Origin of the sequence: Pseudomonas sp. P129 (assembly GCF_020312195.1) — a bacterium.
In the GTDB taxonomy this organism is placed as follows: domain Bacteria; phylum Pseudomonadota; class Gammaproteobacteria; order Pseudomonadales; family Pseudomonadaceae; genus Aquipseudomonas; species Aquipseudomonas fragariae.
In genome coordinates this window covers 460,900-518,570 of record NZ_JAGPYS010000002.1, presented here as the reverse complement: position 1 = coordinate 518,570, position 57,671 = coordinate 460,900, and the positions used below count along the sequence as shown (strand labels likewise).

General features: G+C 59.8%; 45 protein-coding genes (1 of these 45 running past the window's edge). 32 read left to right on the top strand and 13 right to left on the bottom strand.

From position 1 onward, the window contains the following. Positions 1-118 precede the first annotated feature (118 nt). The 6 genes from KBY02_RS07460 (at position 119) to KBY02_RS07435 (ending at position 12,233) form a co-directional block, all read left to right on the top strand. Positions 119-1,423, top strand: coding sequence for an MdtA/MuxA family multidrug efflux RND transporter periplasmic adaptor subunit (locus KBY02_RS07460; protein WP_011267712.1), 1,305 nt, complete (start codon positions 119-121; stop codon positions 1,421-1,423). Further along, on the top strand, positions 1,420-4,530 hold the full coding sequence (locus KBY02_RS07455) for an MdtB/MuxB family multidrug efflux RND transporter permease subunit (RefSeq protein WP_225650099.1): 3,111 nt from the start codon (positions 1,420-1,422) through the stop codon (positions 4,528-4,530). Before KBY02_RS07460 ends, KBY02_RS07455 begins: the two co-directional genes overlap by 4 nt. Continuing rightward, entirely contained in the window at positions 4,527-7,634 is a 3,108-nt protein-coding gene (locus KBY02_RS07450) for an efflux RND transporter permease subunit (protein ID WP_032653542.1), read from the top strand. Before KBY02_RS07455 ends, KBY02_RS07450 begins: the two co-directional genes overlap by 4 nt. Further along, on the top strand, positions 7,631-9,094 hold the full coding sequence (locus tag KBY02_RS07445; RefSeq protein WP_225650098.1) for an efflux transporter outer membrane subunit: 1,464 nt from the start codon (positions 7,631-7,633) through the stop codon (positions 9,092-9,094). The genes KBY02_RS07450 and KBY02_RS07445 overlap by 4 nt, the downstream gene beginning before the upstream one ends. A gap of 169 nt (positions 9,095-9,263) precedes the next feature. Next, a complete protein-coding gene (locus KBY02_RS07440) occupies positions 9,264-11,375 on the top strand; it encodes a putative bifunctional diguanylate cyclase/phosphodiesterase (protein ID WP_060400154.1) in 2,112 nt (703 codons plus the stop codon). Positions 11,376-11,486: 111 nt separating this feature from the next. Continuing rightward, positions 11,487-12,233, top strand: coding sequence for an SDR family oxidoreductase (locus KBY02_RS07435; RefSeq protein WP_011267717.1), 747 nt, complete (start codon positions 11,487-11,489; stop codon positions 12,231-12,233). 44 nt (positions 12,234-12,277) lie between these two features. Here the strand turns inward: KBY02_RS07435 and KBY02_RS07430 are convergent, their stop codons facing one another. Beyond that, on the bottom strand, positions 12,278-12,610 hold the full coding sequence (locus KBY02_RS07430; RefSeq protein WP_011267718.1) for a hypothetical protein: 333 nt from the start codon (positions 12,608-12,610) through the stop codon (positions 12,278-12,280). A 337-nt stretch (positions 12,611-12,947) separates the two neighbouring features. Between KBY02_RS07430 and KBY02_RS07425 the strand changes: the two genes are divergently transcribed. The 3 genes from KBY02_RS07425 to glgB are packed head-to-tail and all read left to right on the top strand — an operon-like array spanning position 12,948 to position 20,534. Then, the gene (locus KBY02_RS07425; RefSeq protein ID WP_225650095.1) at positions 12,948-14,966 is read left to right on the top strand and encodes an alpha-1,4-glucan--maltose-1-phosphate maltosyltransferase; all 2,019 of its coding nucleotides are present in this window, start codon (positions 12,948-12,950) and stop codon (positions 14,964-14,966) included. A 19-nt stretch (positions 14,967-14,985) separates the two neighbouring features. Continuing rightward, a complete protein-coding gene (gene treS, locus KBY02_RS07420; protein ID WP_011267720.1) occupies positions 14,986-18,312 on the top strand; it encodes a maltose alpha-D-glucosyltransferase in 3,327 nt (1,108 codons plus the stop codon). Beyond that, positions 18,309-20,534, top strand: a complete 2,226-nt coding sequence (gene glgB / locus KBY02_RS07415; protein WP_104684149.1) for a 1,4-alpha-glucan branching protein GlgB — start codon at positions 18,309-18,311, stop codon at positions 20,532-20,534. The genes treS and glgB overlap by 4 nt, the downstream gene beginning before the upstream one ends. Positions 20,535-20,564: 30 nt before the next feature. On the opposite strand, the gene KBY02_RS07410 is transcribed toward glgB, so the two are convergent. Together KBY02_RS07410 and KBY02_RS07405 are read right to left on the bottom strand one after the other, a co-directional pair. Next, positions 20,565-23,321, bottom strand: coding sequence for an autotransporter outer membrane beta-barrel domain-containing protein (locus KBY02_RS07410; protein ID WP_225650090.1), 2,757 nt, complete (start codon positions 23,319-23,321; stop codon positions 20,565-20,567). Positions 23,322-23,582: 261 nt separating this feature from the next. Next, positions 23,583-24,767, bottom strand: a complete 1,185-nt coding sequence (locus KBY02_RS07405; RefSeq protein ID WP_024638778.1) for an MFS transporter — start codon at positions 24,765-24,767, stop codon at positions 23,583-23,585. Positions 24,768-24,931: 164 nt separating this feature from the next. On the opposite strand from KBY02_RS07405, the gene KBY02_RS07400 reads away from it, so the two are divergent. Further along, a complete protein-coding gene (locus KBY02_RS07400; protein WP_024640959.1) occupies positions 24,932-26,065 on the top strand; it encodes a lactonase family protein in 1,134 nt (377 codons plus the stop codon). A gap of 63 nt (positions 26,066-26,128) precedes the next feature. Here KBY02_RS07400 and KBY02_RS07395 read toward each other — a convergent pair whose 3' ends face one another. From KBY02_RS07395 to KBY02_RS07385, 3 genes are all read right to left on the bottom strand, one after another. Further along, complete coding sequence (locus KBY02_RS07395; protein ID WP_024638776.1) at positions 26,129-27,718, bottom strand: ABC-F family ATPase; 1,590 nt, start codon at positions 27,716-27,718, stop codon at positions 26,129-26,131. 376 nt (positions 27,719-28,094) lie between these two features. Then, positions 28,095-28,928 carry an LPS biosynthesis protein gene (locus KBY02_RS07390; RefSeq protein ID WP_024638775.1) on the bottom strand — a complete coding sequence of 278 codons (834 nt, stop codon included), beginning with the start codon at positions 28,926-28,928 and terminating at the stop codon, positions 28,095-28,097. 614 nt (positions 28,929-29,542) lie between these two features. Then, positions 29,543-29,782, bottom strand: a complete 240-nt coding sequence (locus tag KBY02_RS07385) for a hypothetical protein (protein ID WP_024638774.1) — start codon at positions 29,780-29,782, stop codon at positions 29,543-29,545. A gap of 153 nt (positions 29,783-29,935) precedes the next feature. On the opposite strand from KBY02_RS07385, the gene KBY02_RS07380 reads away from it, so the two are divergent. From KBY02_RS07380 to KBY02_RS07310, 15 genes are all read left to right on the top strand, one after another. Further along, on the top strand, positions 29,936-30,637 hold the full coding sequence (locus KBY02_RS07380; RefSeq protein WP_003402740.1) for a DUF3053 domain-containing protein: 702 nt from the start codon (positions 29,936-29,938) through the stop codon (positions 30,635-30,637). Between the two features lie 109 nt (positions 30,638-30,746). Further along, positions 30,747-31,292 (top strand): GNAT family N-acetyltransferase, encoded by a 546-nt coding sequence (locus KBY02_RS07375; RefSeq protein ID WP_024640960.1) that lies wholly within the window; start codon positions 30,747-30,749, stop codon positions 31,290-31,292. Between the two features lie 30 nt (positions 31,293-31,322). Continuing rightward, entirely contained in the window at positions 31,323-31,946 is a 624-nt protein-coding gene (locus KBY02_RS07370) for a glutathione S-transferase family protein (RefSeq protein WP_024640961.1), read from the top strand. 70 nt (positions 31,947-32,016) lie between these two features. Continuing rightward, positions 32,017-32,442: a DUF3830 family protein gene (locus tag KBY02_RS07365; RefSeq protein WP_024640962.1), complete on the top strand. Its 426-nt coding sequence runs from the start codon at positions 32,017-32,019 to the stop codon at positions 32,440-32,442. A 115-nt stretch (positions 32,443-32,557) separates the two neighbouring features. After that, positions 32,558-33,001, top strand: coding sequence for a hemerythrin domain-containing protein (locus KBY02_RS07360; RefSeq protein WP_024640963.1), 444 nt, complete (start codon positions 32,558-32,560; stop codon positions 32,999-33,001). A 48-nt stretch (positions 33,002-33,049) separates the two neighbouring features. Further along, positions 33,050-33,409: a hypothetical protein gene (locus KBY02_RS07355; protein ID WP_024659648.1), complete on the top strand. Its 360-nt coding sequence runs from the start codon at positions 33,050-33,052 to the stop codon at positions 33,407-33,409. 361 nt (positions 33,410-33,770) lie between these two features. Then, positions 33,771-34,619, top strand: a complete 849-nt coding sequence (locus tag KBY02_RS07350) for a transporter substrate-binding domain-containing protein (protein ID WP_024640965.1) — start codon at positions 33,771-33,773, stop codon at positions 34,617-34,619. Between the two features lie 63 nt (positions 34,620-34,682). Then, entirely contained in the window at positions 34,683-35,345 is a 663-nt protein-coding gene (locus KBY02_RS07345; RefSeq protein ID WP_003345502.1) for an amino acid ABC transporter permease, read from the top strand. Positions 35,346-35,354: 9 nt separating this feature from the next. Further along, the gene (locus tag KBY02_RS07340) at positions 35,355-36,017 is read left to right on the top strand and encodes an amino acid ABC transporter permease (RefSeq protein ID WP_024640966.1); all 663 of its coding nucleotides are present in this window, start codon (positions 35,355-35,357) and stop codon (positions 36,015-36,017) included. Then, positions 36,014-36,799 carry an amino acid ABC transporter ATP-binding protein gene (locus KBY02_RS07335; protein WP_011267730.1) on the top strand — a complete coding sequence of 262 codons (786 nt, stop codon included), beginning with the start codon at positions 36,014-36,016 and terminating at the stop codon, positions 36,797-36,799. The genes KBY02_RS07340 and KBY02_RS07335 overlap by 4 nt, the downstream gene beginning before the upstream one ends. A gap of 40 nt (positions 36,800-36,839) precedes the next feature. Further along, positions 36,840-37,226: a RidA family protein gene (locus KBY02_RS07330; RefSeq protein ID WP_003317642.1), complete on the top strand. Its 387-nt coding sequence runs from the start codon at positions 36,840-36,842 to the stop codon at positions 37,224-37,226. A gap of 81 nt (positions 37,227-37,307) precedes the next feature. Beyond that, positions 37,308-38,072: an IclR family transcriptional regulator gene (locus KBY02_RS07325; RefSeq protein ID WP_003317643.1), complete on the top strand. Its 765-nt coding sequence runs from the start codon at positions 37,308-37,310 to the stop codon at positions 38,070-38,072. Between the two features lie 16 nt (positions 38,073-38,088). Further along, positions 38,089-39,294 carry an amino acid deaminase gene (locus KBY02_RS07320; protein WP_054092609.1) on the top strand — a complete coding sequence of 402 codons (1,206 nt, stop codon included), beginning with the start codon at positions 38,089-38,091 and terminating at the stop codon, positions 39,292-39,294. Positions 39,295-39,321: 27 nt separating this feature from the next. Further along, positions 39,322-40,245, top strand: a complete 924-nt coding sequence (locus tag KBY02_RS07315) for a sugar kinase (RefSeq protein ID WP_024641603.1) — start codon at positions 39,322-39,324, stop codon at positions 40,243-40,245. A gap of 129 nt (positions 40,246-40,374) precedes the next feature. Beyond that, the gene (locus tag KBY02_RS07310) at positions 40,375-42,867 is read left to right on the top strand and encodes a UvrD-helicase domain-containing protein (RefSeq protein WP_225650088.1); all 2,493 of its coding nucleotides are present in this window, start codon (positions 40,375-40,377) and stop codon (positions 42,865-42,867) included. Positions 42,868-42,877: 10 nt separating this feature from the next. On the opposite strand, the gene KBY02_RS07305 is transcribed toward KBY02_RS07310, so the two are convergent. Continuing rightward, positions 42,878-43,144, bottom strand: coding sequence for a DUF1652 domain-containing protein (locus KBY02_RS07305; RefSeq protein WP_024641605.1), 267 nt, complete (start codon positions 43,142-43,144; stop codon positions 42,878-42,880). Positions 43,145-43,533: 389 nt separating this feature from the next. Here KBY02_RS07305 and KBY02_RS07300 point away from each other — a divergent pair, with 389 nt between their 5' ends. After that, positions 43,534-44,613, top strand: a complete 1,080-nt coding sequence (locus KBY02_RS07300; RefSeq protein ID WP_003402721.1) for a polyamine ABC transporter substrate-binding protein — start codon at positions 43,534-43,536, stop codon at positions 44,611-44,613. Positions 44,614-44,619: 6 nt separating this feature from the next. Here the strand turns inward: KBY02_RS07300 and KBY02_RS07295 are convergent, their stop codons facing one another. From KBY02_RS07295 to KBY02_RS07285, 3 genes are read right to left on the bottom strand one after another with little or no spacing between them, the layout of a single operon-like run. Further along, positions 44,620-45,333, bottom strand: coding sequence for an ABC transporter ATP-binding protein (locus KBY02_RS07295; RefSeq protein ID WP_024638765.1), 714 nt, complete (start codon positions 45,331-45,333; stop codon positions 44,620-44,622). A gap of 3 nt (positions 45,334-45,336) precedes the next feature. Further along, on the bottom strand, positions 45,337-46,185 hold the full coding sequence (locus tag KBY02_RS07290) for an ABC transporter permease (protein WP_024638764.1): 849 nt from the start codon (positions 46,183-46,185) through the stop codon (positions 45,337-45,339). Beyond that, positions 46,182-47,192, bottom strand: a complete 1,011-nt coding sequence (locus KBY02_RS07285) for an aliphatic sulfonate ABC transporter substrate-binding protein (protein WP_060409061.1) — start codon at positions 47,190-47,192, stop codon at positions 46,182-46,184. Before KBY02_RS07285 ends, KBY02_RS07290 begins: the two co-directional genes overlap by 4 nt. Before the next feature lie 619 nt (positions 47,193-47,811). Between KBY02_RS07285 and KBY02_RS07280 the strand changes: the two genes are divergently transcribed. After that, positions 47,812-48,498 carry a hypothetical protein gene (locus KBY02_RS07280; RefSeq protein ID WP_024641812.1) on the top strand — a complete coding sequence of 229 codons (687 nt, stop codon included), beginning with the start codon at positions 47,812-47,814 and terminating at the stop codon, positions 48,496-48,498. A 19-nt stretch (positions 48,499-48,517) separates the two neighbouring features. Here KBY02_RS07280 and KBY02_RS07275 read toward each other — a convergent pair whose 3' ends face one another. Beyond that, entirely contained in the window at positions 48,518-49,513 is a 996-nt protein-coding gene (locus KBY02_RS07275; protein WP_054092207.1) for an aldo/keto reductase, read from the bottom strand. Between the two features lie 204 nt (positions 49,514-49,717). Between KBY02_RS07275 and lexA the strand changes: the two genes are divergently transcribed. The 5 genes from lexA to KBY02_RS07250 are packed head-to-tail and all read left to right on the top strand — an operon-like array spanning position 49,718 to position 56,392. Next, on the top strand, positions 49,718-50,335 hold the full coding sequence (gene lexA, locus KBY02_RS07270; protein WP_011267741.1) for a transcriptional repressor LexA: 618 nt from the start codon (positions 49,718-49,720) through the stop codon (positions 50,333-50,335). Continuing rightward, on the top strand, positions 50,335-50,955 hold the full coding sequence (gene imuA, locus KBY02_RS07265) for a translesion DNA synthesis-associated protein ImuA (RefSeq protein ID WP_024641815.1): 621 nt from the start codon (positions 50,335-50,337) through the stop codon (positions 50,953-50,955). Before lexA ends, imuA begins: the two co-directional genes overlap by 1 nt. A 7-nt stretch (positions 50,956-50,962) precedes the next feature. Beyond that, a complete protein-coding gene (locus KBY02_RS07260; protein WP_032656075.1) occupies positions 50,963-52,393 on the top strand; it encodes a Y-family DNA polymerase in 1,431 nt (476 codons plus the stop codon). Continuing rightward, positions 52,390-55,485 carry an error-prone DNA polymerase gene (locus tag KBY02_RS07255; protein ID WP_024660100.1) on the top strand — a complete coding sequence of 1,032 codons (3,096 nt, stop codon included), beginning with the start codon at positions 52,390-52,392 and terminating at the stop codon, positions 55,483-55,485. Before KBY02_RS07260 ends, KBY02_RS07255 begins: the two co-directional genes overlap by 4 nt. Positions 55,486-55,540: 55 nt before the next feature. Beyond that, positions 55,541-56,392: an urea carboxylase-associated family protein gene (locus tag KBY02_RS07250; RefSeq protein WP_024651419.1), complete on the top strand. Its 852-nt coding sequence runs from the start codon at positions 55,541-55,543 to the stop codon at positions 56,390-56,392. A gap of 4 nt (positions 56,393-56,396) precedes the next feature. On the opposite strand, the gene KBY02_RS07245 is transcribed toward KBY02_RS07250, so the two are convergent. Together KBY02_RS07245 and KBY02_RS07240 are read right to left on the bottom strand one after the other, a co-directional pair. Beyond that, positions 56,397-57,326, bottom strand: a complete 930-nt coding sequence (locus KBY02_RS07245; RefSeq protein ID WP_024660102.1) for a magnesium transporter CorA family protein — start codon at positions 57,324-57,326, stop codon at positions 56,397-56,399. Between the two features lie 4 nt (positions 57,327-57,330). Then, positions 57,331-57,671, bottom strand: partial view of a RimK family protein gene (locus tag KBY02_RS07240; RefSeq protein WP_058398606.1) — the 3' portion only. 1,246 nt of this gene lie beyond the right edge of the window; the window shows 341 of its 1,587 coding nt (coding positions 1,247-1,587); the start codon falls outside the window, past its right edge; it ends in the stop codon at positions 57,331-57,333.

The window sequence follows — 57,671 nt, the reverse complement described above, 5'->3', positions numbered from 1 at the left end:
GGCCGTTTTTTTTGTTTGTGCTTCATACGTTTATCCAAAGTAAGCGCTTGGTAAAGGCGCTTTGCTTGTAACGTAACTGTGCTTATTGTTCAGCCTTCTGAACAAACCCCCACCTGTAATGGTTGATTTATTCATGCAATCGTCTGGCTCCCGTAAATCCCGTCGCTGGTTGATCAGTTTGCTGGTCCTGTTGGTCATCGTCGCCTTGTGCTGGTGGTTCTGGCCTGCGTCCACTTCCGGCAAGGGGGCCGAGAGCAACAAGAAGCCCGCTACAAGCGGCATGGCAAGGCCCGGCTTCGGCGGATCGGCTGTGGCGGTCCCGGTGCGTGTGGCCCCGGCTACCGAAGGTGATTTTCCGATCTACTACAAGGCACTTGGCACCGTGACGGCGATGAACACCATCAATGTGCGCAGCCGCGTGGCGGGGGAGCTGGTCAAGCTTTATTTCCAGGAAGGGCAGATGGTCAAGGCGGGTGATCTGCTGGCTGAAATCGATCCGCGCAGCTATCAAGTGGCGTTGCAGCAGGCCGAAGGTACGCTGGCCACCAACCAGGCGCTGCTCAAGAACGCTCAGCTCGACGTGCAGCGTTACCGAGGCTTGTTTGCCGAGGACAGCATCGCCAAGCAGACCCTCGACACTGCCGAGTCGCTGGTCAACCAATACAAGGGCACGATCAAGACCAATCAGGCTGCCGTGGCTGACGCAAAACTCAACCTGGACTTCAGTCGCATTCGTGCCCCGATTGCCGGGCGTGTCGGCCTCAAACAGCTGGACGTGGGTAATCTGGTTGCCGCCAATGACACCACGGCACTGGCGGTGATTACCCAGACCCAGCCTATTTCCGTCGCATTCACGCTGCCTGAAAAGGACCTGTCGAAAGTTATTTCCCGCTACCGCACCGGCGACAAGCTGCCGGTCGAAGCCTGGGACCGTGGCGATACGAAGATGCAGGCCACCGGCGTACTGGCCAGCCTCGACAACCAGATCGACGTGGCCACCGGCACACTGAAGTTCAAGGCGCGTTTCGATAACAGCGACGAGGTCCTGTTTCCCAATCAGTTCGTCAATATACGGCTGCGCGCCGACACGCTGAAAAAAGTCACGCTGGTGCCGACGGCTGCCGTGCAGTTTGGCACCGACGGGACCTTTGTCTACGTGCTGGACGGTGACAAGAAGGTCAAGCTCAAACTGCTGAAGACCGGCCCGAGCGACGAGACATCCACGGTGATTACCGAAGGTCTGGCAGCCGGCGAGCGGGTGGTGCTCGAAGGCACCGACCGTCTGCGCGACGGTGCCGAAGTCGAAGTCGTCAACGACAGCAAGGAAGTCCCGGCTGGCCCGGCTCAGAAGCTGCAAGGCAAGCCTGACAGCAAGACCGACAAGTCGGCGGCGCTCGGCAAGGTGGAAAAACCAAACGTATGAACATGTCGCGCCTGTTCATCCTGCGTCCGGTTGCCACCACACTGAGCATGTTGGCAATCGTCCTGGCGGGTCTGATCGCCTATACCTTGCTACCGGTTTCGGCGTTGCCCCAGGTCGACTACCCGACCATCCGGGTGATGACCCTGTACCCGGGTGCCAGCCCGCAGGTGATGACCAGTTCCGTGACTGCGCCGCTGGAACGTCAATTCGGACAGATGCCCGGCCTGACACAGATGGCCTCGACCAGCTCTGGCGGTGCGTCGGTCATTACCTTGCGCTTCAGCCTTGAAATCAATATGGATGTCGCCGAGCAGCAGGTGCAGGCAGCGATCAACGCGGCCACCAACCTGCTGCCAACTGACCTGCCAGCGCCTCCGGTCTACAACAAGGTCAACCCGGCCGATACTCCGGTTCTGACCCTGGCGATCACTTCGAAAACCATGTTGTTGCCCAAGCTCAATGATCTGGTCGATACGCGTATGGCGCAGAAGATCTCGCAGATCAGCGGTGTCGGCATGGTCAGCATTGCCGGCGGGCAGCGTCAGGCGGTACGGATCAAGGTCAATCCGGAGGCGCTCGCCGCCAACAGCCTCAACCTGTCCGATGTGCGTACTCTGATCAGCGCCTCCAACGTCAACCAGCCGAAGGGCAACTTCGACGGGCCGACCCGGGTGTCGATGCTCGATGCCAACGATCAGCTGAAGTCTCCGGAGGAGTACGCCAACCTGATTCTGGCTTACAAGGATGGCGCACCCTTGCGCCTGAAGGATGTCGCCGAAATCGTCAATGGTGCCGAAAACGAGCGGCTCGCGGCCTGGGCCAATCGGAGCCAGGCGGTGCTGCTGAATATTCAGCGCCAGCCGGGCGCCAACGTGATCGAGGTGGTCGACCGGATCAAGGCGTTGCTGCCGTCGATCACCGAAAACCTTCCGGCGGGGCTCGACGTCGTGGTCCTGACGGACCGCACGCAGACGATCCGCGCGTCGGTGACCGATGTTCAGCACGAATTGCTGATCGCGATCATCCTGGTGGTGCTGGTCACGTTCCTGTTCCTGCGTCGTTTCAGCGCGACGATCATTCCTTCGATCGCCGTTCCGCTGTCGCTGGTAGGCACGTTCGGCGTGATGTACCTGGCCGGTTTCTCGGTCAACAACCTGACGCTGATGGCCATGACCATTGCCACAGGTTTCGTCGTCGATGACGCCATCGTCATGCTGGAAAACATCTCCCGGCATATCGAAGAAGGCGAGACGCCCTTGCAGGCCGCGCTCAAGGGCGCGAAGCAGATCGGTTTCACCCTGATCTCCCTGACCCTGTCACTGATTGCGGTATTGATCCCGCTGTTGTTCATGGCCGACGTGGTAGGGCGGCTGTTCCGCGAGTTCGCGATTACCCTGGCGGTCGCGATATTGATATCGCTGGTGGTCTCGCTGACCCTGACGCCGATGATGTGCGCACGCTTGCTCAAGCGCGAGCCCAGGGAAGAAGAGCAGAGCCGCTTTTACCGCGCCAGTGGTGCCTGGATCGACTGGCTGATCGACATCTACGCGGGCAGGCTGCGCTGGGTGCTCAAGCATCAGCCACTGACCCTGCTGGTCGCTTTGGCCACCCTGGCATTGACGGTGCTGCTGTACATCGTCGTGCCCAAAGGCTTTTTCCCGGTGCAGGATACCGGGGTGATCCAGGGTATTTCGGAAGCGCCACAGTCGGTCTCTTTCGCGGCGATGAGCCAGCGTCAGCAGGCACTGGCCGACATCATTCTCAAGGACCCGGCAGTGGTCAGTCTGTCGTCCTACATCGGTGTCGACGGTGACAATGCCACGCTCAACAGCGGGCGTCTGCTGATCAACCTCAAGCCTCACGGAGCGCGCGACCTGACTGCGTCCGAGGTGATCCAGCGCCTGCAGCCAGAGGTCGACAAACTGTCGGATATCCGTCTGTTCATGCAGCCGGTGCAGGATCTGACCATCGAAGACCGGGTCAGTCGCACCCAGTATCAATTCAGCATGTCGTCGCCCGACGCCGAACTGCTGACGTTGTGGAGCGAAAAACTGGTAGACGCGCTCGGCAAGCGGCCCGAACTGAGGGATGTGGCCAGCGACCTGCAGGACAAAGGTTTGCAGGTGTACCTGAACATCGATCGTGATGCGGCCAGCCGGGTCGGGGTCACGGTTGCGAACATTACCGATGCGCTGTACGACGCATTCGGTCAGCGCCAGATATCCACCATCTATACGCAGGCCAGTCAGTACCGCGTGGTGCTGCAGGCTGCGTCGGGCAGTGAGCTCGGCCCGGCGGCGCTCGAGCAGATCCACGTCAAGACCACCGATGGCGCACAGGTGAAGCTGTCGAGCCTGGCACGTGTCGAGCAGCGCCAGGCGCAGCTGGCCATCGCTCACCTCGGGCAGTTTCCTGCAGTGATGATGTCGTTCAACCTGGCACCCGATATCGCCTTGGGCAAGGCGGTGAAGGTGATCGAGGAGGTCGAGCAGGAGATCGGCATGCCGATTGGCGTGCAGACGCAGTTTCAGGGCGCGGCCGAAGCGTTTCAGGCTTCGTTGTCCAGCACTTTGCTGCTGATTCTGGCGGCAGTGGTCACCATGTACATCGTGCTGGGCGTGCTCTACGAGAGCTACATTCACCCGATCACCATCCTCTCGACCCTGCCGTCGGCCGCAGTGGGGGCCTTGTTGGCCCTGCTGATCAGCGGCAACGATCTGGGGATGATTGCGATCATCGGCATCATTCTGTTGATCGGCATCGTCAAGAAGAACGCGATCATGATGATCGACTTCGCGCTCGACGCGGAGCGCAACCGCGGTGTTGCGCCTGAAAAGGCGATCTACGACGCGGCGCTGTTGCGCTTCCGGCCGATTCTCATGACCACCCTGGCAGCGCTGTTCGGCGCCATCCCGCTGATGCTCGCCAGTGGCTCCGGCGCCGAATTGCGGCAACCACTGGGGCTGGTGATGGTCGGCGGGCTGTTGCTCAGCCAGGTCCTGACACTGTTCACCACTCCGGTCATCTACCTGTATTTCGACCGCCTTGGCCGTCGCTGGAGTCGCAAGCCTGCCGACCCGGACCGACAGGAACGGGCTGACGCATGAACCTCTCAGCGCCGTTCATCCGCCGCCCCGTCGCGACCGTTCTGCTGAGCCTGGCGATCATGCTGCTGGGCGCGGTGAGCTTTCGCCTGTTGCCGGTGGCACCGTTGCCGAACATGGACTTCCCGGTGATTGTGGTTTCGGCCAGCCTCGCCGGCGCCAGCCCTGAGGTGATGGCGTCCACGGTGGCCACGCCGCTGGAGCGTTCGCTGGGCAGTATTGCCGGTGTCAACACCATGACCAGCAATTCAAGCCAGGGCACCACACGGATCATTCTGCAGTTCGATCTGGATCGCGACATCAACGGCGCTGCCCGGGAAGTGCAGGCGGCGATCAATGCCTCACGCAACCTGCTGCCCAGCGGGATGCGCAGCATGCCGACCTACAAGAAGGTCAACCCGTCGCAGGCGCCGATCATGGTGTTGTCGATGACGTCGACAGTGCTGGAAAAGGGCCAGCTTTACGACCTGGCGTCCACCATCCTGTCGCAGAGCCTGTCACAGGTTTCCGGGGTCGGCGAAGTGCAGATCGGCGGCAGCTCGCTGCCTGCTGTGCGTATCGAGCTGGAGCCGCAGATGCTCTCCCAGTACGGCGTATCGCTCGACGACGTGCGGACTGCGATCACCGGCGCCAACGTAAGGCGACCGAAGGGGTTTGTGGAGGACGACCAGCATAACTGGCAGGTGCAGGCCAACGATCAGCTGGAAACCGCCAAGGATTATGCGCCGCTGATCATTCGCTACAAGGACGGAGCGACCTTGCGCCTCAAGGACGTGGCGAAAGTCAGCGACGCCGTGGAGGACCGTTACAACAGCGGCTTCTACAACAATGACCGTGCCGTGCTGCTGGTCGTCAACCGCCAGGCGGGCGCCAACATCATTGAAACCGTGGCGCAGATCAAGGCGCAGTTGCCAGCGTTGCGAGCGGTGCTGCCGGCCAGTGTCAGCCTCAATATCGCGATGGACCGCTCTCCGGTGATCAAGGCGACGCTGCACGAAGCCGAAATGACCCTGCTGATTGCCGTGGTGCTGGTGGTGATGGTGGTGTTCCTGTTCCTCGGCAGTTTTCGCGCCTCGCTGATCCCCACCCTGGCGGTTCCGGTATCGCTGGTCGGCACCTTTGCGATCATGCACCTGTTCGGCTTCTCGCTGAACAACCTGTCACTGATGGCGTTGATCCTCGCCACCGGTCTGGTGGTGGACGACGCCATCGTCGTGCTGGAAAACATATCCCGGCATATTCACAACGGCCTTGACCCCATGAAAGCGGCTTTTCTGGGCGCCAAGGAGGTCGGGTTCACCTTGCTGTCGATGAACGTCTCGCTGGTCGCGGTGTTCATTTCCATCCTGTTCATGGGCGGTCTGGTCGAAAGTCTGTTTCGCGAGTTTTCCATTACCTTGTCAGTGTCGATCATCGTCTCGCTGATCGTGTCCCTGACCCTGACGCCAATGTTGTGCGCGCGCTGGTTGAAGCCACGCGAAGCCCATGGGGAAAACGCCTTTCAGCGCTGGAGCGAGCGGGTCAACGATCGAATGGTGGCAGGCTACGACCGCTCGCTGGGCTGGGTGATGCGGCATCGAAGGCTGACGCTGCTCAGCCTGCTGATCACCGTGGTGGTCAATATCGCGCTGTATGTGGTGGTACCCAAGACCTTTCTGCCGCAACAGGATACCGGGCAACTGATGGGTTTCGTGCGCGGTGACGATGGCCTTTCGTTTTCGGTCATGCAGCCGAAAATGGAGACCTTCCGCCTGTCGATTCTCGCTGACCCTGCGGTGGAAAGCGTTGCCGGTTTTATCGGTGGCAGCGGTGGCACCAATAACGCTTTCATGATCGTGCGCCTCAAGCCGATTGCCGAGCGCAAGCTGTCTGCCGAGAAAGTGGTCGAGCGCCTGCGCAAGAACATGCCGCATGTGCCGGGCGGCAGGCTGTTCCTGGCACCGGATCAGGACCTGCAACTGGGCGGCGGTCGCGAGCAGACCAGTTCGCAGTATCAATACATCGTGCAGAGCGCTGACCTGGGCAGCCTGCGTCTGTGGTACCCGAAGATCGTCGCAGCGCTCAAGTCGATACCCGAGCTGACCGCCATCGACGCACGGGAAGGGCGCGGAGCACAGCAGGTGACCCTGGTGGTCAACCGTGACACGGCCAAGCGGCTGGGTATCGATATGAACATGGTCACGGCGGTGCTCAACAACGCTTACAGCCAGCGCCAGGTATCGACCATCTATGACAGCCTCAACCAGTACAAGGTGGTGATGGAGGTCAATCCAAAATACGCCCAGGACCCGGTGACGCTGGAGCAGGTCCAGGTGATTACCGCAGACGGGCAGCGCGTACCGCTGTCGAGTATCGCCCATTACGAGCGCAGTCTGGCCAACGACCGGGTATCGCACGACGGCCAGTTCGCCGCTGAAAACATTTCCTTCGATCTGGCCGAAGGGGCCAGTCTCGACAAGGCCACCGTGGCGATAGAGCGGGCGATTGCCGCCATCGGGCTGCCGTCCGACATCATTTCCAAAATGGCCGGGACCGCCAATGCCTTCGCCTCGACGCAGAAGAGTCAGCCGTGGATGATCCTCGGTGCGTTGCTGGCGGTGTACCTGGTGCTGGGGATCCTCTACGAAAGCTACATTCATCCGCTGACGATCCTTTCGACGCTTCCGTCCGCAGGGGTTGGCGCATTGCTGACGATCTATGTGCTGGGCAGCGAATTCAGTCTGATCTCCCTGTTGGGGCTGTTCCTGCTGATCGGCGTGGTCAAGAAAAACGCGATCATGATGATCGACCTTGCCTTGCATCTGGAACGCGAACAGGGAATGACGCCGCAAGAGTCGATCCGCAGTGCCTGCCTGCAGCGTCTGCGGCCCATTCTGATGACCACGATGGCCGCCATCCTGGGGGCTTTGCCGCTGCTGCTGAGCACCGCCGAAGGCGCTGAAATGCGCAAGCCGCTGGGCTTGACCATCATCGGCGGCCTGATCTTCAGCCAGGTCCTGACCCTCTATACCACTCCGGTGGTTTACCTTTATCTCGACCGTCTGCGCCATCGTTACAACAAATGGCGTGGCGTGCGCACCGATGCTGCTCTGGAAACTCCGCTATGACCGAACGCCTGGCATTCACCTCCCGCCCGACAGGGCTGATTCGTCCATTCGCGCTGGGGCTTTGTGTGGTGCTGCTCAGCGCCTGCGCTGTGGGTCCGGATTACCAGAAGCCGTCTATGGCCGCACCCGCGCAGTTCAAGGCTGCGCAGGGCTGGCGTACGGCGACGCCGAGTGACGGGATGGCCAAAGGTGCGTGGTGGGAGGTGTACAACGACCCGCAACTGAACGCTCTGGTCGAGCGCCTGAACACGTCCAACCAGACCGTCGCCCAGTACGATGCGCAGTATCGACAGGCACAGACACTGGTGCGCAGCTCCAGGGCTGCATTCCTGCCTACGCTTGACCTGACAACCGGCAAAACCCGCTCGGGGCAGGGCACAGGCACGTCGAATAGCGGCACGAGTGCCTCGGGGATTCGCAACAGTTACAACGCGCAACTGGGCGTCAGTTGGGAGGCCGATGTCTGGGGCAAGCTGCGGCGCGGGCTGGAGGCGGACACCGCCAATGCTCAGGCAAGTCTTGCCGACCTGGCCGCGATGCGCCTGAGTCTGCAATCGGAGCTGGTACAGAATTACCTGCAATTGCGCGTGATCGATGAACAAAAACGCCTGCTCGAATCCACAGTGGATGCCTATCAGCGCTCCCTGACGCTGACGCAGAACCAGTACCGGGCCGGTATCTCCGGAAGTGATGCTGTCGCGCAGGCGCAGACGCAGTTGAAAAGCACCCAGGCCGATCTGATTGATCTGGCCTGGCAGCGTGCGCAATTCGAGAATGCCATCGCGGTACTGATGGGCATGGCACCGGCAGACTTCAATCTGCCCGCCAGCACCTCGATTCCGCAGTTGCCGCAGATCCCGCCAGGCCTGCCTTCGCAGCTGCTAGAACGCCGACCTGACATTGCCGCAGCCGAGCGCTCGGTGATGGGCGCCAATGCCAACATCGGCGTCGCCAGGGCCGCTTACTACCCGGACTTCACGCTGAGCATGAGCGGCGGATACAGCAGCAGTACCTTTGCCAACTGGATCAGCCTGCCCAACCGCTTTTGGTCGGTAGGCCCGCAGCTGGCGCTGACCCTGTTCGACGGCGGCAGGCGCTCGGCCGAGGTTGATCGTACCGAGGCCGTGTATGACCAGACTGTTGCCCAGTACCGGCAGACCGTGCTGAACGGTTTTCAGGAGGTCGAGAACTATCTGGTTCAGCTCAAGGTATACGAGCAGGAGGCTGCGGTGCGCCAGGAAGCGCTGGTCTCGGCTCGTGATTCACTGCGCCTGACCAACAATCAATACAAGGCCGGGCTGATCGGCTATCTGGACGTCGTCAATGTGCAGGCGACTGCCTTGAGCAACGAACGCAGTGTGCTCAGCGTGCTGCAAAGCCGGTTGATTGCCAGCGTTCAATTGATCGCCGCACTGGGCGGGGGCTGGGATGCCGAGACAGGTTTGACGCTCCGGGAATAAGTATTTCGGGTTCAGAACGCAGATTTTCAGTGGAACTGTTCGCAGTAAACGAAAAAATAATAGCTATTAGCCAGCTTTGCGACCAAGTGCCGCGACATTCGGCCGCTAATGCGTACAATCACCCGCACAAGATCGGCATGGACGCGCTCATTGGTTTCCAGGTGCGTTTATGTTGATTGGCAGTTACATCCCCTCACTCGTCGTCATCTCGATTCTCGTCGCTATTCTTGCCGCCTATACGGCCCTCGATCTGGTTGGCCGCATCGTTTCGGCCAGGGGCCGTGCCGTTCATCTATGGATCGCAGGAGGCGCTGTCGCGATGGGCGTCGGCACCTGGTCGACGCATTTCATCGGTATGCTGGCGTTCGTATTGCCCATTGACCTGGGCTACGACGTGCCACTGGTGCTGCTTTCGCTGTTGATCGCCATCGGCTTTTCAGGGTTCGCCCTGTGGCTCGCCACTCTGCCGCGATTGCCGGCACTGCAACTGAGCCTGGGGTCGCTGTTACTGGGGCTTGGCATCAGCGCCACGCATTACACCGGCATGGCGGCAATGCGTATGCAGCCGGGCATCCAGTACACGCCGTGGCTGTTCGCGCTTTCGTTGGTCATTGCTGTCGTTGCATCCGCAGCAGCATTGCGCGTAGCCTTCCACCTTCGTCAGCAACGCCCGAGAGTCTACGTGTTGCGCGCCTCGGCGGCGCTGTTGCTGGGGCTGGCTGTCATCGGCATGCATTACACCGGTATGGCCGCTGCGAATTTTGCCGATGGCAGCTTTTGTGGTGCGCTGCCCCAAGGGTTGAGCAGTAACGGGCTGGACAGATTCGTGCTGGTCGCCAGCCTGTCGATTCTGGGGATTGCGCTGTTCAGCTGCATTCTCGATTCGCATCTGGAAACACGTACCGCCGTGTTGGCCGATTCTCTGACGCAAGCCAATCTGGAACTGACCCACCTGGCCCTGCATGACAACCTGACCGGTTTGCCAAACCGGGCGTTGTTGACCGAACGCATCGATCAGGCAATGAAGAGGGTCACCGAGACGGGTGGCTGCTTTGCGCTGATGTTCATGGACCTCGATGGCTTCAAACCGGTCAATGACGCGTTCGGGCACCACACCGGCGACCTGCTGTTGCGGCAGGTCGCCTTGCGTCTTCGCAACAGCCTGCACCGTCGCGACACGCTGGCCAGAGTCGGCGGTGACGAGTTTGTCCTGCTGGTGGAGCTTCAACACCCTGAGGATGCATTGGGCGTGGCCAGACGACAGGTCAGTGAGGTCGGCAACCCGTTTATCATTGGCGAACATCAATTGCAGATTTCCCTCAGCATCGGCATCTGCGTGTACCCGGGCAATGGCAGCACCCAGCATGAGCTTCTGATCAATGCCGACGCCGCCATGTACCACACCAAGGCGGCCGGCAAGAACGGCTACAGCTTTTTCGATGTGTCGATGAACAGTAACGCCCGCAATCAGTTGCAGATGTCGCAGGATTTGCACAAGGCGATCAAGCACCGGCAGTTCTGTATCTATTACCAGCCCAAGTTCGACGCCATGACCGGACTGCCCGTAGGCGCAGAAGCGTTGCTGCGCTGGAATCATCCGGAGCAGGGTGTTCTCGGTCCCGATCTGTTCATTTCCATGGCGGAGAAGACCGGCCTGATCATTCAGATCGGCGAGTGGGTGCTGGACGAAGCCTGTCGGCAAATGCGTGAGTGGTACACCCAGGGCTACTCGCACTGGCGCATTGCAGTCAATCTGTCAGCCTTGCAGTTCTGTCATGCCGGGCTGGTTACGGCAGTGGCGGACACACTGGCCCGGCATCAGTTGCCGGCCAACTGCCTGACCCTGGAAATCACCGAGACCACGGCCATGCATGATGCGGATGCCAGCCTGGCGGTGTTGCGAAGGCTTTCGGAAATGGGCGTGGACCTGTCGATCGATGATTTTGGCACCGGTTACTCCAGCCTGATGTACCTGAAACGACTGCCCGCCAATGAAATCAAGATTGATCGGGGCTTCGTCCGCGACCTGGAGCATGACACCGACGACGCCGCCATCGTCTCGGCCATCGTCGCGGTAGGGCAGGCGTTGAATCTGCGGATCGTCGCCGAGGGCGTCGAAACCGCTGTTCAGCAGCGCTTCCTGACTCACCTGGGATGTCACTCGCTGCAAGGCTTCCTGCTGGGTTATCCGTTACCGGCCGAGCAGTTTCTCGAAGAAATCCGCGCCGCCGAAGCGAAAGCTGCAGTGGAAGCGTCCGATACCGGGCAAGCGGCTTTCTGACGCGCGCAGATGGCGCTGGACGATAAAGGCTGTCACGATCCGAACCGGCTGGTTAACCTGCGAAGGTTGGCTGGATCCTGATGTAGGCCTTTGAAAAAAACGAGACACTCCATGGAAAAAGTCCTCATTATCACCGGTGGTTCGCGCGGGATCGGCGCTGCTACAGCGCGTCTGGCCGCCTCACAGGGTTATCGGATCTGCATCAACTACCTGTCGGATCATGCCGCTGCCGAAAAGACCGCAGGCCAGGTGAGGGCAATGGGCGCCAGGGCGATCACCGTGCAGGCCGATGTCAGCAACGAAGACGAGATCATGCGGCTGTTTGCCAGGGTTGACTCCGAACTCGGCCGGGTTACCCATCTGGTCAATAATGCGGGCACCCTGGCGCAGGCTTCCAGAGTCGAGGACATGTCGGAATTTCGCCTGTTGAAGATGATGATGAACAACGTCGTCGGCCCGATGCTGTGCAGCAAACACGCCTTGTTGCGCATGTTGCCGGCACACGGGGGGCAAGGCGGCAGCATCGTCAACGTATCGTCACTCGCGGCACGCCTGGGCTCGGCAGGCGAGTACGTCGACTATGCAGCATCCAAAGGAGCGCTGGACACCTTCACCATCGGGCTCTCCAAAGAGGTCGCGGCGGAAAACGTTCGCGTCAACGCGGTACGTCCGGGGTTCATCTTCACCGACTTTCACGCCCTGAGCGGCGATCCGTTCCGCGTCAGCAAGCTTGAAGGGGCATTGCCCATGGGCCGTGGCGGTACCGCCGAGGAAGTGGCCGAAGCGATTCTCTGGTTGCTGTCGGACAATGCGTCTTATGCCACGGGAACGTTCATCGATGTGGCGGGAGGGCGCTGAAGGCGTCCATACTCGGGCAGACCCCTTCAGACCCTGCTTACTCGTCACACCGTGACGGGCGGCGCATTGGCTGGCGGATCGCCAACTGGCGTTTCATTGGGCGGCGGCGTGGATGGCGGCGGCTCCTGCTCGGGCACTGGCTCGGGCAGGGCGGGGTCATCGATGTTCGGATCGGGTACTTCTACAGGGTTGGGTAAGGTCATGGTTGCAGCCTCCTTGTCGACCCTGTTTACGACCGCCCGGCGTGGCCGATGATTCAATTGATTTGCTTCAACCTCATCCGGAGATAAAAAGTCGTCGTGGAACGCTATATTCACGTCTTCTCTTCGGTGCACGTCGAAATTCAATAACTCGTAGTTGCAAGGTTTCAGAATCATGGAGCGTCTCTTTTTGGATGCGCTGACACAAGCTTCTGATTAAGTGTGCTGCAATGCCTTTGCTATCGATGGCTGAAGGCTTGGTAAACGACTCCTCCTACGGGGATTCGGGAATCAGAGCACGCATTCTCTTTAAATATTTCCATTGGCTAATGCCCACCCACGACCACCAAACATCCTCAAAACCTTTGAACTTTACCCTCGTTGACCGCTCGGAACCTAGTCAGCGGAAATAGACGAGTCGCCAGCACAGTGCGATCGTACGCTGCCATACCGTCAATTTTTCCATTGCATGGAATGCACAGGAGCGTCCCTGGGGCGTGAGGAGTGATGCTCGATGAATGAACAGCCATACGGTCCGGATTCCCTGGCCACCGATGTCCCGCAAGCAACCCTTCCGCTGTCACTGACCCAGGCGCTGCAATTACCCCGCATCGTGATTGAAGACACGTTGCCGGTGATCGACGGTGGCCTGTTCGCGGCCAAGGCGATCATCGGGCAACCGGTCACCGTGACCAGCAAGGTCTATGCCGATGGGCACGACAAGATGGCGGTCAATATCCGCTGGCGTGCTGCCGATGAAGAGCACTGGCACAGCGCGCCAATGCGCGAGCTTGGAAATGACAGCTGGGTCGGTGAATTCACCCCGACCTCGGTCAGCCGCCATGTGTTTCGCCTCGAAGCCTGGATCGATCAGTTCGGCAGCTATCGTTATGAGCTGGAGAAGAAGTTCGGCGCCGGCGTTCCTGTGGATCTGGAGCTGGAAGAGGGCCGCATTCATCTGGTGCATGCCGCCAAGCGCAGCCAGAACGAGCAGCGCCAGCAAATCGAAGGCCTGCTGGGCCAGCTTGAACAGGGCGATAAAGACGAGAAAGTCGCGCTGTTGTTGCACAGCGAAACCGCCAGCTTGATGAAACTGGCCGACAATCAGGCCTTCCTGAGCCGCAGCGTCGAATTCCCGCTGGATGTCGAGCGTGAGCTGGCGCAGTTTGCCAGCTGGTATGAGCTGTTTCCCCGTTCGATGACCGACGATCCGGCGCGCCACGGCACGTTCAACGACGTTCATTCGCGTCTGCCGATCATTCGCGACATGGGCTTCGACGTGTTGTATTTCCCGCCGATTCATCCAATCGGCCGTGCCCACCGCAAGGGCCCGAACAATTCCCTGACCGCTGGCCCTGATGATCCGGGCAGCCCGTATGCGATCGGCAGCGAGGATGGGGGCCATGAAGCCATCCACCCACAGTTGGGCAGTCGTGAAGATTTCCGTCATCTGGTAAAAGCCGCGGCCGAGCATGGCCTGGAAATTGCGCTGGATTTCGCCATCCAGTGTTCCCAGGATCACCCGTGGCTCAAGCAGCATCCGGGCTGGTTCTCGTGGCGTCCGGACGGCACGATCCGTTATGCGGAAAACCCGCCGAAGAAGTATCAGGACATCGTCAACGTCGATTTCTACGCACCAGACGCCATCCCCGGCCTGTGGACGGAGTTGCGCGACATCGTTCTGGGATGGGTCAACGAAGGCGTGAAAATCTTCCGCGTCGACAACCCGCACACCAAACCGCTGCCGTTCTGGCAGTGGATGATCGGCGAAGTGCGCAGTCAGCACCCCGAGGTGATGTTCCTGGCCGAAGCCTTTACCAAGCCGGCAATGATGGCGCGCCTGGGCAAGGTCGGTTACAGCCAGAGTTATACCTATTTCACCTGGCGCAACACCAAGGCGGAGTTGTCCGAGTACTTCACCCAGCTCAACGAAGTGCCTTGGCGCGACTGTTATCGTCCGAATTTCTTCGTCAACACGCCCGACATCAACCCGCGCTTCCTGCATGAGTCCGGTCGCCCCGGGTTTCTGATCCGGGCGGCACTGGCCACCATGGGTTCCGGGCTGTGGGGTATGTATTCCGGGTTCGAGCTGTGCGAAGCGGCCCCTATTCCCGGCAAGGAAGAGTATCTGGACTCGGAGAAGTACCAGATTCGGGTTCGCGATTACGCGGCGCCGGGCAACATCATCGCCGAGATCGCTCAGCTCAACCGCATTCGTCGGCAGAACCCTGCGTTGCAAACCCACTTGGGTCTGAAGCTGTATAACGCGTGGAACGACAACATTCTGTATTTCGGCAAGCGCTCGGCGGACGGCAGCAACTTCATTCTGGTTGCCGTCAACCTCGACCCGTACAACGCACAGGAAGCGGATTTCGAGTTGCCGCTGTGGGAAATGGGCCTGCCGGATGACGCCGCTACGTCGGGTGAAGACCTGATGACCGGGCACCGCTGGACCTGGTACGGCAAGTATCAGCACACGCGTCTCGATCCATCCCAACCGTTTGGAATCTGGCGTATCCAGGCTGCGCAATAACACTCCCGAGGAGTCAATAATGGCCAAGAAGCCCGGTGACGCGACATTTATCAAAGACCCGCTCTGGTACAAGGATGCGGTGATTTATCAGGTTCACGTGAAATCGTTCTTTGATTCCAATAACGACGGAATCGGCGATTTCGCGGGCTTGATCGAAAAGCTCGACTACATTGCCGCGCTGGGCGTCAACACCATCTGGTTGTTGCCGTTTTATCCGTCGCCACGCCGGGACGATGGCTACGACATTTCCGAATACCGGGATGTGCACAGCGATTACGGCACCATGGCCGATGCCAAGCGTTTTATCGCCCAGGCACACAAGCGCGGCCTGCGAGTGATCAGCGAGCTGGTCATCAATCATACTTCCGACCAGCATCCCTGGTTCCAGAAAGCCCGCAATGCCAAGCCCGGTTCCAAGGCGCGGGACTTCTATGTATGGTCGGACACCGATCAGAAGTACGACGGTACGCGGATCATCTTTCTCGATACCGAGACGTCCAACTGGACCTGGGACCCGGTTGCCGGCCAGTACTTCTGGCACCGTTTCTACTCCCACCAGCCGGATCTGAATTTCGACAATCCGCACGTGCTTGATGCGGTTCTGGAAGTCATGCGCTTCTGGCTGGATCTGGGCATCGACGGTTTGCGTCTGGATGCCATTCCGTACCTCATCGAGCGGGACGGCACCAACAACGAGAACCTGCCGGAAACCCATCAGGTGCTCAAGCGCATCCGTGCCGAGATCGATGCGAACTATCCGGACCGCATGCTGCTGGCCGAGGCCAATCAATGGCCAGAAGACACCCAGCTGTATTTTGGTGACAGCAAAGGCCCGGACGGCGATGAATGCCACATGGCCTTTCACTTTCCGTTGATGCCACGCATGTACATGGCGCTGGCCCAGGAAGATCGTTTTCCGATCACCGATATCTTGCGGCAGACGCCGGAGATCCCGGAAAACTGCCAATGGGCGATTTTCCTGCGCAACCACGATGAACTGACCCTGGAAATGGTCACCGATCGTGAGCGTGATTACCTGTGGAATTACTACGCGGCCGACCGCCGTGCACGGATCAACCTGGGCATCCGTCGGCGCCTTGCGCCTTTGGTGGATCGCGACCGTCGCCGGGTCGAGTTGCTGAACAGCATGCTGTTGTCGATGCCCGGCACACCGACGCTGTATTACGGCGACGAGATCGGCATGGGCGATAACATCTACCTGGGCGACCGGGACGGTGTGCGCACACCGATGCAATGGTCCATCGACCGCAACGGCGGTTTTTCGCGCGCCGACCCGGCCAGCCTGGTGTTGCCACCGATCATGGACCCGATGTACGGCTTCCAGTCGGTCAACGTCGAAATCCAGGAGCGTGACCCGCATTCGCTGCTGAACTGGAACCGGCGCATGCTCGCCGTGCGCAAACAGCAGAAGGCATTCGGACGTGGCACGCTGAAAATGCTCTCGCCGTCGAACCGCCGCATTCTGGCGTATACCCGCGAATACACAGCACCTGACGGACACAGTGAAGTGGTGCTGTGTGTCGCCAACGTTTCCAGCGCCGCTCAGGCTGCAGAGCTTGAGTTGTCTGCCTACGCAGGCACGGTGCCGGTGGAAATGCTCGGCGGCAGCGCATTCCCGCCCATCGGCCAGTTGAGCTACCTGCTGACGCTGCCGCCGTACGGCTTTTACTGGTTTTTACTGGCTTCGGAGAATCAAATGCCCAGTTGGCACGTTGAACCCGCGCAGAGCATGCCGGACTTCCCGACTCTGGTGCTCAAGAAGCGTCTGGAAGAGTTGCTCGAAGAGCCACTGCGCAGCACCATGGAAAACACCTCGCTGGCGGTCTACCTGCCCAAACGGCGCTGGTTCGCGGGCAAGGACAAGGCGATCGAGAAGGTCAGCATTGCCTACGCCGTGCGCTTCGGCGAAGAAGCGAATCCGGTGCTGCTCAGCGAAATAGAAGTCACCGCAGGCGGGCAGACCGATCGCTATCAATTGCCGTTCGGCTTGCTCGCCGAAGACGACATCAGCAGTGCACTGCCGCAGCAACTGGCGCTCGCCCGAGTGCGTCGCAATCGCGATGTCGGGCTGATCACGGATGCATTTACCCTCGAAACTTTCATCCGCGCAGTGATTCAGGGCATGCAGTCGGATACGGTCATACCCTGTGCCGACGGCGAGTTGCGTTTCGAGCAAAGTTCGCAGCTGGCACCCCTCGGCCTGAACGCTGAGTCGGAAGTGCGCTACCTGTCTGCCGAGCAATCGAACAGTTCGGTGGTGGTGGGCAGCAGCCTGGTGCTCAAGCTGATTCGCAAAGTCAGTGCCGGGACGCACCCAGAGCTGGAAATGGGCGCGTTCCTGACCCGTGCCGGCTTCAAGAACATTTCGCCGCTGCTGGGCTCTCTGGTACGCGTCGGCAAGGACGGTCAGCCCAACCTGCTGATGATCGCTCAGGGCTATCTGAGCAACCAGGGCGATGCGTGGGAGTGGACCCAGAACAATCTCGAGCGTGCGGTACGTGACGAGCTGGCACATGGTGTTTCCGGTCAGGAACAGCATTACAACGCGCTGCTCGAACTCGCGGACTTCTCGCGCAGTCTTGGCCAGCGTCTGGGTGAGATGCACCAGATTCTCGCGTCGCCCACCGACAATGCGGATTTTGCCGTCGAAGTCACCAGCAGCCAGGACAGCAAGGCCTCCGGGGTCAGCGTCAACGCTCAGCTCGAGCGCGCCTTGCAGCTGCTGGAACAGCGCATCGGCGAGCTGGACAAGGACGATCAGCAACTGGTCAACGATCTGCTCGCGCAGCGCAAGCAGATCCGCCAGCGCGTCGAAGGCCTGGCCAAGCGCTCCGCCGGTGGCCTGCGCATTCGTGTGCATGGCGATCTGCATCTGGGGCAAGTACTGGTGGTCAAGGGTGATGCCTACCTGATCGATTTCGAGGGTGAACCGGCCCGCGCACTTGAAGAGCGCCGTGCCAAGCACAGCCCGTTCAAGGATGTCAGCGGTGTCCTGCGGTCCTTTGACTACGCTGCGGCCATGGCTGTACGCAGTGCGCAAAGCGTCGACACGTCTCCCGAGGCAGCCGGCGCGCGCAAACGTGTTGCCGATACCTACCTGGCGCAGGCGCGAGAAACCTTTATCGAGGGTTATCGCTCGGCGACCACCGGCATTGCCCATGCCTGGAAAGATGCGAAAGGGGAGGACGCTGCACTCGAGCTGTTCACCCTTGAAAAAGCTGCTTATGAAGTGATCTACGAAGCCGAGAACCGTCCAGCCTGGCTGGCCGTTCCCTTGCAAGGCTTGCGTGGGTTGCTGCAACCGTCTGATGGAGAGTCAATATGAATGCGCCTGACAAAACCGGCACGCGCCGCCGCGCGATTCCCGCTGCTGTGGACCTCGACGCGCTGATCCGTGCTGAACACCGTGACCCGTTCTCTATCCTCGGCCCGCATGGCGATGGCGGCAGCGGGCAGTTCGTTCGCGCCTATCTGCCCGCAGCCTTGAGTGTCCGCCTGCTGGCCAGGGATGACGGTCGTGAACTGGGCGAGATGGAAATGAGCGAAGTGCCGGGGTTTTTCGTCGGCCACCTCGAACACCCGCAGCCTTACCTGCTGAAAATCAATTGGGCTGGCGGTGAACAGATCACCGAAGACCCTTACAGCTTTGGCCCGCTGCTGGGCGAGATGGACCTTTACCTGTTTGCCGAGGGTAATCATCGCGACCTGAGCAGCTGTCTGGGCGCGCAAGTCACCAGCGTCGATGGCGTGGACGGTGTGCGTTTTGCGGTCTGGGCACCCAATGCGCGTCGTGTTTCGGTGGTTGGCAGCTTCAACAGTTGGGATGGCCGGCGCCATCCGATGCGCATGCGCCACCCGACCGGCGTATGGGAGATTTTCGTCCCGCGTCTGCAGCCCGGCGAGGTCTATAAGTACGAGATTCTCGGTGCTCACGGGATTCTGCCGTTGAAAAGCGATCCGATGGCCTTGTCCACAACATTGCCGCCCGATACCGCGTCGAAGATCGCTGCGCCATTGCAATTCGAATGGAATGACCAGGAGTGGCTGCAGTCGAGGGCTGGGCGCCACGAAGTCACTGCACCGCTGTCGATCTACGAGTTGCACGCAGGCTCCTGGCAAATGGAGCAGGTCGAAGACAATCAATGGCGGCAGTACAACTGGCGTGAACTGGCTGATCGCCTGATTCCTTACGTCAAGGAACTTGGCTTCACGCACATCGAACTGATGCCGATCATGGAACACCCATTCGGTGGTTCATGGGGCTATCAGTTGCTGGCCCAGTTCGCGCCAACTGCCCGTTACGGTTCGCCGGAAGATTTCGCCTTCTTCGTCGATGCCTGTCACCGGGCTGAAATCGGCGTCATTCTTGACTGGGTTCCAGCGCATTTTCCGACCGATACCCATGGTCTGGCGCAGTTCGACGGTACTTGCCTGTATGAGTACGCGGACCCGAAGGAAGGCTTCCATCAGGACTGGAACACCCTGATCTACAACCTGGGACGCACCGAGGTTCATGGTTTCATGCTGGCCTCGGCACTGCACTGGCTCAAGCATTACCACATCGACGGTCTGCGCGTGGATGCGGTGGCGTCGATGCTGTATCGCGACTATTCGCGTAATGCTGGCGAATGGGTGACGAATCGCTTCGGCGGTCGCGAAAACCTCGAGGCCATCGACTTCCTGCGTCATTTGAACGACGTGGTTGCACTGGAAGCCCCTGGGACCATGGTGATTGCCGAAGAGTCGACCGCCTGGCCGGGTGTCAGCGAGCCGACCCAGCAGGGCGGGCTTGGCTTCAATTACAAGTGGAACATGGGCTGGATGCATGACTCGCTGCAGTACATGGAAGAGGACCCGATCAACCGCGGGCATCACCATGGCAAGCTGAGCTTCAGCCTGGTGTATGCGTGGTCCGAGCGTTTCGTACTGCCTATTTCCCACGACGAAGTGGTGCACGGCAAACATTCGCTGATCGACAAGATGCCAGGCGATCGCTGGCAGAAATTCGCCAACCTGCGCGCCTATCTGTCATTCATGTGGACGCATCCCGGCAAGAAGCTGCTGTTCATGGGCTGCGAATTCGGCCAATGGCGCGAGTGGAATCACGACAGGGAACTGGACTGGTACTTGATGCAATACGCCGAGCACGTGGGCGTGAAGAACCTTGTCGGCGACCTGAACCGCCTCTATCGCGAGGAAAAGGCGCTGCACGAGCGCGATGCAGACCCTGCCGGCTTCCAGTGGCTGGTCGGCGATGACAGTGCCAACAGCGTGTTTGCGTACCTGCGCTGGAGCAACGACGGCGAACCGCTGCTGGTGGTCGCCAACATGACCCCGGTGCCGCGCCTGGACTACCGTCTTGGCGCGCCGATGCGAGGTGCCTGGACGGAGCTGCTCAACAGTGACGCGGAAACCTACGCGGGCTCCAACTTTGGCAATGGTGGCGAGGTCATGACCGAAGCCGAGCCGGCGCATGGGATGGAGGATTCGCTGGTGCTGAATCTGCCACCCCTCGCGGTGCTGATCCTCAAACCGAAGAAACACTGATCAAGGCGCGTCCCCGCGCCAACGATCGCATTACCACACCAGCCTGAACCCCAGGCTGGTGTTCACTCCCTGCGCTCCGTCGTCGTCCAGATCACTGAGATAATCAGCGCTCCAGTGCAGACTGGCGCTGCTGCTCAATGTCGCTACCATCCCTGCGCCAATACTGCCCGTCGTTGACCGATGCGCTGTTCTTATCTGCTCTGCGTGATCAAAGGTCAGCGTGTCATGGCCGTCTTTGGTGTGCCAGAGGTTGGCGCGCAGATAAGGCTCTAACGGTACGCCGCTCACTTGATAGTGTCCCTTGAAGCGCAGGCCGATTCGCCCTGTGGTGTAAGCCTGGCTATCGAACCTCAGATGGGCAATGCCGTCATGCTGGTCCTGCAGGTCAACGCGTTGGTAGATGATCTGTACCTGAGGCTCTGCAACCCAGCGCTGTGAGAGCGGCAGCGGGTAACCTGCGTCGACAGACAGGCTGATGACGCGGCCCTCAGTATCGACGCCTACGCCTCTGACAGAACGGCTGCGACCGTCCAGGCGGGTGCCCATCGCCACTGCGTCGACATATCCGCCACTCGGCGTGGTCAGCGTCCAGTAGGCGCCCAGGCTCTCGCCCTGCAGTTTCAGACGCCCTGTTTCGTAGTCGCTGAAACCTTCTGCAAAACCCTTCACTCTGCCGTCCAGACGGTTATGCGCGACGAACAGGCCGACACGCTGAGTTCGCCCGCTGTCCTGTTGCCAGGCATACAGGTCATGGCCTATCTGATAACCCTTGAATGAAGCGTCCAGGCCAGGGCTCACGTCTCCCGACCAGCGTTGCCTGAAGTCGCTGCCGAACACGCGTGCCCAACCTGCCGACGTCGTGCCGTTTTGCGTCAGCAAGGCTTGATCCCCCTGACGCTCATGAAAGGTGCCCAGTGAGCTCAGGGCCAGGACCGCAGCGGTGGGAGCCACCACGGAGTAGTTGGCGACCTCGGGCCGGTACAGCGCGATGGGTGCAGCTCCGCGAACGGGTTCCGGCAGCGGCGGGGTTCCTATCGCCGGGACTGGCAGTGCGGCTGCTGGGGTGACAGGGGGCGGGCTGTTCGGCTCAGGCTCAGGGTCTGGAGGTGGGGCAGGTACAGGTTGCGGTGTTGGTGCAGGTTCTGGAGCAGGCACAGGCTGTGGTGTCGGTGTCGGTGTCGGTGTCGGCTCAGGAACAGGTTCAGGAACAGGAACAGGTTCTGGTTCTGGTTCTGGTTCTGGTTCAGGCTCAGGAGCAGGTGCGGGCAGCGGCGTTGGCTGTGCAGGTTCCGGGGCGGGCTCGACAGGGGGCGGCGCTGGCGTTGGCGGGGCAATCACCGCAGAGCGCAGAAACCAGCTGTTCTCAGAGCCGGCAGTAGCGCCGCCCTTGAACAGGTAATACTGATAAGCGCCTGCAGACAGCGGACTTTGCAACGAAAAGGCGCCGCTTTCGCTGGTTGCACCGTTGATGGCTTTTACCACTTCGATGCCATTGCCACGGGTCAGGGCGCCCAGCCCACCCGAGTTGCTGACGAGCATGCGCGTAGACCCACTGATACGCCCTTGTGCTACCACCAGTCGGTCGCTGGCGGATGCATCATCGCCCAGTGCCGAGAGCAACAGCAGTCGTCCGTTCTGGCCGGTGTAATTGCCGGTCACCGTCAATGTGCCAGTGAGCGAGCGGCCTGCATCGCTTAGATCCAGCGTTCCGGCATTCTGCAGTGAGGCGAGGGATCCGGCGCTGAAGGGGACAACACTGCCCGAGGTCGAGATCAGCCTGCTGCTGGAGTCTATGTCCAGAACGCCGGTGTCAGTCAGGCTGTCGCCGAGCACCAGCGTGCCGGCCAGATTCAGCTGCGAGCCATTGCTCACATTGACCGTTTCCCAGTTGGCGTAGCGACCCGGCTGTGATGATACGGTGTCGTCGAAGGTCAACGCGTCGTTGCCAGGGCCGCCGTCGAGCAGCGGGTTGGCGCTCAGGTAGTATTCGCTCAGGTTGTACAGGCGTGCCGTATCGTTGCCGTCGGCCATCAATACGTTGCTGCGTGCGTAACCGCCGTTCAGCCAGTTGAAAGTGTCATTGCCAACGCTGGTGCGAACTTCGCCGCGGATCTCGCCGCCACTGAGGGTGATCTGGTCGTCGCCGCCACTGACGCTGACGTTGCCGCCAACAATGCCACCCGACAAGGTGATGGTGTCCCGGCCAAAGCCGGTGACCAGGTTGTTGATGATAGTGCCACCAGACATTTCGAATACATTGTTGTCCAGCTTCATGTCCACGCGACCGATGCTGCCACCGGTCATCACCGCGACGTCGCCATCCTCGAACGCGCGGGTGATGGTGCCGCCCGTCATGAGAAAGGTATCGCGTCCGTCACCCTGGGCCAGAGAGCCAAGCGTGCCGCCGCCCATGACAAAATCGTCGGGATCATCGCCCTGGTTCAGATCGCCGCTGACCTCGCCCGTGGAGAGCGTGAAGCGGTCGATACCGGCCCCTTGAGTAACGTTGCCCAGAATGCGCCCCGACTGCATGTCCACGCTGTCCATTCCCGGACCGAACAGGATATTGCCGGACACGGTGCCCGTTCCGCCGACCGGAAAGATCAGCACGTGGTCACCGCTCGGCGCGCTAAACGGCCCGCTGCTGCCGCTGTTGCAGACCTGAACGCCTGCCGATGCCAGGGAGGAAAGGCTGCAGGCGCCCTCGGCCCAGGACGGGATGATTGCCAGTATTACCACGGGCAGCACATTGCAGGTCTGGTACAGATGAACGCAACGGATTTTCATGACAGCACTCCCGTCCAGGCAGGCAGCAGGGAGGCAATCGAGAGGGATCGAAGCGCCAGACTGCTACGCAAAGCGGCGTCACACCAAGGCGGGTGAAGATCGCTTTGCAAGCCTGTTTCGAGGCTCGCAGTATCAAGTCAAGAAGTCGTTGCCGGATGCGTCAAGAAGTTGACCGACCGATGGCAGGATTTAAGCGTTATCTGCTAACTATTGGAACTACAGGAGAAAAGCTTATGCAGCAAAGCCACTGTTGAGGACCCTTCACCCGAGTTGAGTGGCGCGCCGCGACAACCAGATTGTCAGGGCCAGCGCGCAAACCGATAGCAGGGCGGCGTAGAAAAATATCCAGTCATAGCCCTGGCCCAAGGCAATTGCGCCCATCACCGGACCCGCGATTGCCAGTGCCAGATCGAAGAACACCGCATAGGCGCTCAGGCCTGCGCCGCGGCTAGGGGTGGGCACGCACTTGATAGCCTCTACGCCGAGCGCCGGGTAGACCAGCGACAGCCCCACGCCGGTCAGTCCGGCGCCTGCGAGGGCAACGCTGCTGCTTGGGGAAAGCCAGAGCATCAACAGCCCGCAGATTTCTACCGCCATGCACACAATGGCCGCGTTGTAGCCGCCCAGTCGATTGATGGCGCCGATGAACAGCAGGCGGGCGAGGATAAAGCACACACCAAACATGCTCAGGCAATAGGCCGCACCTTCCCAGCCCCGATTCAGATAGAACAGGGTGATGAAGGTGGTCAGTGTGCCGTAGCCGATCGACGAGAGCGTCAGGCCCAGACCGTAGGGTGCGATGCGGCCGAACACCGACCAGTAGGGCAGGCGCTCACCGACAATGATGGGTACGGATGGTTTGTCGCGAATCAGCCTCAGTGCCAGCCCCGCCATCACCATCAGGGCAATACCCAGGCTGTTGAAGCCAATGCTATCGATGACCACGACGCCCAGCGGCGCACCGATGGCAATAGCACCATAGGACGCAATGCCGTTCCACGAGATTGAACGGGCGGTATGCTCCGTGCCGACCTTGCCGATGCACCAATTAATGGTGCCTACCCCGATAAGCCCCTGAGAGACGCCAAGGAACAGCCGGGCAACGATGAGAATCGACAGGCTCAGCGTGGCAAATTCGTGCAGCAGTGTGGCCAGCAAGGTCATGCTGCCGCTGATGACGATGCCCCAGAGCCCGAACACGATGGAACGCTTGCTGCCCAGCGTGTCTGTCGCGCGGCCGGCGAAGGGCCGGCTGAGCAGGGTGGCGAGGTATTGCGAGGCGATGGTCAGGCCGGCAATCAGCGGGCTGAAACCCAACTGGTCATGAACGTAGCCGGGCAATACCGCAATAGGCAGTCCGATACACAGGAAGGCGATGAACGTGTAGAAGACGATGGAGACGATCTGCAGGGTAATCGTCATGGAACCGGGGTGTGCGGCAGGCATTGGGCTCTTCGCTGGCGGGCGGTGGGAGTGCCTCATCATGGCCTGCGTCGTGGATAAATGAAAGCAGGCTAACGGTATTATGCGGGTTGGTTATCAGGCAGTTGCCGTTGTGAAGATATGCTCATAGGATGACTGATCACATCACAATAATAAAAAGGTTGTTCATGAAAAATATTCTGTTGCTGGCCGCTGCAGTCGGTTGTTCATTCGGCCTGAGCGCCCAGGCAGCCACCTTCGCCTATATCTCCAGCCCTACCGATGGGCTCATCTCTCAATACCGTCTCGATGAGCAGAGCGGGGCGCTCAGCCTGGTCGAGCAAACCAGGGCGGGTGATCAGGTCAATCCGATGGCCATCACGCCGGATGGCAAAGCGTTATTCGCGGCGTTGCGCGCCAAACCGTATCAAGTGCTGAGTTTCAGCATCGAACCTGGAACGGGGCACCTCAAGCCGCTGAGTCAGGCACCGCTGGCCGAGAGTCTGGCCTACCTGTCTACCGATCGCAGCGGACGCTTCCTGTTCGGCGCGTCCTATGGTGCCGACTTGCTCAGCGTCCAGCCCATCGACACGCAGCACCGCCCGAGCGACAGCATTCAGACTTACAAGACCGGCATGCACGCGCATTCGGTGCGCACCGATCCGAGCAACCGGTTTGTGTACGCTGGCAACCTGGGCGTCGATCGTGTGCTGCAATACCGACTGGAGCCCAAGGACGGAAAGCTCGTCCCCATCGGCGAGGGCTATGTCGCCGTTCCCGACAATACCGGCCCGCGCCACCTGGCCTTTTCGTCCGACGGCAAGTTTCTGTATGTCGTCGGTGAAATGAGTGGCACCGTCACTGCCTTCGCGATCAATCAGAAAACCGGTGCGTTGAAGCAGACCAGTCAGGCAGACGGCATTCCCAAGCGCTTGAACCTGGCGCCGGGACAAGCCCGTGATGCGCGCAACAATGATCTGAAGGATGATCCGACGCCGCGTATCTGGGCTGCGGACATTCGTATCGCGCCGAACGGCAAATGGCTGTTCATCAGTGAACGCACCACCAGCAGCGTGTCGGTGTTCAAGGTTGAGCCCGCCAATGGCAACGTGACGTTCGTTGAAAATTACCCCGTTCAGGAAAAGCAGCCCCGCAACATCGCGGTGTCACCCAATGGGCGCTGGTTGTTGGTCTGTGGCGAGAAAAGCGACAAGGTGGGCAGTTACGCCATAGGCGAGAAGGGCGACTTGCAACGGGTCAGTGAAGCGCCCTCGGGCAAGGGTGCGCTGTGGATTGAAATGCTCAGCCAGTCGAGCGAATAAGCGCGCTGAAACTAAAAAGCCCTGTCATATGACAGGGCTTTTTGCTGTTGCGGGCTGGCAGGCTTAGAACGTAACGCCCTGGCTGCGCAGGTAGTCGTCATAGGTGCCGCTGAAATCGACCACGCCACTTGGGCTGAGTTCGATGATGCGGGTTGCCAGCGAGGACACGAACTCGCGGTCGTGACTGACGAAAATCAGTGTGCCTGGATAGTTTTCCAGCGCCAGGTTCAACGACTCGATGGATTCCATGTCGAGGTGGTTGGTCGGTTCGTCCATCACCAGCACGTTGGGCTTTTGCAGGATCAGCTTGCCGAACAGCATGCGGCCCTGTTCACCACCGGAAATCACCTTCACCGACTTGAGGATCTCGTCGTTGGAGAACAGCATGCGGCCCAGGGTGCCACGCACCATTTGCTCGCCGCCCTGGGTCCATTGACCCATCCAGTCGAACAGGGTGGAGTCATCCTCGAAATCGTGAGCATGATCCTGAGCGTAGTAGCCGATTTCCGCCGCATCGGTCCACTTGACCGTGCCCGCATCCGGTTGCAACTCGTCGACCAGGGTGCGCAACAGGGTGGTCTTGCCGATGCCGTTCGGGCCGATGATAGCCACACGTTCGCCGGCTTCGACCTGGAAGCTGAAGTCCTTGAACAGAGTCTTGCCGTCGAAGCCTTTGGCCATGCGATCGACGATGACTGCCTGGCGGTGCAGTTTCTTGGTCTGCTCGAAACGAATGAACGGGCTGACACGGCTGGATGGCTTGACCTCGGCCAGCTGGATCTTGTCGATTGCCTTGGCTCGGGACGTGGCCTGCTTGGCTTTCGAGGCGTTGGCCGAGAAGCGGCTGACGAACGATTGCAGTTCGGAAATCTGTGCTTTCTTCTTGGCGTTGTCGGACAGCAGCTGCTCGCGGGACTGGGTCGCCACGGTCATGTACTCGTCATAGTTGCCCGGGAACAGGCGCAACTCGCCGTAATCCAGGTCAGCCATGTGCGTGCACACGCTGTTCAGGAAGTGACGGTCGTGGGAGATGATGATCATCAGGCTGTTACGCTGGGTCAGGATGTTTTCCAGCCAGCGAATGGTGTTGATGTCCAGGTGGTTGGTCGGTTCGTCGAGCAGCAGCACTTCCGGATCGGAGAACAGTGCCTGCGCCAGCAGAACGCGCAGCTTCCAGCCCGGCGAGACTTCGCTCATCGGACCGTTGTGCTGTTCGATGCCGATACCCAGGCCCAGCAGCAGTTCACCGGCGCGGGATTCGGCGGTATAACCGTCCATTTCCGCAAACTCGGTTTCCAGCTCGGCAACGGCCATGCCGTCGTCTTCACTCATTTCCGGCAGCGAATAGATGCGGTCGCGCTCGGCCTTGACCTTCCACAGCTCTTCGTGACCCATGATCACGGTGTCGAGCACGGTGAACTCTTCATAGGCGAACTGATCCTGGCGCAGCTTACCCAGACGCACGTTCGGCTCCAGCATCACCTGCCCACCCGAAGGCTCGAGGTCGCCACCGAGGATTTTCATGAACGTGGACTTGCCGCAGCCGTTCGCGCCAATCAGGCCGTAACGGTTACCGGCGCCAAACTTGACCGAGACATTCTCGAACAAGGGTTTGGGGCCGAACTGCATCGTGATGTTAGCTGTGGAGATCAATTACTTTACCTATCAATAACGTGGGCAATAACCGGGGGAGCGCTGGCGTCAGCAGGTGTGGTGTTCAGGACCCCACCGAGGCTGTTCAGTCCGCTCCGTCCGAGCATGAGCTGACCCAACGGGCATACGTCTACAGCAACGGCAGCCTGCCATGACTGCGTTGCCGGGATATGAATGTGGGGGTTCACGCCAGACATTGGCGCGCATTGTCGCATAGGTCGGGCGGCAGTGACATGGTGGTCGGCAGAGGATTACCGAGTTTAACGGGGCGGGGCAGGGCTGGCGCCTGTTTCAGCACCCTTCGCCGAGGGCAAGTGCGTATGCCTGAGACAAGCAGGCTGCGTTGCTGGCAGTACTCTTTGATGGCGAAATACTATTATTGAAGTGCGCAACTGACTTTGTGGCGAACTTCATCAAGGCTCAACTTGGGAATGACCTCATGCGGTACTCGCGAGCTGTCCGAGACATTGAATACCTGGAAGTCGCTCCCGACGACCTGTTTCGACATCAGCTCCAGTGAAGGAAGAATTCTGGATTCGTAATGCTGGTCCAGACCGCAGGGTGAGCAATTGTCGCTGGAGGACTCATAGAATCGGCCCACGGACTGATTCATATCGAAACCGACCAGAAAGACGTTATCGAAACCAAGGTGATAAGACAGTTGCAGCGCCAGATACATGACAGTACGTGCGTCGAAAAAACCAAGTTCCAGATTCTTGCTGAAACCGATATCCCGGCTTCTGCTACTCCATAACGAGCGCTTTCTGACCAGTGCATCTTCTCGCGAGCATAGCGCCGCCATCGTCGATAATCTCGGCGATTTCTTCAGTGCATAAGCGCGTCCGGAAGGTCTGGGGATGTCGCCGCGAAACTGATCTTCCCAGAGGCCTACGTTCTCGCTGGAGCGCATGGCAGCGGCGAACAGCTCAGGTTGCTGGTTGGGGAAATCCCTGTCGGAGCACACGTAGAACAACGGCTTTATGTTCGTGCCTGCGAACATCGAGAACGCGCCGTTCATGGTAATCATGGGGATGCGCGAGAACTCTTCGATCGGGAAATCCTTTGCTGATTTCCCGGAGCCAATCAGGAAGACCGGCCCTTTTTTAGTGCCCTTGCATTGGCTGAAATCAAGCACGCGCGTCGGTTCAGGCATGTGCTTGTCAACAGCATTGCGTACGTAGCGCGTCGAATGAATTGATTGACTAGTCATGACAACCTTGTAAGCACTCGTGGCAAATTAGTTAGGGCATTTCACGGGCAACATTATCGGCTGGTGGCTATTAATTCAATATTTATGAATCTCAAAAGAGTATCACACTGGAAACAACAGGCTACATAGCGCGGGCGCTGATTCAGGAAATGCGCTATTCACTAGATGGTTTTCGCATGCAAGGTCAGATAGGTGATATTGATTTAATATTGATTGGCCACTACTTGATGGCAGCTGGACAGGTTGCTGTTCACAGTCAAAGCTTGGCTAATTGGATGCATGACGATCAGCCATAAACAGGTATCAAGGGCGATACATGTGCGCGGGTCAAGTTGGACGAATTCATTCACAGGAGGGTTTTTCTGCAAGGCCCGGTGATCACCGGGCCTGCCATTTCTGGTGCGTGTTGACGGTTAGTCGGATTTCCTTTCCTGCTTCTTCCTCCTGAACCAGCTTCCCAGCGCGTGGAAAGGGTGAATGAACATCGCAATCGCTCCAAGCAGAAAGACGATGGAGACAAGGATCAGACCCAGGCCCTCGTGTGCAAACATAGTGATTGACTCCTGTTGTCACTTTGTCGGTCCGTTGAAGACTAGCCGCTGAAACGTTTCACCTCATGAAGAAATGTTAAGGAACTTTCCTGGAAAGGCTTCAAGAGGCAACTCTGCGCCGGGCAGACCCTCGCGCGGTTTAGCGCAGACGCCCGGTTTTGCTCCGCCAAACCAGTCGGTATGAGCGTTGGCCCTGCCGGATGAGGTTTTGATGCTGCGTGCAATATTTATCTGCAACCGGGTTCGGCAGGCCTCTTTCTGCTCGTCGAAGGCCTCGCGCTGCGTAACGTTTGCACCGCCCATCACCCAAAACCCTCAAGCGCCAGGTGGCATTCCTACAAGTATCTTCAGTGCTGTCGCGGAACTAGATGAGGCGACGACGAGACTATAAGCACGCTCGCGTTCAGCAGGCGTGGCCTGTGAGCGTGCATTCTTATGATCCCGGAGGTTACTGACATGAAGTCCCTTTTCCGCCCAGCTTTGCTGCTGGCTGTCGCTTTACCCCTGTTCCTGGCTGGCTGCGGCGACAAGGAGCCCGAGCAGCGCACTGCGTTCACCCAGTTCCTGCAAACCCGAATTGTCGACAAGCCGGGCGTACATGTTCCCAAGCTGACGGATGAGGAGAAGAAGACCTTTGGTGACTACACCTCGCACTACGCGGTCATCTCCGACTTTGGTGCAGGCATGGACACAGCGGTGCAGCCGCTCGCCGGTTTGATGCAGAAAGGCTCTTTTCATTCGGTCAGCGATGTCATTCAACGCCGCGCTGACCTGGCCGCCGTGCAGACCGGCCTTGACGAAGTGGGCGAAAAGCTGACCATCGAGCAGGGCAAGGCAGACGCTGCACGCGCGAAACTCAAGCAGCCGGAAGACCTCAAGGTGGTTTATGACAAGGCCTACGACCGAACTGTCAGCGTACCCGCCAACACCTTCCGTGAAGTGCTGCCGCAGATAAAGGGCACCTTTTCCAGTGGTCTGAAGGTTGCCGATTATGTGGACGCGCACAAATCGCAGATCGATATCTCGGGTTCGACGATCACCGTCAAGGATCCTGTGGTCCAGACCGAGCTCAACAAACTGCTGCAAGAGCTGAACGAGCAGGGCAAGAACGCTCAACAAGCCCAGTCCAAGCTGCAATCGCTGATGACCGGCCGCTGATATCGAGCTGCTGCGCCTGAAGTAACGGCCCGGCCCTGATGCCGGGCCGGTCCTTTTGTCAGGTATGATTCGGCCATCTGTCTGCCGGATGCCGGGAATCAACCGCCTGATGACTAACCCCTCTTCAATGACCATTACCCAGCGTGAGGCTTGCTCTGCGGATGCGTTGTGCCTTGCGGCGCTCGGTATGCAGGTTTTTCTCGATACCTACGCAACGCAGGGCATTCGACAGTCCATCGCCCGCGAGGCGCTGGAGGCGTTTTCGCCTGCGATCTTTGCGCAACTGCTTATCGAGCCGACAACGTTCATCGTCGTTGCCGAGTCGCAAGGGCATTTGATCGGCTTTGCCCAGGTCGCGTTGCGCACCGACCACGCAATGCTCGGTGTGTCGAACGCCGCCGAGTTGCAACGCCTCTATGTGCAGGAGCGCTTCACAGGGCGTGGAGCGGGGCGGCTGCTACTTGAAGCCGCCGAGCGGCGTGCAGCAATCCGTGGTGCCTCGCTGTTATGGGCGACGGTCTGGGTTGGCAATCCGCGCGCGCTGGCGTTTTACCCTCGTCAAGGCTATGAATGGAAAGGTACGCCGCACTATGTGTTTCAGGGCGAGACACATGAGAATCAACTGTTTGCCAAACCGCTGATGACTACTGACTGACACGACGTTGCTGTGCAACAAGGACGCTGAATGCTGCGCATACTGGGCAAGACCTCCTCGATCAACGTACGAAAAGTGCTCTGGACGTGCGAGGAGCTGAAGATACCCTTCACTCAGGAAGACTGGGGGTCAGGCTTCAAACCTGCCAACACCGATGAGTTTCTCGCGCTCAACCCGAATGCCATGGTGCCGGTTATCGTTGATGATGACTTCGTGCTTTGGGAGTCCAACAGCATCATTCGCTATCTGGCCAACCGTTATGCTGGCGGTCATGTTTATCCACTGGATCCACGTGCCAGGGCGCAGACCGATCAGTGGATCGACTGGCAAGGCTCGGAGCTGAACAGATCATGGAGTTATGCCTTCATGTCACTGGTGCGACGCTCGACCGAGCACCAGGACCCTGTCGCCATGGCCGCGTCCTGTGCCCAGTGGGCCAGGCATATGCAGATACTCGACAGGCAGCTGGAAAAGACCGGCGCCTATGTCTGTGGCGAGCGTTTTACCCTGGCTGACATCCCCATCGGTCTTTCAGTCAATCGCTGGTTCGAGACGCCTCTCGAGCATCCCGACCTGCCCGCCGTCAATGCGTATTACGAACGCCTGAGCCATCGTTCCGGCTACCTTCTGTACGGGCGCAACGGAACTCCGTGACGGTTCGTCGGGCTCGCGTTTATCCTTGGGCACCATTGTGAGCCTTGTTGCCTGTTAAGGAGTCGTCGAAGTGACCACCATCAAAATTACCGCGGGCGGATATGAGTTTCTGGCCGAAACCCATCCGGATGCGCCGCAAACGGTGGAAGCGTTTCTCAAGCTGCTGCCTTATCGGCAGAAATTCATCCATGTGCGCTGGAGCGGCGAGGGCTGCTGGGTGCCGCTGGATGATTATCAGCTGAAGCTGGATGACACATTGATCGGTTTCGAGAACGCAACCAGCCATCCTTCGGTAGGCGACATTCTTTTCTATCCGGGCGGTTACAGCGAAACCGAGATTATCCTTGCCTACGGCTCGTGCTGTTTCGCCAGCAAGATGGGGCAGTTGGCGGGCAACCATTTTCTGACTATTACCCAAGGCAAGGATAACTTGCGCAAACTGGGTGTGAAGACACTGTGGGAAGGCGCTCAGGATGTGGTTTTCGAACTGGCTTGAGTCGGCCGCCATTGGGCGATAGGCATTTGCCAGTATTTGTTGGAACTGCTGATCTTCGCCAGGGGTCTAGTCCACGATGCTTCCAGCTCCCGGAAGCCGACCTGGAGACATGACCGTGAATATTTTCGAAGCCCTGCGCGAAAGCCATGACCGTCAACGCAGCTACGCTGATGCCCTGATCAAGACCAGTGGCGACAGTGCCGAGCGCGAGAAGGCCTACAAACAGCTCAAGGAAGAGCTGCAGGCCCACGAAACGGCCGAAGAACGGTTTTTCTATATCCCTCTGATGGCCCACGACAATGGCGTGGACCTGAGCCGTCACGCCATTTCCGAGCATCACGAGATGGACGAGATGATGGAAGAGCTCGATGAAACCGAGATGTCCAGTCCAGCCTGGCTGGCCACTGCGAAAAAGCTGTCGGAAAAAGTGCATCACCACCTCAAGGAAGAAGAACAGAAGTTTTTCCAGATGGCGGGCAAATTGCTCGACGAAAAGCAGAAACAGAGCTTGGCCGGCGAATACGTGAAGGAATACGAGGAGCAATTGGCTGAAGGTTGATAGCGCGGTGCAGTGCTAGAATCGGCTTTTTATCAGCGAAGGCATGACATGAAGTTTCTGTTTCTGACGAGCGTGACGGTGATTGCCGCAACCGTATTGACCGGGTGTGCAGCGCCTTCCAGCTCCGCACGTGCCGCAGGACCCTACAAGGTCCTGTCGAGCGCCAAGCAGGATGCTGCCGTTGCCCAGTGCATTCAGGTGACCTGGCAGAACGAAGCCATGTTCGGCACGTCTTCTGACGTGTTCCTGCATGACCTGTCCGGCGGCGGTTTCACCGTGTTTACCACCGAGTCGACCTACTTTGCTGACGTGCGTGGCAAGGGCCCGACCACTGCCGTCGAGTTCTATGCCCCGCAAGGCGATGCCCAGGCCGCGTTGCGCTCTGCGGCCATTGCTACCTGTCTTTAAGCCTTTTCCCCACTCGACACCTCTCGTTCCCACGCTCCAGCGCGGGAACGCCGTTCTGGCCGCTCTTTGTGCCCGTGCCCGTGTTTAGGGCTTATTTGCGTTGATACTCCACGCCCGATAACAGCGCATGCGCACAAGAGTGGGGCCTTACCACTCAAATGTGACAATCGGTAGCGTTACCTGCGGGCTTCGTCCCCGCTTTCCCGACTCAATCCCAAATTCCAGTCTGTTGATTTGTTTCGACTTTTTCATGGGGTGTTTTCCGCGCGTCCTCTATGGCACACTTTCTGCTGTCTATTCCGTTGTTACATACCTATGTCCGCTATAGCGGAATAACGAATACTTCGGCGGAGTTTAAGTCATGCATCGCGGACCTTCCTTTGTGAAAGCTTGTGCTTTTGTTCTTTCAGCCTCATTCATGGCCAATACGGTGCAGGCAGCCGAAGGCAGCAAGCTCGATGCAGTATTGAAACGTGGCAATCTGGTGGTAGGGACGGGTAGCACCAATGCGCCTTGGCACTTCCAGGGCGCGGACGGCAAGTTGCAGGGCTTCGATATCGACATTGGCAGAATCATCGCCAAGGGCCTGTTCAATGACCCGGGCAAGGTGGAATTTGTCGTGCAGTCCTCGGATGCACGTATCCCCAACCTGCTGACCGACAAGGTCGACATCAGCTGCCAGTTCATCACCGTTACCGCCAGTCGCGCACAGCAGGTGGCATTCACCCTGCCGTACTACCGCGAGGGTGTGGCCCTGCTGTTGCCTGCCAATAGCAAGTACAAGGAAATCGATGACCTGAAGGCGGCAGGTGACGATGTGACTGTTGCTGTACTGCAGAACGTGTACGCCGAAGAGCTGGTGCATCAGGCGCTGCCCAAGGCCAAGGTCGATCAGTACGACAGCGTCGACCTGATGTACCAGGCGATCAACTCCGGACGTGCCGATACAGCGGCCACCGATCAGTCTTCAGTCAAGTACCTGATGGTGCAGAACCCTGGCCGCTACCGTTCGCCTGCCTTTGCCTGGAGCCCGCAAACCTATGCCTGCGCGGTCAAGCGTGGCGACCAGGACTGGCTGAACTTCGTCAACACCGCGTTGCATGAAGCCATGACCGGTGTCGAGTTCCCGGCTTACGCGGCGTCTTTCAAGCAATGGTTCGGTGTCGATCTGCCGGTGCCTGCAATCGGTTTTCCGATGGAATACAAATAAGTCCACTCTGACCTTCAGCGGCAGGGCGGGCCCTCGGGCTTTCCCTGCCAGGTACGGGCAAGCATGAATTACCAATTGAATTTTGATGCCGTGTGGCGCGACTTCCCCAGTCTTCTGGCGGGGTTGGGCCTTGGTCTGGAACTGGCCCTGATCTCGATCGCGATTGGCTGTGTGATCGGGCTGGCGAATGCATTTGCGCTGCTGTCACGCTACAAGGCGTTGCGTATTGTTGCGTCGATCTACGTCACGGTAGTTCGCAATACGCCGATTCTGGTGTTGATCCTGCTGATCTACTTCGCGTTGCCCGGGCTGGGCATTCGACTGGACAAGCTGGCGTCATTCATCGTCACCTTGTCGCTGTACGCCGGTGCCTATCTGACCGAAGTGTTCCGTGCCGGGCTGCTGAGCATCCACAAGGGGCAGCGCGAAGCGGGGCTGGCGATCGGTCTGGGCGAATGGCAGGTGCGGGCCTACATCATCGTGCCGGTGATGTTGCGCAATGTATTGCCGGCACTCTCCAACAACTTCATTTCGCTGTTCAAGGACACCTCTCTTGCGGCCGCCATTGCCGTACCGGAGCTGACCTATTACGCGCGCAAGATCAACGTCGAAAGCTACCGGGTGATCGAAACCTGGCTGGTGACCACAGCACTCTATGTGGTGGCCTGCTACGTGATCGCTCTGCTTCTGCGCACCCTCGAACAACGTTTGGCGATTCGCCGCTAGGAGGCTGTCATGTATCAACCCCCTGGCTGGTTGCAGGAATTGTGGAATGCGCGGGAAGTGCTCTGGTCCGGCTTTATGACCAGTATCCAGTGCTCGGCGCTGGCGATTGCCGCAGGTACGCTGATCGGCATGCTGGCCGGTCTGGTGCTGACTTACGGCGGTTTTTTCGCCCGCTTGCCGATTCGGCTCTATGTGGATCTGATTCGCGGTACCCCGGTGTTCGTGCTGGTGCTGGCGGTGTTTTACATGGTGCCGGCGCTGGGTTGGCAGATCAGCGCGTTTCAGGCCGGCGCAATAGGCCTGACGCTGTTCTGCGGCTCTCACGTTTCAGAAATCGTGCGCGGCGCCCTGCAGGCCATTCCCCGTGGCCAACTGGAAGCCGGCAAGGCCATCGGACTGCGCTTTGGTCAGTCGCTGCGCTACGTGTTGCTGCCTCAGGCCATGCGTCAGATCCTGCCGACCTGGGTCAACTCCTCGACCGAGATCGTCAAGGCGTCAACGCTGCTTTCGGTGATCGGTGTGGCTGAACTGCTGCTCAGCACCCAACAGGTGATCGCGCGCACGTTCATGACCCTGGAGTTCTACCTGTTTGCAGGTTTCCTGTTCTTTCTCATCAACTACGCCATCGAACTTCTTGGGCGGCAAATCGAAAAGCGGGTGGCATTGCCATGACACAGACTCATAACCCTGGCCCGGCGCTGCTCAGCATCGAGGGCCTGCATAAATCCTACGGCGCAGTGGAAGTGCTCAAGGGCGTCGATCTGCGCATGCAGAAAGGCAATGTCGTGACCTTGATCGGTTCCAGCGGCTCGGGCAAGACCACCTTGCTGCGCTGCGTCAACCTGCTGGAAGAGTTTCAGGGCGGGCATATCCGCCTTGAGGGGCAGGACATCGGCTACAGCAATGTAGACGGCAAGCGCACCCGCCATCCGGAGCGTCTGATCGCGCAACACCGGGCAATGACCGGCATGGCCTTCCAGCAATTCAACCTGTTTCCGCACCTCAGTGCCTTGCAGAACGTCACCCTGGGCTTGCTCAAGGTCAAGAAGATGCCCAAGGATCAGGCCGTTGCGCTGGCCGAAAAGTGGCTGGACCGGGTCGGCCTGCTGGAGCGGCGTAATCATTTCCCCGGTCAGTTGTCCGGTGGCCAGCAGCAGCGTGTGGCGATCGCCCGCGCCATTGCCATGAACCCCAGCCTGATGCTGTTTGACGAAGTCACTTCGGCACTCGATCCGGAACTGGTGGGCGAAGTGCTGAGCGTCATCAAGGACCTGGCCGAGGAGGGTATGACCATGCTGCTGGTGACGCACGAAATGCGTTTCGCCTACGAAGTGTCGGACCAGATCGTGTTCATGAATCAGGGCCGTATCGAAGAGCAGGGGCCACCCAAGGTTTTGTTCGAGCAGCCGAAGTCGGCGCGCTTGAGCGAGTTTCTCAAGAACATCCGTTTTTAAACGTTCACCACGTCCAATGCTTCAAGACAAGGAAAAACTCATGACTATTACCCGTTATGGCGCAGGCAGTACAGCAGGGGGCGGCCAGCCACGCCCATTCGCCCGCGCAGTCGAGGCTGACGGCTGGCTGCACGTTTCCGGCCAGGTGCCTGCGCAGGATGGCGAGATTATCGTCGGCGGCATCGTCGAGCAGACGCACCAGACCATGCGCAACCTGATCGCAATTCTTGAGGAAGCCGGTTATGCGCTCAAGGATGTGATCCGGGTCGGCGTGTGGCTGGAAGACCCGCGGGACTTCTGGAGTTTCAACAAGGTGTTCGGTGAGTACTTCACCCCGGAGCATGCACCGGCACGCGCTTGCGTTCAGGCGAGCATGATGGTCGACTGCAAGGTCGAAATCGACTGTATCGCTTACAAGCGCAAGTAGCAGACGTGCAGCTACACGTTGCAAGCCGCAAGCCCGATCACCTGAGGCTTTTGGCTTGCCGCTTTCCCAAGGAATGAACTCATGACCGAAGACACTATCAAGCGCCGGGCACGTGGACTGGACCGGGCGTTCGATATCCTGGATTTTCTCAAGGAAAAGGCCAGGCCCATGCGCCCCAATGAGATTGCCAGCGGCATCGGCAGCCCCAAATCGACGGTTTACGAGCTGGTGGCCTCGCTGCTGGAACGGCGCATTCTGGAGACAGTGGGCAAGGACGGGCATGTCTATCTTGGCCGTCAGTTGTATTTCCTGGGGCAGGCACACTTGCGGCACTTCGATTTCACTCGCGAGGCCGAAGCCTGCCTGTGCGAGATCGTCAGCCAGACGCGGGAAACTGCGCAGATGTGCCTGCTCAATGGTCGCAAATACACCGTGGCACTGATGAAGGAGGGCGAGCGTCATTTCAGGATTTCTTCGGACATCGGCGAAAACGCGCCCATCCCATGGACGGCGTCCGGGCGTCTGTTGCTCAGCCACCTGAGCGATCAGCAGATCATCGACCTGATCGACCCCGACGATTTCATTCTGCCGGGTGGCGAACGTCTGCCGCTGGAGACCTTTCTTCGGGAAATCCGCAAGGCCGGCGAGGAGGGCTTCTTTTCCTTCAACAGCGTGGCTGACACTTTCACCCACTGCTTCGCCGCCCCCGTGAACAACGAACACGGTCAGTGCATCGCCACACTGTGCATCGTCGCGCCGCGTGCCGACGCCAAGACCCACTACGACGACTATCGGCGGGTGCTGATCGACAGCGCCAATGGCCTGGCTCGCCGTATCAACGAATAACCGCAGGAGATTACCGATGAGCACCGCCGCAATGGACAAGGGTACTGCGCAGCCGGGTGACAGCCTGGTCAGTGATGTCAGCCTGCCTGCACTGGTAATTCATAATCAGGCGCTGCAACACAATATTCGCTGGATGCAGCAGTTTGTCAGCGACAGCGGTGCAGAGCTGGCACCGCACGGCAAGACCAGCATGGTGCCCGCGCTGTTTCGCCGGCAACTGGACGCGGGCGCATGGGGCATGACCCTCGCCACCGCAGTCCAGACGCAGGCCGCTTACGCGCATGGCGTGCGCCGGGTGCTGATGGCCAACCAACTGGTCGGTGCGCCGAACATGGCGATCGTCGCCGACATGCTGGCTGATCCGATGTTCGAGTTTCACTGTATGGTCGACCATCCGGACAATGTCGCCGCGCTGGGCGAGTTTTTCGCTGCGCGTGGCCTGCGTTTGAACGTGATGATCGAATACGGCGTACCCGGCGGGCGCTGCGGCTGCCGTAGCGAAGAACAGGTGCTGGCGCTGGTCGACGCTGTTCTGGCTCAACCGGCGCTGGCATTGACCGGCATTGAAGGGTACGAGGGCGTCATCCACGGCGACCACGCTATCGAAGGCATCAAGGCCTTTGCCGCGTCACTGGTGCGTCTGGCTGTCGACCTGCAGGACAAGGGCGCCTTCGCACTGGATCGCCCGATCGTCACGGCGTCCGGCTCGGCCTGGTATGACCTGATCGCCGAGGCATTTGACGCTCAGGCGGTTCGCGAGCGCTTCCTCAGCGTGCTGCGGCCGGGCAGCTATGTGGTGCATGACCACGGCATCTACAAGGACGCGCAGTGCTGCGTGCTGGATCGGCGTGCCGAATTGAGCGAAGCGTTGCTGCCTGCCCTGGAAGTCTGGGCGCATGTGCAATCCATGCCGGAACCGGGCTTTGCAGTGATTGCCATGGGCAAGCGCGATGTGGCCTACGACGCCGGGTTGCCCAATCCGCTGCTGCGTTACAAGCCAGGCGTGCAATCGACTGCCGGTGACGATGTCAGCGCCTGCAAGGTGACGGCTGTCATGGACCAGCATGCATTCATGAGCGTTGCACCCGGATGCGAGTTGAAGGTCGGCGATATCATTTCCTTCGGCACCTCGCACCCGTGTCTGACGTTCGACAAGTGGCGTTCAGGTTGCCTGGTGGATAATGACCTGCGGGTAATCGAGCCTTTCAGTACATATTTCTAGTCAAAATATTTGCAGGAGTATCGTCACATGAGCCTTCCCCGGGTCGCCCTTATCGGCGAATGCATGATCGAACTGCAACAGCATGCTGATGGCAGCCTGCGCCAGAGCTTCGGCGGCGACACGCTCAATACCGCGGTATACCTTTCCCGATTGCTGGGTGAGCGGGCCAAGGTCGACTACGTCACGGCGCTGGGCGACGACAGCTTCAGCGATGCGATGTGCCGGATCTGGGCGGACGAGGGCATCGGTCTGGGCAAGGTGCAGCGCCTGCCTGGACGCTTGCCGGGGCTCTACTGCATCCAGACCGACGCCAATGGTGAGCGGCGTTTCCTCTACTGGCGCAACGAAGCTGCCGTGCGCGACTGCTTCATGACCCCGGCGGCCGAGCCGATCCTGGCAGCGCTGGCCAGCTACGACGTGCTGTATTTCAGCGGCATTACCCTGGCAGTGCTTGGCGAGCAGGGGCGTGCCAAACTGCTGGAGGCATTGGCGCGCGCGCGTCAGCGCGGTGTCAGGGTCGCCTTCGACAACAACTATCGTCCGCGGCTGTGGGCCAGTGTCGAGCAGGCCCGCGAAGCCTACCGTGCGTGCCTGCAGCATGTGGATCTGGCCTTGCTGACCGAAGACGACGAGCAGGCGCTGTATGGCTATGCCGACAGCGAACAGCTGCTGGCCGCCTATCGCGGGCGCGGCATCGGTGAAATCGTCGTCAAGCGTGGCGCCCAGAGTTGCCTCGTCGAAGCCGGCGGCGAACGTTTCGACATCGCAGCGCAGAAGGTCGAGCGTGTGGTCGATACCACGGCTGCGGGAGACTCGTTCAGTGCCGGCTATCTCGCGGCCCGGCTCACGGGTGAACGCCCGCTGCAGGCGGCGGAAGCAGGGCATCGCCTGGCCAGTATCGTGATCCAGCACCCGGGCGCGCTGGTGCCCAAGTCGGTCATGCCAGTCTGATAGCACTTGCCACGGAACATGCAGTTGATCGGCTAACACACTGACAGAAAAGCATATCGCTGGAACCCGCGCGAAAATCCGGCCACCATAGGCGACCTTTTCGCCTGCGAGCCCACCACCGGAGTCTGCGTGCCTGACGACCTGCCTTCTGCGCTTCCTCATGACCTGGATGTCGACCTTGTACCGCCCCGGCAATTGCCGTTTTTCCGACGCCTGTTGGCGCGGCTGATGGGGCGCGGCCTTACCGGGCTGCGCTCGCAGCACGCGCCCTCATGGTCGCAGGGGCATGCCGACGGTTATCTGAACGGCCACATCGAAGGCGTGCGTGAAGGCTATGAAGAGGGTTATCTGGATGGCCAGGAGTCGGGCCGTCAGGTGCTGGTCATCAGCGATACCCGGCCAGCCCGGCATCGTGGCCCCAAGGTCGACGATCATCTGTTCGATGACTGGCGACTGGCGCTCACACCTGAACTGAAAAAGCGCATCAAGGCCGATGTCGCCGAAAAACTCCCCGCACATGCCCAGCCCAGCGCGGCGCAGTGGAAGATGATTTTCAGCGATACGCCGTCTACCTACGTGATTGCCGGGGCCGGCGCAGGCAAATCCACGTCGCTGGTCCTGCGGATTCTGTTGCTGCATCACTACCTGGGCTTCGAACTGAACGCCATGACGGTGGTGACCTTCACCCGTGAGTCGCGCAAGGACTTCATCAGCAAACTGATCGATGTCATGGCCCTGTGGGGGCATGCGCTGGAGCAAAAGCAGGCGCGCGAGGTGGTACGTACCTTCCATTCGCGCATTCTGCCGCTGGTGCGCAGCCTGCCGGGGTTTGAGCAGCTGCGCGCGTTCGAGAACCTGAGCAGTCAGTCTTCCGGCCTGGAAGAGGCGGACAGCAACCCCTTCGACTTGCGGATCAACGATGCGCAGCGCCAGCAACTCAATCTCTGCTACCGCGATCTGTACGCCGGCAACGAGCGTTTTCGCGAAGTCATGGCGCCGCTGTATAGCCATGCCCTGCAGCTCAAGGAACTGGACCGCGATCACCCTGATGTGCAGAAACGGGTCGCCGTGACCGAGCTGTCCTCGAAACGCGATGAGGAATGGTGCGACACCGTTGAAGATCTATGGATTCGCGCGGGAGCCTGGCCTATAAAAGGCATTGAGACCATGCGCCAAGCTGTTGAAATAAATGGTTTTCCGTTTTCTTTTCACGGCTATATCGCCGAGCTGGATGCCTGGGTCGTGCTGGGTCTGGACGCCAGTGAGGACCAGCAACTCAAGCGGCCGGGCGCCAAGCTGCCGGTGTGGGCAGAGGGCGTGATAAAGCGCACGCTGTTTCAAGCTTTCTGCAGTAAGCCATTGATATGGTTGGATAACTACCAGTCGGCCAATGAGGTTTTGCAATCGCTGGCAGGGGAAGCCGCCGCGGGGCCTGGATTCGATTACCGGGTCAAGGGCGAACTCGGTGCGGCACCCTTGCTGGACTGCTTCGTCACGGCCGCCAGCTTCATCGAGAACCTGGGGCTGGATGTGCCGAGCGCCGTGTCCGAGATGAGTTTTGCCAGCGATGATCCGGACCGCTTCTTCTTCGAAGCACTCAGCCTGTTCTGGAAAGCCTTTGAAACGCACCTTCTGGCTCAATCGCCGCCGATCATGACCTACAACCGCATGTTTGCCTTGTTCGGCGAGACCTCACCCGAGAACCTCAAGCACGTCAGTGACCCGATGCTCAGACCCTTGGCGCATTTGATGATCGACGAGTTCCAGGACGTCTCGCCGCAGATCGTGTCATGGTTACGCGCCAGCCTGCGCGAAATCAGGCGCCGTGGTCCGGCGTTGCACACGGGGCGCATCGCTCAGCATTCATCGCTGCTGTGTGTCGGTGACGATTGGCAATCGATCTACGGCTGGCGCGGCAGCTCGCCGAAGTACTTCATGGAGTTCGCAAAGGAGTTTTCCTCCCCGGCGACCACCAGGGTCATGCTCAGTGACAACTTCCGCAGTCATCAGCACATCATCGACGCCGCCGAGCACATCGTCCGTGCGGCCCCGGCCATCCCGGGCAAGAAGGCCCGCGCCAGTGGCCTGCTTCAGGAACTGCTGCCGGTCAAGGTACTGGATCGCGATGAGGACGAGCTTGCCGAGCGGGTCGCCGAGCATTATCACGATGGCGACTCGATCCTGCTGCTGTACCGCAAGGGCAGCGAGAAGGCGCGCTTCTCGGCGCGCCTGCAGGCATTGATCGACGCCGATTCGGCAAATGGCGCGCAGAACCGTCGCATCAGAACGCTGACCTACCACAGCTCCAAGGGCTTGCAGGCGGATGCCGTATTTTTGCTGGGCGATTGTCAGCATCTGACCGTCTCGCCCTACAAGAATCAGGTTTACCGCTTGGCAGGGCTGGGTGATACGAATGATCTTCAGCCATTCGATACGGCACAGAAGGATGAAGTCTTGCGTCTGGCCTATGTCGCCATTACTCGTTCGGCGCGGCACTGTTATTGGTATATCGATGAAAGCGCCACTTCAGGAGACGCTGTTCAGATGCCCAAAGCGTCAGACAGGATTGCCCGCGACAAGCCTTTCTTCGAAGACCTGCGTAACAGGGTTCGTGCCGGCTGAGGCATTCATGTCAGATAAAACCGGCGATCTGTCGTTGCGCATGAGTGCCGAATAATTCCAGCTCATCCTCGATGGCTTCGATGATGCGCTCCACGTCTGCGGCATTCATCACGGTAGAACAGGGCAGGCCGGCAATGGCGACCACGGTTTCACCGCTGGCACGGTCGAAAAGTCGCGCAATCATGCTCCCTGGCGCATCCATCGAGGCTTCGAAACCCACGGGATGGAAGTGCCAGCGCATCAATTGGCATGCATTGGGGAATGTGACTTTAGTCATGACGAGGGCCCACCTGAATCAATCGAGCACTTCCTTTGCTCCAATGGGTAGGCAGACAGCCAGAATGCGTCCGGTAAAGCGATGATGACGAGACGATGATCAGTGCTACAGATCATCGGTCGGTCAAGTTACTTTCCAGCAGGATCGCTGAGCGGTCTGACGAACACTGAAAATAGCATCTGCCAGCGCCGTTCTGGAAAAATTTTTTATGACGCGGCACAAAAAAATCAATTATATGACCCGTGTCATTAGACGGTATTAATAGGCACGCTCCATGCATTTGCAGAGTCGCTGCCGCAAGTCCTTCAATGGAATGAATTTGCCGTGACGAAGATGGTTTTCGTGCCGGGTCTGGGGCAAGCTGTCGCTATTGACCCGAGGAATCGCACATGCTGAAAAAATCCCTTGCCGCACTGGTGTTGCTGGCCTCGACCAGTCACGCGGCAGAGACGGTCAATATCTACAACTGGACGGACTATATAGCGCCGGACACCCTGAAGAATTTCGAAGCCGCCACCGGTTTCAAGACCACTTACCAAACCTTTGAAACCAATGAAGCGCTGAACGCAAAGCTGCTGGCTGGCCACTCCGGTCACGATGTGGTTTTTCCGTCCATTCATTTCATGGGACGACAAATCCAGAACGGGCTGCTCAAAACCCTCGACAAGCGGCAGTTGCCCAACTGGAAAAACCTCAACCCGGTCCTGCTCAAGGCGCTGGAGGGCAGTGATCCCGGTAATCAGCATGGCTTCCCTTATCTGTGGGGCAGTACCGGCATCGGCTATGACTCGACCAAGGTCAAGGCCATCCTCGGCAAGGATGCACCGCTCGATTCCTGGGATCTGGTGCTCAAGCCGGAAAACATGAAAAAGCTCGCCCAATGCGGTGTGGTATTTCTCGACAGCGCGCCGGCTCTGCTGCCGATCACCCTGAATTACCTTGGCTTGCCACCACACAGCGAAGTGCCTGACGACTACCGCCAGGCAAAGGCGGTACTGGACAGCGTGCGGCCATACGTACGCAATTTCAGTTCTGCCGATTACATCGCCGACCTCGCGAAGGGCAGAATTTGTGTCGCGGTGGGCTATTCCGGGGATATTTCCCAGGCTCAGGAGCAGGCACAAAAAGAAGGCAATGGCATCACCATCGACTATGCCGTTCCGAAGGAGGGCGCGCCCATGTGGTTCGACATGGTCGCCATCCCTGCGGACGCCACCGATATCAAGGGCGCCTACGCGTTCCTGAATTACCTGCTGCGCCCCGAAGTGATCGCCAACATCACCAATACCGTGCATTACGCCAACGGCAATGAAAAGGCAGACGCGCTGATAGGTCCCGGCCTGTGGACCGATACCACGGTGTACCCGGACGCCGACATGTTGAGCCGCCTGTTTGTGATGTCTCAGGTCCCGGACACTATCGATGCGTTGCGCGAGAAGCTCTGGGACAGTTTCAGGGCCGACAGGTAACGTTGCTCAGATGACATGAGCCTGTTGCAGTTCGGTCAGTGCCTGAGCCTTCAACCGGGCCAGCAGCGGATCGCGACGATCCCTTGGCGTCTGCAGCCCGACCGGTAATTGGTGGGTGATTGTGCCGGGGCGGCTGCCCATCACCAGCACGCGGTCGCTCAGGTACAACGCCTCGTCAACATCATGAGTCACCAGCAACAGGGTAATGGCATGGCGCGCAGCCAGTTGCAGCAGCAGGTCCTGGAGCTTCATCCGGGTAAACGCATCGACTGCGCTGAACGGCTCATCCAGCAGCAACACCGCCGGGTGCGAGTACAGGCCGCGCGCGATGGCCACGCGTTGCGCCATGCCCCCGGACAGCGCTTTGGGCAAGGCATCGGCAAAACCGGACAGGCCCACTTCTTCGATCAATTGAGCGACCCAGCGGCGGTCGTAGCGATCATCGTCACTGAAACCGATATTCTGTGCGACGGTCAGCCAGGGCATCAGGCGCGGCTCTTGAAACACGAACGCCACTTCGCCCTGAATACGCTGCACCGAACCACTAAATTCCTGCTCCAGCCCGGCGACAATCCTCAACAGCGTGCTTTTGCCGCAGCCGCTGGGGCCGAGCAGGCTGACGATTTCACCTGACTGTAGCGACAGATCGATGCCGTGCAGCACGGTATTACCCGCGAACGCCTTGTGCTGGACGCGTATGTCCATCAGTGATTCCGGCATCTATCAACCCTCACGGCTTTGCCCGTTGAATGTATCGCGCCAGGCCAGGAAGCGTTTTTCCAGGCTTGCCAGCAGGCCGTCGCTGAGTTTGCCCAGTGTCGCCAGAACGATGATCGCCGCCAGCACGATGTCCGGACGCGAGGTTTCGCGCCCGTCACTGAGCAGGTAGCCCAGGCCTTTGGTGGCAGCGATCAGCTCGGCAGCCACCAGAAACATCCACGACAGGCTCATGCCGCTGCGCAAACCGGTAAACAGGCCGGGCAGGGCTGCGGGCAGAAGAATGCGCCGGGTCAGGCGATAGCGGCTCAAGCCATACATCTGGCCGACTTCCACCAGCTTTCGGTCAATGCCTCGAATCGCGGCCACGCCGTTGAGGTACACCGGAAAGAACGCACCAATGGCAATCAGCACGATTTTCGATGTTTCGCCAATGCCCAGCCACAACAGCAGAAGCGGCACCCATGCCAGACTCGGAATGGAGCGAAGCCCGGCGAATGTAGGCTCCAGATACGCTTCTGCCTCGCGACTGAGCCCCACCCACGCGGCAAACACCAGGGCCAGACTCGCACCGATCGCAAAGCCGCTGAGCACACGCAACAGACTGGCGCTGATGTGCTTCCACAACGCACCGTCCGCCAGGTCGCGCAGGGTCAGCACGATCTCGCTGGGCGCTGGCATCTGGTAGGCAGGCAGCCAGCCGATGCGTACGATCATTTCCAGCAAAACGATAATCACGGCCGGCACCACCAGGCCCTTGAGTGGTGTTCTGTAGCGCTGCCAAAGCGTTCGTTGTGCCTTGTCCGGCACTGTTGCCTGCGCTGAGGCAGGCAACGACTTGTTGCGGCGGGTCATGGCGTGGCGATCACGGCTTTGGAGAATTCAGGCGTGATCAATTGATCAATGACCTGTTCGACATTGATGCATTTGCGCACCAGATCCTCGGAGACCAGAATCGGCGCTGCGGCCTTGGACGCTTCCACGTCTTTCGCGCTCAGTTGCGGGGTGCTCAGGTCTGTGCGGGTCAATTGCAGTCTGGCGACTTCCAGCGGCAGGCCCGACTCGGTCGCCAGCAGCCTGGCCAGCTCATCAGGGTTTTTTACTGCCCATTCCCGGGCTTGTTCATAAGCGCTCAATACTGTCCTGATCGCCTGAGGATGCTCCCTGGCATAGGTTTCCGTGACGCTCAGTACGCCATAGCTGTTGAAGTCCTTGTTGCGGTAAAGCAGGCGTGAGCCGGACTGGATTTCACTGGCCGCCATGTGCGGGTCAAGCCCTGCCCAGGCATCTACGTCACCTTTTTCGAGGGCGGTGCGTCCATCGGGATGCTGCAGGTGCAGCAGCTCGACATCATCCTTTTTCAGCCCGGCCTTCTGCAGCGCGCGCAAGGTGAACAGATAAGGGTCGGTGCCTTTGGTGGCGGCTATTTTCCTGCCTTTGAGCTCGGCGACCGATTGCAGCGGCGAATCCTTACGCACCACCAGTGCGGTCCATTCTGCCCGGCTGTAGACATACACCGACTTGATCGGGCTGCCGTTGGCCCGCGCCAGCACCGCAGACAGGCTGGCCGACGATGCAAAGTCGACGCTGCCGCTGTTCAGGTACTCCAGCGAGCGGTTGCTGCCCTGGCTCAACACCCAGGTGACTTTCGCCTCCGGCAGGGCTTTCTCCAGCCAGCCAAAATGCTTGAGCGCCAGGCTGAGCGGCGAATAGTAGGCGTAGTCGAGGCGGATTTCCGCAGGTGCGGTCTCGGCGGCTTGCACTGTGCCATTGAGGCTCAACGCCAATAGGCAGGAGCTTGCCATCCAGCGAATCAACGCGCGCGGAGACAACAACCGAAAAGAAACGGGGGGTTGTGGCATAGTGGCATCCAGGTCAGGAAAGCAGAGCCGCAGCGACCGGTTGGTATATTCCAAAACAGGCAGTTCGCAGGGCGTGAAATTCAGAACCGGAATATTGCACGCTCTATGCCAACGACCAAAGCGCTTGAATTCCGGGGGCTTACGCGGTTTTTCAGCGTCCGTGATGTTGATCTGACAGCGGTCTGTTGAATGGCTGTTGCCAGGCAGACAGTCGGGTTTGATGACTCATCTTTCGACGATTTTTTGACATTTTCCCTGCTTGTCAGGCGATTTTTTTTGCCGGTATTGCAACAGAATCGTTTTTTGACACTCTTAATCGTCCACATTCTTAATTTCGAAACATGTGCGCACTAGGCTCTGTACGAAAAGTCGGCGAGCGAAGGTCAGGCGAGGCAAAAACAGGCGAGGAAGCGGAGTCTACGTGTTGTAAATGAGCATTCCGAGCCTGTTTTTAACGAAGCATCACCGAGCGCAGCCACTTTTCGTACAGAGCCTAAGATTCGCGCGTGACCCTTTTTGACTGATCCGCAGAAATTTCCAGGGCGAGCTGCACAAGCCTGCGTATTCGCACCAGCCAAGTGGCTGTCCCCTTTCAAATGCGCACCGGACTCAGAAAATAATGAATATGCCGAAAATGTCTTCCATCAACCGACTTCAGCGCCGCCTTGCGTGGTGTTTCTTCCCCTCCGTGCTGGTGGCTTCTGCCCTGGTCCTGTTCACCATGGGCAAAGGCGTGCATGCAGAGCCCAAGAATGGTATCCAGACACTGGTATTTCTGCGTCATGCCGAAAAGCCGGCCATGGGGCTGGGGCAATTGAACTGCCAGGGGCTCAACCGGGCGATAGAACTGTCGGAAGTCCTGCCCAGGGAATTCGGCAAGGCTGACTTCATCTTCGCCGCCAATCCGAGCCGACATGTGGAAGAGGGTGAGGGCGACCAGTCCTACAGCTACGTTCGTCCGCTGATGACGGTAGGGCCCAGCGCAATCAAACTGGGGTTGCCCGTCAACCTTGACTTCGGTGCCAACGACACCGCAGACCTGGCCGATGAACTGATGCAGGACAAGTACCACAACGCAGTCATCTACACCGCCTGGTCGCATGGCTATCTGCCGGAGCTGATCAACAAGGTGGCTGAAGAAGCGTCCGGCAAGAGCACCAATCTGCTGGATGACTGGACAAACGATGATTTCGACTCGGTGATTGTCGTCACCCTGAAATGGGTCGATGGCAAAGCGACGCTCGATTACAAGAATCAAAAGCAGGGCCTCAACAACGGCGCCGAGACCTGCCCTGAAGCGACCTGATGCCCAAGCGCAACGGTTTTCAGCCGTTGAGAGACTTCATCGACGCCGCGTTATAGCGCTCACCGGATGCCGACCCCTGGGCCGGGAAAATCGCCTCCAGCTGGGCAAGGTCATCGGTACTCAGCGTCAATGAAGCCGCTGCCACGTTGCTTTCCAGGTATTTGCGCTGCTTGGTGCCGGGGATCGGAATGATGTCATCTCCCTGGGCAAGCACCCAGGCCAGCGCCAGTTGCGACGCGCTGATGCCCCTGGCCGTAGCCAGTGCCTTGACCTGCTCGACCAATTGCAGATTGCGATTGAAGTTTTCGCCCTGAAACCGTGGGGTGAAGCGACGGTAGTCATCGGCCGCGAAGTCGTCCGGTGTGCGCAATTCACCGGTCAGAAACCCCCGGCCGAGCGGGCTGTACGCCACGAAGGCAATGCCCAGACGGCGGCAGGTGGCAAGCACGCCATCCTGTTCCGGATCGCGTGACCAGAGTGAGTACTCGCTCTGCACGGCCGCCAATGGATGCACCGCGTGGGCCTTTTCGATGGTCGCGGCACTGGCTTCGCAGATGCCTATGTGGCGAACCTTGCCAGCCTTGACCAGTTCGGCCATGGCGCCAATGGTGTCCTCGATGGGCACCGTGGGGTCGACACGGTGCTGATAATAGAGATCAAGGTAATCGGTGTTCAGCCGCTTCAGGCTGGCGTCGATGGACTGGCGAATGTACGCCGGACTGCCATTGACGCCACGCGCATGCGGGTCATCGCCACGGACGATGCCGAACTTGCTGGCCAGGTAGATACCTTCACGCTTGCCCTCGAGGGCACGACCAAGCAAGGCTTCGTTGGTGTGCGGGCCGTACATGTCAGCCGTATCGAAAAAGTTGACACCCAGCTCGATCGCGCGGTGCAAGGTGGCGATGGATTCCTTTTCGTCGATGCCGGTGGTGTAGAAGTCCGACATTCCCATGCAGCCCAGCCCGAGGGCGGACACGTGCGGACCGAGTTGACCCAATTGGCGCGTGATCACAATGAGTGCTCCTGATCGTTGAAAGATCGGTCGAGTTTCGCCTCTTTGCGTGGCTCAATAAACCGGGTGTTTCTTATTTCACTGTTGTTGAAATCCAAACAATGCTGACCGTAGTGGTGGTCAGCGCCTGTCGGTGGGCATGCAACACCGCGCCTCTTGAATCCGACAAAGCGCGCTAGTCACACCATACCGAATGGAGTACAAATGTACTCCATGAGCACATTATCTCCTCGACGCAGCGCTATTCTTACCTTCATCCGCGATCGCATCGCGCAGCAGGGGCAATCACCGAGCCTGGCGGAAATTTCCGAGGCTTTCGGTTTTGCTTCGCGTAGCGTGGCGCGCAAACACATTGTGGCCCTGACTGAAGCCGGGCTGATCGAAGTCGTTCCGCATCAGGCACGGGGCATTCGCCTGCTGAACACTGAGCCACGGCCCGAATTGCTGGAAATTCCGGTCCTGGGGCGCGTGGCGGCGGGCGTACCGATCGGGCCTGATCTCGATATCCACACCACGCTGCACCTGGACCGCAGCACCTTTACCCGTGTGCCGGACTACCTGCTGCGCGTGCAGGGCGACTCGATGATCGAGGACGGCATTCTCGATGGCGACCTGGTGGGCGTGCACCGTAACCCGCAGGCCAGTGACGGGCAGATCGTGGTTGCCCGTCTGGACGGCGAGGTGACCATCAAACGCCTGCAACGCCGTGCCGACCAGGTTCGCCTGTTACCGCGCAACCCGGCCTACGAACCGATCATCGTCACGCCCGATCAGGACTTCGCCATCGAAGGCGTGTTCTGCGGGCTGGTGCGTCGCGAATGATGGGCGCGGTGGTCAGCCTGGACGCCTTGCTGGATGAGCGCAGGGTCTGGAAAGGGCGTCAGCAGAGCGCGCCACAGGTCAGCCCGCAGCCCAGTGGCCATGCGTTGCTGGACGCTGCCTTGCCCACCGGCGGCTGGCCTGCTGCGGCCCTGACTGAAATCCTCATCCCGGCCAATGGCAGCGGCGAACTGCGCCTGCTGTGGCCGAGCCTGGCGCGGCTTTCCGCGATCGCTGAGCGCATTGTGCTGGTCGCACCGCCCTATATTCCGTACCCACAGGCGTGGCTGGCCGCCGGCGTCGATCTGCGCCAGTTGGTGGTGATCGAGGCGAGTAACCGCGATGCCTTGTGGGCTGCCGAGCAATGCCTGCGCTCCGGCAGCTGTGGCGCGATCGTGTGCTGGCCCGGCATGGTCGATGACCGTGCGTTGCGACGCTTGCAGGTGGCTGCCGAAACCGGGCAGACCCTTGCCTTTGCCTGTCGCCCGCAGCAGGCCGCCGCCAATCCTTCACCTGCGGCCCTGCGCATAGCGCTCGATACCCGTCCCGCACAGTTGCGGGTACTCAAATGCCGGGGCGGACTTGCGCCGCCTTTCCCCATTCCGTTCCCGACCGACGCTTGAGGTTCTTATGCTCTGGGCCTGTGTCTTGCTGCCGCAACTGGCGCTGGACGGCGTCATGCGTCGTCACGGCAACCCCGATGAACCGCTGGCGCTGATCAGCGGCAGCGCTCAACGTCGCGTGTTGCAGAGCGTCAATCCGGCTGCGCGTGCGTTGGGTCTGAAAGCCGGGCAGTCGCTGACCGCAGCCCAGGCGCTGGTGCCCAACTTCACCACGATCGAACATGACCCGGCCGATATCGAGCGTTTGCAGCAACTGCTCGCGGCCTGGGCCTACGGTTTCAGTTCCAATGTCAGCCTCAAGTACCCGCGGGTGCTGCTGATGGAAATCGAATCCAGCCTCAAGCTGTTCGGCCCCTGGCCGGTGTTCGAGGCGCGTTTGCGGGAAGAGCTGACCACACAGGGTTTCCGCCATCGCATCGTGGTCGCGCCCAACCCGATAGCCGCGCGAATGCTGGCCAACATGCATGACGGGCTGAGCATCGACTGTCCGCATGAATTGCGTCGCCGTCTGGAGCAGATGCCACTGGAACGCATCGGCCTGAGCCGCGAAACCGCTACCGCCCTGACACGCATGGGGCTGCGCAGTGTGCGGCAGGTGCTGGCGCTGCCCCGCGATACGCTGGCTCGGCGGTTTCCGGCCAGCGTGCTGCAGCACCTTGATACCTTGCTCGGCGAGCGCCCCGTGGCGCTGGAGTGCTACACGCCGCCGGACTTTTTCGATGTACGCATCGAGCTGAATTTCGACGTCGAGTCCCATCAGGCCCTGTTGTTTCCGCTCAAGCGGCTGATCGCCGATCTGGCCTTGTTCCTGGCCGGACGCGACAGCGGTGTGCAGCGATTTTCCCTGCACCTCGAGCATGTGCCAGGGCCGGAAACCGTCGTGCCGGAGACTGTCGTACCGGTCGGGCTGCTGAGCGCCGAGCGCGATGCGTCGATGCTCTTCGAACTGGCCCGCGGCAGGCTGGAGCAGGTGCTGGTCGCGTCGCCGGTACGTGCCGTGCGCCTGCTGGCGCGAGACTTGCCGGATTTCGTCCCGGCGCACCGTCAGTTGTTCGATGAGCGCGTGCAGCAGACCTTGCCCTGGGAGCAACTACGCGAGCGCCTGCGGGCGCGTCTGGGCGACGAGTCGGTCAATGGCTTGCGCGCCCAGGCCGATTATCGTCCCGAATGTGCCTGGCAAGCGCACAGCAGCAGTAAACCGGTCCTGCCAGCCAGAGGCTTCACGCGTCCAGGCTGGCTGCTGCGCGAGCCTCAGCCGCTGCCAGTGCAGGCGACCCGTATCGTGGCCGGGCCCGAGCGAATCGAGTCCGGGTGGTGGGACGGCGGCGATGTGCGCCGCGACTATTACCTGGTCGAAACCGCCAGTGGCCAACGCGCCTGGGCGTATCGCGCGGTTGGCGAGCAGGGTGAACTGCTGCTGCATGGCTGGTTCGCATGACCCGCGAATACGCCGAGCTGCATTGCCTGTCCAACTTCAGCTTTCAGCGGGGTGCCTCGAGCGCACGCGAGTTGTTCGAACGGGCGTTACGCCATGGCTACAAAGCGCTGGCAATTACCGACGAGTGCACCCTGGCCGGCATCGTACGCGCCTGGCAGGCGTCAAAAAGCACCGGTCTGCCCTTGATCGTCGGCAGTGAAATGCACATCGAAAACGGCCCGAAAGTCGTCTTGCTGGTGGAAAACCAGGCAGGCTATGAGGCGCTGTGCAAACTGATCACGGTAGCGCGCCGCCGGGCCAGAAAAGGTGAATACCGCGTGTTGCGCGAAGACTTCGAGCCTGCGCCGGACGGGTTGCTGGCCCTCTGGCTGCCGGACCTCGACGGCGATGCTCAAGCCTGTCTGGCCGGCGGACGCTGGTTGCGTGAGCGATTTACCGAGCGCCTGTGGCTGGGTGTCGGGCTGCACCGTGGCCCGGATGACGAGCAGCGGCTGGCCGACCTGCTGGCGTTGGCACAATCGCTGGGTATTCCGGCAGTGGCCAGTGGCGATGTGCACATGCACGCGCGTGGCCGGCGTGCCCTGCAGGACACCATGACTGCCATCCGCCACCACACCACAGTGGCCGAGGCAGGTCATCTGCTGTTTGCCAATGGCGAGCGCCACCTGCGGCCACTGGATGCGCTCAGCGAGCATTACCCGGACTGGCTGCTGGCCGAGTCGGTGCGTATTGCCCGGCGCTGCACGTTCGACCTGGGCGATTTGAAGTATGAATACCCGCATGAACTGGTCCCCAAAGGCCAAACCTCTACGTCCTGGCTACGTGAACTGACCGAACGCGGCGTTCGCAGGCGCTGGCCGGGCGGCCTGACACCGGCCACCCGTGCGCAGGTCGAGAAGGAACTGGCGCTGATCGCGGAAAAGAAGTTCGACAGCTACTTTCTGACCGTGCATGACATCGTCGAGTTTGCCCGCAGCCAGCACATTTTGTGTCAGGGGCGCGGCTCGGCGGCCAACTCGGCAGTGTGTTATGCGCTGGGGATCACTGAACTGAACCCGGAACAGAGCAACCTGCTGTTCGAGCGCTTCATTTCCAGAGAGCGCAACGAGCCACCGGATATCGACGTGGATTTCGAGCATGACCGCCGCGAAGAAGTCATTCAGTACATCTTCCGGCGCTATGGCCGGGGCAGGGCCGCGCTGACGGCCGTAGCCAGCACCTATCATGGCTCCGGCGCAATGCGTGACGTGGCCAAGGTGCTGGGCTTGCCGCCAGACCAGATCAATGCATTGGCCGAAGCCTTCAGCCGCTGGAGCGATTCACTGCCGTCGCCTGAGCGCTTGCGCGAATACGGCTTCGATGCCGACACGCCGATCCTCAAGCGCGTGCTGGCGTTGACCGGCGAACTGATCGGTTTTCCCCGGCACCTGTCGCAACACCCGGGTGGATTCGTGATTTCCGAACACCCGCTTGAAACGCTAGTGCCGGTCGAGAACGCCGCGATGGCCGACCGCACCATCATCCAGTGGGACAAGGACGACCTGGACCTGGTCGGCCTGCTGAAAGTCGACATTCTTGCACTGGGCATGCTCAGTGCCTTGCGCCGCACGTTCGATCTGGTGCATTTGCACCGTGGCCAACGATGGACCCTGGCGACTCTTCCGGGCGACGACCGGAAAACCTACGAAATGATCAGCCGCGCCGACACCATCGGCGTGTTTCAGATCGAGTCGCGTGCGCAGATGGCCATGCTGCCGCGCCTCAGACCGGAAAAATTCTACGACCTGGTCATCGAAGTCGCCATTGTCCGGCCAGGGCCGATTCAGGGCGACATGGTTCACCCGTACCTGCGGCGGCGCAATGGTGAAGAGGACGTCACCTATCCGCCCAAGCTTGAATCGGTGTTCAAGCGCACCCTGGGTGTGCCGCTGTTCCAGGAGCAGGTCATGGAAGTGGCCATTCTGGCCGCCGACTACACGCCGGGCGAGGCGGATGAGTTACGTCGCGCGATGGCCGCATGGAAACGTCACGGCGGGCTCGAGCCGCATCGCGAACGGCTGCGCACGGGCATGCTGAAAAACGGCTACGAAGCGGACTTTGCCGACCGGATCTTCGAACAGATCAAGGGCTTTGGCAGTTATGGTTTCCCCGAATCCCATGCTGCCAGTTTCGCCTTGCTGACCTACGCCAGTTGCTGGCTCAAGTGCCACGAACCGGCAGCGTTCACCTGCGCGCTGATCAACAGCTGGCCAATGGGGTTCTATAGCCCGGATCAATTGCTGCAGGACGCACGCCGCCATCACATTGAAATTCGCCCGGTGGATGTGCGTTACAGCGATTGGGATTGCTCGCTGGAGCCGCTCGATCATCCTGACCGCACGCGCAATCTGGCGATTCGTCTCGGGCTGCGCATGGTCCGCAGCTTTCGTGAGGAAGATGCCCTGCGCATCGAAGCGGCGCGCGCGAAACGCCCGTTTGTCGATGCCACGGACCTGACGTTGCGCGCCGAACTGGACGCGCGGGCCGCCGAAGCGCTGGCGGATTCCGGGGCCTTGCGCGGCCTGATCGGTCATCGGCACCGGGCGCGCTGGGAAGTCGCCGGGGTTGAGGCCCAGCGCCCCCTGTTCGACGACCTGCCCAGCGAAGAAACCCAGGTAACCTTGCCGCTGCCGACCGTGGCCGAAGACCTGGTGGCCGACTACACGACGCTGGGCACCACCCTGGGGCCACACCCGCTGGCCTTGCTGCGCCGGCAACTGGCTGCCAAACGCTTTCGCAGCTCACAAGACTTGTTACACCTGGAAAACGACCGGACCCTCAGCGTGGCGGGACTCGTCATTGGTCGTCAACGACCGGGCACTGCGAGTGGCGTGACCTTCGTCACCCTGGAAGATGAGTTCGGCATGGTCAACGTCGTAGTCTGGCGCGACCTGGCCGAGCGTCAGCGCAAGGTGCTGGTGGGTTCGCAATTGCTGCAGGTGTTCGGGCGACTGGAATCGAAAAGCGGGGTGCGGCACCTGATTGCCCAGCGCCTGTACGACCTGACGCCGCTGCTCACCGGACTGGATGTGCGCAGCCGGGATTTTCAGTAATCGGGCCTGCAATTTGCAGTATCAATCGGTACATCCTGCCACCGAGAAGCCCAGTATGTACAAAGACTATCCAGCCGCTTACCAGGTCAGCAAAGGCGCGGCGCTGCAAGTGGACACTGCCTTTTATGAGCGCATCCGCGCGAATGCGCAGCAACGCACCCTCGTCGAACAGTTCGACGTACCGATTCGTACCGGGCGGGCCTGGAAGGTCAAGGCCGGCCAAGTGTTTCGGGTCACCACACCGGTGGGTCCGCAAGTCGGCGATTTCAATGTCTGGAACGCCAACGACCCCCGCGAGCGACTGTGGGCTGCGCGCACGCGGCAGTTGCAGGGCGCGCATGTCAGCACCCATGATCGGCTGTGGTCGAACCTGCCGTTTTTGCGGCCAATGGTAACCATTACCGATGACAGTCTGGCCAGTTACGGAACCGACGAGCACGGCGGCCGCCTGCATGACCTGCTCGGCACGCGCTGCGATCCCTACATCAACAAGATGCTGACCGGTGAAGACTTTCACCATCACTGCCATTCCAACCTGACCCGCGCAGTGCTGCCGCACGGGCTGACCGAGTTCGATGTGCACGATGTGCTGAACATCTTCCAGTGCACCGGCCTGAACCATGACGACCTGTATTTCATGAAAGCCTGCCCGGCGCAGAAGGGCGACTATCTGGAGTTCTTCGCGGAAATCGACCTGCTGTGTGCCTTGTCGACCTGTCCGGGTGGCGACCTGTCACTGCCGATGTGGGGGCCTGATGCGCAGGACCCGTTGAGCGTCTGCCGGCCGCTGGGCGTCGAGATCTATGACCTCGACGCGTCGCTGCTGGACGGCTGGCAGTCCCCCGAGCGCGCGGCCTATAACGGCCTGCACGGTCTGCGGATCGCCAAGGCCGATTGGGAGCAATAACCGCTCAGGCTGCGCGCGCCATTCTGCGCAGCCCCCAGACCATCACCGCCCCCATCCCGAGCATGGCCAGCAGCAGTGCCGGGTAAGCCACCCACCAGTGCAGCGGTGCGGTCATCATGCTGAATTCCGACATGCCGCCGATCCCGGCAATCAGGTTCAACGGCAGAAACACCACATTGATCAAGGTCAGTTTGCGCAGCAGGGTGTTGGTGCTGTTATTGACCAGGTTGCCGCGCGCATCCATCAGACCGGCGAACACCGTGGAATAGATCTCCGCCTGTTTGTAGCACTGATCGTTCTCGATGATCATGTCGTCGATCAGCGCCAGGCTTTCTGCTGGGTATTGCCTGGCTTGCGCATGATTGCGCAGACGGGTCAGGACCGCACCGTTGCTGTGGATGGCGTTGATGTAATACACCAGACTTTCGCTGAGGTTGAACATCTGCAGCAGATGGCGGTTTTCCAGTGAAGAGTTGAATTTCTGCTGCAATTCACGGGCGACCATCTTGATGACTTTCAAGTGCCCCAAGTAGTGATGAATGTTGTTGAACAGCAGCTCCAGAAGGATATCCAGCGGCTGGTTCAGCGGGCGGTGCGCGCCCAGCGCGCTCAAGGGTTGCTCGTCATCACAGATCAGCACCAGCTGGTCCCGGCTCAGCAGCACGCCAAAGGACGAAACGTCGAACGAGAAGCTGTCCTTGCCCGAATAGTTCTCGGGGCGTTTCCAGATGACGAACAATGCATCAGGGTGAAACTCGATGCGCGAAATTTCGTCCGGGTCGAGTGCCGAGGCAACAGCGTGCTCATCAAGGTGAAATCGCTCCAGCAATAATCTGCGTTCTCCGGCATCCGGTTTGCTGAACCACAGCACATGGGCCTTTTGCGGATCACATGCCAGCAACTGGTTGTTGTCGAGTTTCAGGCCCTGAATCATCGTTTCACCATGCCTGACCGAGGCGCTTGAGCTCCAGACGGCGGACGAACTCTTCCAGCACCAGGCTGTACAGATCATCCTGCAGATAAGCGTCTTCGATGCCGGCATCCAGGTTCGGGTTGTCGTTGACCTCGATCACCACCACTTGATCGCCTGACTGTTTCAAGTCCACGCCATACAAGCCGTCACCAATCAGGTTGGCGGTCTTGAGCGCCAGCTCGACCACGGCGCGCGGCGCTTCGTGCACCGCCAGCGTGCGGCATTCGCCAATCACCTCGGCGCCGATCGCCTTGTGGTTGTAGATCTGCCAATGCCCCTTGGACATGAAGTACTGGCAGGCGAATA

Coding starts and splice junctions, on each gene's coding strand:
- KBY02_RS07460 (WP_011267712.1), top strand. CDS start 119: ATGGTTGATTTATTCATGCAATCGTCTGGCTCCCGTAAATCCCGTCGC.
- KBY02_RS07455 (WP_225650099.1), top strand. CDS start 1,420: ATGAACATGTCGCGCCTGTTCATCCTGCGTCCGGTTGCCACCACACTG.
- KBY02_RS07450 (WP_032653542.1), top strand. CDS start 4,527: ATGAACCTCTCAGCGCCGTTCATCCGCCGCCCCGTCGCGACCGTTCTG.
- KBY02_RS07445 (WP_225650098.1), top strand. CDS start 7,631: ATGACCGAACGCCTGGCATTCACCTCCCGCCCGACAGGGCTGATTCGT.
- KBY02_RS07440 (WP_060400154.1), top strand. CDS start 9,264: ATGTTGATTGGCAGTTACATCCCCTCACTCGTCGTCATCTCGATTCTC.
- KBY02_RS07435 (WP_011267717.1), top strand. CDS start 11,487: ATGGAAAAAGTCCTCATTATCACCGGTGGTTCGCGCGGGATCGGCGCT.
- KBY02_RS07430 (WP_011267718.1), bottom strand. CDS start 12,610: ATGATTCTGAAACCTTGCAACTACGAGTTATTGAATTTCGACGTGCAC.
- KBY02_RS07425 (WP_225650095.1), top strand. CDS start 12,948: ATGAATGAACAGCCATACGGTCCGGATTCCCTGGCCACCGATGTCCCG.
- treS (WP_011267720.1), top strand. CDS start 14,986: ATGGCCAAGAAGCCCGGTGACGCGACATTTATCAAAGACCCGCTCTGG.
- glgB (WP_104684149.1), top strand. CDS start 18,309: ATGAATGCGCCTGACAAAACCGGCACGCGCCGCCGCGCGATTCCCGCT.
- KBY02_RS07410 (WP_225650090.1), bottom strand. CDS start 23,321: ATGAAAATCCGTTGCGTTCATCTGTACCAGACCTGCAATGTGCTGCCC.
- KBY02_RS07405 (WP_024638778.1), bottom strand. CDS start 24,767: ATGCCTGCCGCACACCCCGGTTCCATGACGATTACCCTGCAGATCGTC.
- KBY02_RS07400 (WP_024640959.1), top strand. CDS start 24,932: ATGAAAAATATTCTGTTGCTGGCCGCTGCAGTCGGTTGTTCATTCGGC.
- KBY02_RS07390 (WP_024638775.1), bottom strand. CDS start 28,928: ATGACTAGTCAATCAATTCATTCGACGCGCTACGTACGCAATGCTGTT.
- KBY02_RS07385 (WP_024638774.1), bottom strand. CDS start 29,782: ATGGGCGGTGCAAACGTTACGCAGCGCGAGGCCTTCGACGAGCAGAAA.
- KBY02_RS07380 (WP_003402740.1), top strand. CDS start 29,936: ATGAAGTCCCTTTTCCGCCCAGCTTTGCTGCTGGCTGTCGCTTTACCC.
- KBY02_RS07375 (WP_024640960.1), top strand. CDS start 30,747: ATGACTAACCCCTCTTCAATGACCATTACCCAGCGTGAGGCTTGCTCT.
- KBY02_RS07370 (WP_024640961.1), top strand. CDS start 31,323: ATGCTGCGCATACTGGGCAAGACCTCCTCGATCAACGTACGAAAAGTG.
- KBY02_RS07355 (WP_024659648.1), top strand. CDS start 33,050: ATGAAGTTTCTGTTTCTGACGAGCGTGACGGTGATTGCCGCAACCGTA.
- KBY02_RS07350 (WP_024640965.1), top strand. CDS start 33,771: ATGCATCGCGGACCTTCCTTTGTGAAAGCTTGTGCTTTTGTTCTTTCA.
- KBY02_RS07345 (WP_003345502.1), top strand. CDS start 34,683: ATGAATTACCAATTGAATTTTGATGCCGTGTGGCGCGACTTCCCCAGT.
- KBY02_RS07340 (WP_024640966.1), top strand. CDS start 35,355: ATGTATCAACCCCCTGGCTGGTTGCAGGAATTGTGGAATGCGCGGGAA.
- KBY02_RS07335 (WP_011267730.1), top strand. CDS start 36,014: ATGACACAGACTCATAACCCTGGCCCGGCGCTGCTCAGCATCGAGGGC.
- KBY02_RS07330 (WP_003317642.1), top strand. CDS start 36,840: ATGACTATTACCCGTTATGGCGCAGGCAGTACAGCAGGGGGCGGCCAG.
- KBY02_RS07325 (WP_003317643.1), top strand. CDS start 37,308: ATGACCGAAGACACTATCAAGCGCCGGGCACGTGGACTGGACCGGGCG.
- KBY02_RS07320 (WP_054092609.1), top strand. CDS start 38,089: ATGAGCACCGCCGCAATGGACAAGGGTACTGCGCAGCCGGGTGACAGC.
- KBY02_RS07315 (WP_024641603.1), top strand. CDS start 39,322: ATGAGCCTTCCCCGGGTCGCCCTTATCGGCGAATGCATGATCGAACTG.
- KBY02_RS07305 (WP_024641605.1), bottom strand. CDS start 43,144: ATGACTAAAGTCACATTCCCCAATGCATGCCAATTGATGCGCTGGCAC.
- KBY02_RS07300 (WP_003402721.1), top strand. CDS start 43,534: ATGCTGAAAAAATCCCTTGCCGCACTGGTGTTGCTGGCCTCGACCAGT.
- KBY02_RS07295 (WP_024638765.1), bottom strand. CDS start 45,333: ATGCCGGAATCACTGATGGACATACGCGTCCAGCACAAGGCGTTCGCG.
- KBY02_RS07290 (WP_024638764.1), bottom strand. CDS start 46,185: ATGACCCGCCGCAACAAGTCGTTGCCTGCCTCAGCGCAGGCAACAGTG.
- KBY02_RS07285 (WP_060409061.1), bottom strand. CDS start 47,192: ATGCCACAACCCCCCGTTTCTTTTCGGTTGTTGTCTCCGCGCGCGTTG.
- KBY02_RS07280 (WP_024641812.1), top strand. CDS start 47,812: ATGAATATGCCGAAAATGTCTTCCATCAACCGACTTCAGCGCCGCCTT.
- lexA (WP_011267741.1), top strand. CDS start 49,718: ATGTACTCCATGAGCACATTATCTCCTCGACGCAGCGCTATTCTTACC.
- imuA (WP_024641815.1), top strand. CDS start 50,335: ATGGGCGCGGTGGTCAGCCTGGACGCCTTGCTGGATGAGCGCAGGGTC.
- KBY02_RS07260 (WP_032656075.1), top strand. CDS start 50,963: ATGCTCTGGGCCTGTGTCTTGCTGCCGCAACTGGCGCTGGACGGCGTC.
- KBY02_RS07255 (WP_024660100.1), top strand. CDS start 52,390: ATGACCCGCGAATACGCCGAGCTGCATTGCCTGTCCAACTTCAGCTTT.
- KBY02_RS07250 (WP_024651419.1), top strand. CDS start 55,541: ATGTACAAAGACTATCCAGCCGCTTACCAGGTCAGCAAAGGCGCGGCG.
- KBY02_RS07245 (WP_024660102.1), bottom strand. CDS start 57,326: ATGATTCAGGGCCTGAAACTCGACAACAACCAGTTGCTGGCATGTGAT.